The organism is Stenotrophomonas sp. NPDC077421, from assembly GCF_049545505.1.
Lineage (GTDB): Bacteria > Pseudomonadota > Gammaproteobacteria > Xanthomonadales > Xanthomonadaceae > Stenotrophomonas > Stenotrophomonas nematodicola.
Genome location: NZ_JBMWDP010000005.1, coordinates 56,575 through 113,498, shown reverse-complemented (window position 1 = coordinate 113,498; position 56,924 = coordinate 56,575). Strand labels below are relative to the sequence as shown.

Annotated in this window: 50 protein-coding genes and 1 tRNA gene (2 of these 51 only partly in view); 25 read left to right on the top strand and 26 right to left on the bottom strand. The window is 68.9% G+C overall.

Annotated features, from left to right (window positions below):
• On the bottom strand, nt 1–2,476 hold the 5' portion of the coding sequence (mprF, locus tag ACPEH1_RS04495) for a bifunctional lysylphosphatidylglycerol flippase/synthetase MprF (RefSeq protein WP_166473308.1). 83 nt of this gene lie to the left of the window's left edge; 2,476 of the gene's 2,559 nt are visible here — the first part of the coding sequence; the start codon lies at nt 2,474–2,476; its stop codon lies off the left edge, out of view.
• 158 nt (nt 2,477–2,634) lie between these two features.
• Between mprF and ACPEH1_RS04490 the strand changes: the two genes are divergently transcribed.
• Entirely contained in the window at nt 2,635–2,982 is a 348-nt protein-coding gene (locus tag ACPEH1_RS04490) for a RidA family protein (protein ID WP_017357406.1), read from the top strand.
• A gap of 22 nt (nt 2,983–3,004) precedes the next feature.
• On the opposite strand, the gene rnfB is transcribed toward ACPEH1_RS04490, so the two are convergent.
• The 9 genes from rnfB to ACPEH1_RS04445 all read right to left on the bottom strand — a co-directional run bounded on the left by rnfB (nt 3,005) and on the right by ACPEH1_RS04445 (nt 11,907).
• A complete protein-coding gene (gene rnfB / locus ACPEH1_RS04485; protein WP_017357407.1) occupies nt 3,005–3,439 on the bottom strand; it encodes an Rnf electron transport complex subunit RnfB in 435 nt (144 codons plus the stop codon).
• Nucleotides 3,440–3,464: 25 nt separating this feature from the next.
• Nucleotides 3,465–4,055: an HAD family hydrolase gene (locus tag ACPEH1_RS04480; protein ID WP_017357408.1), complete on the bottom strand. Its 591-nt coding sequence runs from the start codon at nt 4,053–4,055 to the stop codon at nt 3,465–3,467.
• 57 nt (nt 4,056–4,112) lie between these two features.
• Nucleotides 4,113–6,182, bottom strand: a complete 2,070-nt coding sequence (gene metG, locus ACPEH1_RS04475) for a methionine--tRNA ligase (protein ID WP_423715334.1) — start codon at nt 6,180–6,182, stop codon at nt 4,113–4,115.
• A gap of 193 nt (nt 6,183–6,375) precedes the next feature.
• Nucleotides 6,376–6,819 (bottom strand): DUF2147 domain-containing protein, encoded by a 444-nt coding sequence (locus tag ACPEH1_RS04470; protein ID WP_017357410.1) that lies wholly within the window; start codon nt 6,817–6,819, stop codon nt 6,376–6,378.
• Nucleotides 6,820–6,918: 99 nt separating this feature from the next.
• Nucleotides 6,919–7,338 carry a VOC family protein gene (locus ACPEH1_RS04465; protein ID WP_017357411.1) on the bottom strand — a complete coding sequence of 140 codons (420 nt, stop codon included), beginning with the start codon at nt 7,336–7,338 and terminating at the stop codon, nt 6,919–6,921.
• Nucleotides 7,335–8,420 (bottom strand): serine hydrolase domain-containing protein, encoded by a 1,086-nt coding sequence (locus ACPEH1_RS04460; protein ID WP_423715333.1) that lies wholly within the window; start codon nt 8,418–8,420, stop codon nt 7,335–7,337. Before ACPEH1_RS04460 ends, ACPEH1_RS04465 begins: the two co-directional genes overlap by 4 nt.
• A 16-nt stretch (nt 8,421–8,436) precedes the next feature.
• Nucleotides 8,437–10,359: a DUF885 domain-containing protein gene (locus tag ACPEH1_RS04455; RefSeq protein ID WP_423715332.1), complete on the bottom strand. Its 1,923-nt coding sequence runs from the start codon at nt 10,357–10,359 to the stop codon at nt 8,437–8,439.
• Nucleotides 10,360–10,454: 95 nt separating this feature from the next.
• Complete coding sequence (locus ACPEH1_RS04450; protein WP_017357414.1) at nt 10,455–11,228, bottom strand: queuosine precursor transporter; 774 nt, start codon at nt 11,226–11,228, stop codon at nt 10,455–10,457.
• Between the two features lies 1 nt (nt 11,229).
• Nucleotides 11,230–11,907, bottom strand: a complete 678-nt coding sequence (locus ACPEH1_RS04445) for a DUF502 domain-containing protein (protein WP_017357415.1) — start codon at nt 11,905–11,907, stop codon at nt 11,230–11,232.
• Nucleotides 11,908–12,027: 120 nt separating this feature from the next.
• Here ACPEH1_RS04445 and ACPEH1_RS04440 point away from each other — a divergent pair, with 120 nt between their 5' ends.
• On the top strand, nt 12,028–13,284 hold the full coding sequence (locus ACPEH1_RS04440) for a hypothetical protein (protein ID WP_287252589.1): 1,257 nt from the start codon (nt 12,028–12,030) through the stop codon (nt 13,282–13,284).
• Nucleotides 13,285–13,304: 20 nt separating this feature from the next.
• Here ACPEH1_RS04440 and ACPEH1_RS04435 read toward each other — a convergent pair whose 3' ends face one another.
• The 4 genes from ACPEH1_RS04435 to trxA all read right to left on the bottom strand — a co-directional run bounded on the left by ACPEH1_RS04435 (nt 13,305) and on the right by trxA (nt 18,145).
• Nucleotides 13,305–13,778 carry a DUF4442 domain-containing protein gene (locus ACPEH1_RS04435; RefSeq protein ID WP_017357014.1) on the bottom strand — a complete coding sequence of 158 codons (474 nt, stop codon included), beginning with the start codon at nt 13,776–13,778 and terminating at the stop codon, nt 13,305–13,307.
• A gap of 70 nt (nt 13,779–13,848) precedes the next feature.
• The gene (locus tag ACPEH1_RS04430; protein ID WP_423715330.1) at nt 13,849–15,480 is read right to left on the bottom strand and encodes a CHASE2 domain-containing protein; all 1,632 of its coding nucleotides are present in this window, start codon (nt 15,478–15,480) and stop codon (nt 13,849–13,851) included.
• Entirely contained in the window at nt 15,477–17,132 is a 1,656-nt protein-coding gene (locus ACPEH1_RS04425; protein ID WP_423715328.1) for a FecR domain-containing protein, read from the bottom strand. The genes ACPEH1_RS04430 and ACPEH1_RS04425 overlap by 4 nt, the downstream gene beginning before the upstream one ends.
• Before the next feature lie 149 nt (nt 17,133–17,281).
• Complete coding sequence (trxA, locus tag ACPEH1_RS04420; RefSeq protein ID WP_423715326.1) at nt 17,282–18,145, bottom strand: thioredoxin; 864 nt, start codon at nt 18,143–18,145, stop codon at nt 17,282–17,284.
• A 143-nt stretch (nt 18,146–18,288) separates the two neighbouring features.
• On the opposite strand from trxA, the gene ACPEH1_RS04415 reads away from it, so the two are divergent.
• From ACPEH1_RS04415 to ACPEH1_RS04380, 8 genes are all read left to right on the top strand, one after another.
• Nucleotides 18,289–18,900: a DUF998 domain-containing protein gene (locus ACPEH1_RS04415; protein WP_136003151.1), complete on the top strand. Its 612-nt coding sequence runs from the start codon at nt 18,289–18,291 to the stop codon at nt 18,898–18,900.
• 156 nt (nt 18,901–19,056) lie between these two features.
• The gene (gene leuS / locus ACPEH1_RS04410) at nt 19,057–21,702 is read left to right on the top strand and encodes a leucine--tRNA ligase (protein WP_017356012.1); all 2,646 of its coding nucleotides are present in this window, start codon (nt 19,057–19,059) and stop codon (nt 21,700–21,702) included.
• A 103-nt stretch (nt 21,703–21,805) separates the two neighbouring features.
• Nucleotides 21,806–22,402, top strand: coding sequence for an LPS assembly lipoprotein LptE (gene lptE / locus ACPEH1_RS04405; RefSeq protein WP_017356013.1), 597 nt, complete (start codon nt 21,806–21,808; stop codon nt 22,400–22,402).
• Nucleotides 22,403–22,429: 27 nt separating this feature from the next.
• Nucleotides 22,430–23,467 carry a DNA polymerase III subunit delta gene (holA, locus tag ACPEH1_RS04400; protein WP_136003152.1) on the top strand — a complete coding sequence of 346 codons (1,038 nt, stop codon included), beginning with the start codon at nt 22,430–22,432 and terminating at the stop codon, nt 23,465–23,467.
• Nucleotides 23,468–23,470: 3 nt separating this feature from the next.
• A complete protein-coding gene (gene nadD / locus ACPEH1_RS04395; protein WP_166473304.1) occupies nt 23,471–24,136 on the top strand; it encodes a nicotinate-nucleotide adenylyltransferase in 666 nt (221 codons plus the stop codon).
• A 58-nt stretch (nt 24,137–24,194) separates the two neighbouring features.
• Nucleotides 24,195–24,629: a ribosome silencing factor gene (rsfS, locus tag ACPEH1_RS04390; RefSeq protein WP_136003154.1), complete on the top strand. Its 435-nt coding sequence runs from the start codon at nt 24,195–24,197 to the stop codon at nt 24,627–24,629.
• An 84-nt stretch (nt 24,630–24,713) separates the two neighbouring features.
• Entirely contained in the window at nt 24,714–25,184 is a 471-nt protein-coding gene (rlmH, locus tag ACPEH1_RS04385; RefSeq protein ID WP_136003155.1) for a 23S rRNA (pseudouridine(1915)-N(3))-methyltransferase RlmH, read from the top strand.
• Nucleotides 25,185–25,253: 69 nt separating this feature from the next.
• Nucleotides 25,254–25,330: transfer RNA gene (locus ACPEH1_RS04380), tRNA-Asn, on the top strand.
• Nucleotides 25,331–25,532: 202 nt separating this feature from the next.
• On the opposite strand, the gene ACPEH1_RS04375 is transcribed toward ACPEH1_RS04380, so the two are convergent.
• The 3 genes from ACPEH1_RS04375 to ACPEH1_RS04365 form a co-directional block, all read right to left on the bottom strand.
• Complete coding sequence (locus ACPEH1_RS04375) at nt 25,533–28,331, bottom strand: TonB-dependent receptor (protein ID WP_136003156.1); 2,799 nt, start codon at nt 28,329–28,331, stop codon at nt 25,533–25,535.
• 174 nt (nt 28,332–28,505) lie between these two features.
• A complete protein-coding gene (locus tag ACPEH1_RS04370; protein WP_136003157.1) occupies nt 28,506–29,174 on the bottom strand; it encodes an energy transducer TonB in 669 nt (222 codons plus the stop codon).
• 211 nt (nt 29,175–29,385) lie between these two features.
• Nucleotides 29,386–30,120, bottom strand: coding sequence for an SIMPL domain-containing protein (locus ACPEH1_RS04365; protein WP_423715322.1), 735 nt, complete (start codon nt 30,118–30,120; stop codon nt 29,386–29,388).
• A 130-nt stretch (nt 30,121–30,250) separates the two neighbouring features.
• On the opposite strand from ACPEH1_RS04365, the gene ACPEH1_RS04360 reads away from it, so the two are divergent.
• From ACPEH1_RS04360 to tldD, 4 genes are read left to right on the top strand one after another with little or no spacing between them, the layout of a single operon-like run.
• A complete protein-coding gene (locus tag ACPEH1_RS04360) occupies nt 30,251–30,859 on the top strand; it encodes a Maf family nucleotide pyrophosphatase (RefSeq protein WP_017356324.1) in 609 nt (202 codons plus the stop codon).
• On the top strand, nt 30,852–32,339 hold the full coding sequence (gene rng, locus ACPEH1_RS04355) for a ribonuclease G (RefSeq protein ID WP_136003158.1): 1,488 nt from the start codon (nt 30,852–30,854) through the stop codon (nt 32,337–32,339). Before ACPEH1_RS04360 ends, rng begins: the two co-directional genes overlap by 8 nt.
• A 45-nt stretch (nt 32,340–32,384) precedes the next feature.
• Nucleotides 32,385–36,251, top strand: coding sequence for a YhdP family protein (locus tag ACPEH1_RS04350; RefSeq protein WP_312710541.1), 3,867 nt, complete (start codon nt 32,385–32,387; stop codon nt 36,249–36,251).
• A 53-nt stretch (nt 36,252–36,304) separates the two neighbouring features.
• Entirely contained in the window at nt 36,305–37,750 is a 1,446-nt protein-coding gene (gene tldD / locus ACPEH1_RS04345) for a metalloprotease TldD (RefSeq protein ID WP_017355120.1), read from the top strand.
• Between the two features lie 80 nt (nt 37,751–37,830).
• Here the strand turns inward: tldD and yjgA are convergent, their stop codons facing one another.
• Nucleotides 37,831–38,442 carry a ribosome biogenesis factor YjgA gene (gene yjgA, locus ACPEH1_RS04340; protein ID WP_136003161.1) on the bottom strand — a complete coding sequence of 204 codons (612 nt, stop codon included), beginning with the start codon at nt 38,440–38,442 and terminating at the stop codon, nt 37,831–37,833.
• Between the two features lie 68 nt (nt 38,443–38,510).
• Here yjgA and pmbA point away from each other — a divergent pair, with 68 nt between their 5' ends.
• Both pmbA and ACPEH1_RS04330 read left to right on the top strand, forming a co-directional pair.
• Complete coding sequence (gene pmbA / locus ACPEH1_RS04335) at nt 38,511–39,878, top strand: metalloprotease PmbA (protein WP_136003162.1); 1,368 nt, start codon at nt 38,511–38,513, stop codon at nt 39,876–39,878.
• 75 nt (nt 39,879–39,953) lie between these two features.
• Nucleotides 39,954–40,337 (top strand): DUF4870 domain-containing protein, encoded by a 384-nt coding sequence (locus ACPEH1_RS04330; protein ID WP_423715321.1) that lies wholly within the window; start codon nt 39,954–39,956, stop codon nt 40,335–40,337.
• A 108-nt stretch (nt 40,338–40,445) separates the two neighbouring features.
• Here ACPEH1_RS04330 and ACPEH1_RS04325 read toward each other — a convergent pair whose 3' ends face one another.
• The 5 genes from ACPEH1_RS04325 to ACPEH1_RS04305 all read right to left on the bottom strand — a co-directional run bounded on the left by ACPEH1_RS04325 (nt 40,446) and on the right by ACPEH1_RS04305 (nt 45,247).
• Nucleotides 40,446–41,324 (bottom strand): polyprenyl synthetase family protein, encoded by an 879-nt coding sequence (locus tag ACPEH1_RS04325; protein WP_017355124.1) that lies wholly within the window; start codon nt 41,322–41,324, stop codon nt 40,446–40,448.
• On the bottom strand, nt 41,314–41,574 hold the full coding sequence (locus ACPEH1_RS04320) for an exodeoxyribonuclease VII small subunit (protein WP_136003164.1): 261 nt from the start codon (nt 41,572–41,574) through the stop codon (nt 41,314–41,316). Before ACPEH1_RS04320 ends, ACPEH1_RS04325 begins: the two co-directional genes overlap by 11 nt.
• A 36-nt stretch (nt 41,575–41,610) precedes the next feature.
• Nucleotides 41,611–42,897, bottom strand: coding sequence for a tRNA lysidine(34) synthetase TilS (gene tilS / locus ACPEH1_RS04315; protein ID WP_243746275.1), 1,287 nt, complete (start codon nt 42,895–42,897; stop codon nt 41,611–41,613).
• Nucleotides 42,898–42,965: 68 nt separating this feature from the next.
• Nucleotides 42,966–43,535, bottom strand: coding sequence for a WG repeat-containing protein (locus ACPEH1_RS04310; RefSeq protein ID WP_229296536.1), 570 nt, complete (start codon nt 43,533–43,535; stop codon nt 42,966–42,968).
• Nucleotides 43,535–45,247, bottom strand: coding sequence for an alkaline phosphatase (locus ACPEH1_RS04305; protein ID WP_017355797.1), 1,713 nt, complete (start codon nt 45,245–45,247; stop codon nt 43,535–43,537). Before ACPEH1_RS04305 ends, ACPEH1_RS04310 begins: the two co-directional genes overlap by 1 nt.
• Before the next feature lie 149 nt (nt 45,248–45,396).
• Here ACPEH1_RS04305 and ACPEH1_RS04300 point away from each other — a divergent pair, with 149 nt between their 5' ends.
• From ACPEH1_RS04300 to ACPEH1_RS04270, 7 genes are all read left to right on the top strand, one after another.
• Nucleotides 45,397–46,725 (top strand): dicarboxylate/amino acid:cation symporter, encoded by a 1,329-nt coding sequence (locus ACPEH1_RS04300; protein ID WP_017355798.1) that lies wholly within the window; start codon nt 45,397–45,399, stop codon nt 46,723–46,725.
• 356 nt (nt 46,726–47,081) lie between these two features.
• On the top strand, nt 47,082–47,612 hold the full coding sequence (locus ACPEH1_RS04295) for a hypothetical protein (RefSeq protein ID WP_136003167.1): 531 nt from the start codon (nt 47,082–47,084) through the stop codon (nt 47,610–47,612).
• Nucleotides 47,609–48,247 carry a hypothetical protein gene (locus ACPEH1_RS04290; RefSeq protein ID WP_423715320.1) on the top strand — a complete coding sequence of 213 codons (639 nt, stop codon included), beginning with the start codon at nt 47,609–47,611 and terminating at the stop codon, nt 48,245–48,247. The genes ACPEH1_RS04295 and ACPEH1_RS04290 overlap by 4 nt, the downstream gene beginning before the upstream one ends.
• A 44-nt stretch (nt 48,248–48,291) precedes the next feature.
• The gene (locus ACPEH1_RS04285) at nt 48,292–49,725 is read left to right on the top strand and encodes an adhesin (protein WP_136003168.1); all 1,434 of its coding nucleotides are present in this window, start codon (nt 48,292–48,294) and stop codon (nt 49,723–49,725) included.
• Between the two features lie 134 nt (nt 49,726–49,859).
• Nucleotides 49,860–50,570, top strand: coding sequence for a C39 family peptidase (locus tag ACPEH1_RS04280; protein ID WP_136003169.1), 711 nt, complete (start codon nt 49,860–49,862; stop codon nt 50,568–50,570).
• A 9-nt stretch (nt 50,571–50,579) separates the two neighbouring features.
• Complete coding sequence (locus ACPEH1_RS04275) at nt 50,580–51,341, top strand: hypothetical protein (protein WP_423715318.1); 762 nt, start codon at nt 50,580–50,582, stop codon at nt 51,339–51,341.
• Between the two features lie 45 nt (nt 51,342–51,386).
• Nucleotides 51,387–52,697: a hypothetical protein gene (locus ACPEH1_RS04270; protein ID WP_423715317.1), complete on the top strand. Its 1,311-nt coding sequence runs from the start codon at nt 51,387–51,389 to the stop codon at nt 52,695–52,697.
• Between the two features lie 19 nt (nt 52,698–52,716).
• Here the strand turns inward: ACPEH1_RS04270 and ACPEH1_RS04265 are convergent, their stop codons facing one another.
• The 3 genes from ACPEH1_RS04265 to ACPEH1_RS04255 form a co-directional block, all read right to left on the bottom strand.
• A complete protein-coding gene (locus ACPEH1_RS04265) occupies nt 52,717–54,054 on the bottom strand; it encodes a sigma-54 interaction domain-containing protein (protein WP_136003171.1) in 1,338 nt (445 codons plus the stop codon).
• A gap of 247 nt (nt 54,055–54,301) precedes the next feature.
• Nucleotides 54,302–55,072: a C40 family peptidase gene (locus ACPEH1_RS04260; protein ID WP_017355805.1), complete on the bottom strand. Its 771-nt coding sequence runs from the start codon at nt 55,070–55,072 to the stop codon at nt 54,302–54,304.
• Between the two features lie 131 nt (nt 55,073–55,203).
• Entirely contained in the window at nt 55,204–55,746 is a 543-nt protein-coding gene (locus tag ACPEH1_RS04255) for a C40 family peptidase (RefSeq protein ID WP_026070738.1), read from the bottom strand.
• 110 nt (nt 55,747–55,856) lie between these two features.
• Between ACPEH1_RS04255 and ACPEH1_RS04250 the strand changes: the two genes are divergently transcribed.
• Nucleotides 55,857–56,336, top strand: a complete 480-nt coding sequence (locus ACPEH1_RS04250; protein ID WP_026070739.1) for an FKBP-type peptidyl-prolyl cis-trans isomerase — start codon at nt 55,857–55,859, stop codon at nt 56,334–56,336.
• Between the two features lie 88 nt (nt 56,337–56,424).
• Nucleotides 56,425–56,924: the beginning of a DUF418 domain-containing protein gene (locus ACPEH1_RS04245; RefSeq protein WP_153165238.1), read on the top strand. It continues 760 nt past the right edge of the window; 500 of the gene's 1,260 nt are visible here — the first part of the coding sequence; the start codon lies at nt 56,425–56,427; its stop codon lies off the right edge, out of view.

The following is a 56,924-nucleotide window of genomic DNA, read 5'->3' as shown; positions in this document are numbered from 1 at the left end:
AGCGCGAACGCCAGACCGGGGCGAACTTGGACTTGAAGCGGCGCAGCCCGCTGAAGCCATAGAAGCGTTCGCCATGCCGGGCCACCACGTTGGCAAACCGGTTCCAGCGTCCGGCCAGGCGGTGCTGGGCCAGGCCGGACAACGGCGCCATGCCCAGCGAAAAACGCTGGAAGTCGTGGTCACGGCCCCACAGGAACAGCTCGATGAACAGAAAATCCATCGTGCCCTTCGGTGCATCGTTGACGTGGCGCATCAGGTCCACCGACAGCTCGTGGCCGGCCGGCGCCTGCCACAGGTTGGCGAAGGCCACGATGCGGCCTTCCGCTTCCACCAACGCCACCGGGAAGCGCGCCAGATAGTCCGGGTCGAAGCTGCCCAGCGAGAAGCCCTTCTCGTCGCCGGCCTTGTCGTCCAGCCATGCCTGGGAAATGGCCGACAGCGCCGGCAACAGGGCCGGAACCTCCTCGGCCGGGGCCACGCGGAAACTCAGCCCGCCGCGCTTGCCGCGGTTCCAGGCCTGACGCAGGTCGGCCCGGTCGCGGCCTTCCAGTGTGAAGCCCTGCAACGGCACCATCGCCTCCTCGCCGAGCTTGACCAGGGTCAGGCCCAGGTCGAGGTAGGTCTGCCAGTGCGCTTCGCCGACCTGGTAGAACACCGGGCGCAGACCGAGCCGGTCGGCTTCCTCGCGGAAGCGCCAGATCAGCTCGCGTGCGGTCTCCGGCGGTCCCACCGGGTCGCCCATCGCGATCAGCGACCCGCCGTAGCGCTGCATCATCACAAAGCCGGTCTGTGCCGGGTCGCGCAGTACCGCCTTGTCGGCAGTGAGCACCAGGCAGGCCTGGGTGTCTTCGGCGCGCTGCAGGATCGGTGCGAGCGCGTCCAGCGTCGAGGCATCTGCCGGCGGCAGCGGGGTACGCGTGCTGTGCAGCAGCCGTGCCAGGCCGAAGATGGTCAGCGCGATGGCCACCACCAGCAGTGCGCGCAGCGCGCGCGGCGCGTTGCCGGACAGCGCGAACTGCCACCACAGCTCGTTCTGGTACTCGACATGGCTGTACACGAAGAACAGCAGCCAGATGACCGCCACCAGCACCAGCCCGAGATTGCGGATCCACGGCCACGACCAGGCTTCGTCCAGCAGCGCGCCCTGGCGGTAGAACTCGCGGCGCGAGGCCCACAATGCCGTGGCCACCAGCAGCGCGGAGAGCGCGATCAGCACCTGGCCGCCGCGCAGCCAGATCGGCAGCGGGGCGATCACGCAGATCGCCAGCGCCAGCATCCAGGCGGCATGGCTGCGCCGCTGCAGCCCCTGGCCGATCAGCAGCAGCGCCACGCCGGCCAGACTGCCGAGCAGGTGCGAGGTCTCCAGGATCGGCAGCGAGGCGGTGAGCAGATGCCGGCGCGGGGTGGGCAGCGTGCCGTCGATGACCAGCGCGGCGCCCACGCTGAAGACCGCCAGCGCGATGATCTGCGGCAGCCACGGACGCAGCGCGGTCCAGCCGGCGCGGGTGGCCCCGGCACTGGCGCGCAGTGGCCGCCGCAGCGCCGGTGCAAGCGCGAGCAGGGTGGCCAGCAGCAGGGGCACCACGTAGTAGGTCACCCGGTAGATCAGCGCGGCCGCGAGCACGGACGCAGGTGCGACCTGCGGCAACAGCTTGAGCAGGCTCCATTCGAACACGCCCAGGCCGGCCGGCACGCTGGAGATCAGCCCGGCCAGCACCGCCACCAGATACAGGCCGACGAAGCCGGGCAGTCCGGTGGGCGACTCCATCGGCAGCAGCACGTAGAACGCCGCCGCCGCCAGGACCAGTTCGACCATGCTCAACGCGGTGACGCCGAGCATGGTGCGGCGGTCGGGCAGCCACAGCGCATGGCCGCGGATGCGGAACGTGCGGCCATCGCGGCCGACCAGCAGCACGGTGACGGCATAGGCCAGCAGCCCGGCCACGCCGAACGCGCGTACGACCTGCGCCGATACCGGCAGGGCCAGCGCCGCCGCGCCGGGCTCGAGCAGGAACGCCATCGACAACAGCACCCAGGCGCCGAACACGAACCCCAACGTGCTCATCAGCACTACCTGGCCGATCTCACCCAGCGACAGGCCCGCTCCGCCATAGCCGCGCAGTCGCACCGCACCGCCGGTGAGAGCGGCGAAGCCGAGGGTCTGCCCGAGGGTGTGCGCGAGGAACGCGGTGATGCCGACGCGGGCCGGATGCAGCCGCTTGCCGCTGCGGCGCAGGCCGATCGCGTCGAAGCCGATCAGGCAGGCATAGCTGGCCAGGCCGAGCAGCACGGTCAGCGCGATCTGCCCGCCGCCCAGATGGCGGAACGCCTCACGGATGGCGCGATAGCCATGTTCGTCGAATTCGTTGGCCAGCCCGTGCAGGGCCAGCGCGAGGATGCCGAGGCTGACGATGACGGTGGCCGCGCGGCGCCAGGCGGCGCGGGAGGGCGTGGGAGCCGGGGAGGGGTCGGTCATCGGTACAGCGTGCTCCGGGGCAGGCGATGGGAGAGTCAAGGCAGCGCATGGCGGCGTGCGGGCGCATCGTGCGCCGGATGCCGGCGCTTGCCAAGGGTGCTGGCTGCGCTCACGTCGCATCGGCGACAATGCGTTCATCACCCACAGGAGTAATCGCCATGTTGGAACGCTTCGACGTCGGCCCGCGCATGTCCGAGATGACGGTGCACAACAAGGTTGCCTATCTGTCCGGGCAGATCCCCGAAGACACCAGCCAGGACATCACCGGGCAGACGCGCCAGGTGCTGGCGGAGATCGACAAGCTGCTGGCGCTGGTGGCCAGCGACAAGCAGCACATCCTGCGTGCCGAGGTGTTCCTGTCCGACATCAACGACTTTGCCGGCATGAATGCCGCGTGGGACGAATGGGTCGTGGCCGGCATGACGCCGGCGCGCGCGACGGTGGAGGCCAAGCTGGCCGATCCGTCGTGGAAGGTGGAAATCGTGGTGACGGCCGCGTTGCCGTAACCCGGCAGGGCAGGGCTCCGCGCTACGGCGTGGAGCCGTTGCCGCGGGGCAGCAGCACGATGCAGTCCACCGGGCACGGTGGCAGGCACAGGCCGCAGCCGGTGCACAGGTCGGCGATGACGGTGTGCATGTACTTGGCGCCGCCGACGATGGCGTCCACCGGGCAGGCCTGGATGCACTTGGTGCAGCCGATGCAGTCGGCCTCCACGATCAGCGCAAGCTGGTCCGGCACATGGTCGCCGCGGCTGCGGTCGAACGGAACGGCCGGCACGCCCAGCACCCGCGCCAGTGCACGCGCACCGGCATCGCCCCCTGGCGGGCAGCGCTCCACGCCCGCCTCGCCGCGTGCCATTGCCGCGGCATAGGGACGGCAGCCGTCGTAGCCGCACTGGCCGCATTGGGTCTGCGGCAACAGGCGGTCGAGGCGTTCGACCAAGGGGATGCGTGCGGTGGTCATGCGTGGCGTCGGCTGCGCGGAAGGGTCATTTCTGTGGTTTGCCGCGATACCAGCGTTCGTGGGCCAGGGCCAGCATCGGCCGGTCTTCGCGGCTGTCGCCGTAGGCATGGATGCGCAGGAAGCGCGACAGGTCGTAGCGGCGGCGGATGTGCTCGACTTTGCGTGGGCCGCAGTCGCCATCGACATAGCGACCGGTCAGGCGCCCATCGCGGATTTCCAGCCGGTTGCAGATCAGATCGATGCCGAGCGCGTCGCACCACGGGCGCAGGTACAGGTCCAGCGAACCGGACACGATCACCACGGTGTGGCGCTGCTGCAGGTGCCAGCGGATCTGTTCCAGCATCTGCGGGCGCACCACCTCGGGCAGGACGTCCCGCGCATAGCCGGCGGCCTGGGTGGCGATGTCGTCGGCATGGCGGTCGCTGAAGGTCAGGCGGGTGACGCGGGCACGGATGCGCGCGGCGGAGATCAGCTTCAGCCGGTAGGCCAGCAGCCACGGGCCGATCTTCCACCACGCCTGCGCCAACTGCTCGGGTGTGGCCACGCGGCGCAGGAAGCGGCCGTACGTGTCGCAGGTGGTGACGGTGTGGTCGAAGTCGAACAGGGCCAGTTCCATCCGATCCTCTCTGGGCTTGCGCAGGCGGGGCGGCCCTGGGGGCCACCCCGGGAGCGATCAGCGGACCGGCATGCCCGGCAGCGCGCCGCTGTCGGCATCCAGCAGCGCCAGCGCGCCACCGTCGAAACCGGCCGACAGGATCATGCCTTCGCTCAGGCCGAAGCGCATCTTGCGCGGCGCCAGGTTGGCGATGAACACCACGCTGCGGCCGACCAGCGCCTCCGGGTCGCCGTAGCTGGCACGGATGCCGGAGAAGATCTGGCGCGTGCCCAGCTCGCCGGCGTCCAGTTCAAAACGCAGCAGCTTGTCCGACCCGTCGACGAACGTGCAGGCCAGCACCTTGCCGATGCGCAGGTCGAGCTTGGCGAAGTCGTCGATGCCGATGTAGCTCGGCGCAGCGTCGCCGTCGGCGGCCGGTGCCGGTGCGGCCGGCTTGGCGGCTTTGGCCGGGGTGGCGGGAGCCGGGGTGGCGGCCTGCAGGGTGTCCTTGGAAGCGTCGGTCATGGCGTCGATCAGTTTCGGGTCGATACGGGTGAACAGGGGGGCGTACACGGCGATGGTGTGGGCGACCAGCGGCGAGGCGACATCGGTCCAGGCCTGCACGGGGGCGGCCAGGAACGTCTCGGCCTGGGCGGCGGTGGCCGGCAGCACCGGCTTGAGCGCGGTGACCAGCACGCGGAACAGGTTCAGGCCCTGGGTGCACACCGACTGCAGCTGCGCGTCGGCACCCTCCTGCTTGGCGATCACCCACGGCTTTTCATCGTCGATGTAGCGGTTGGCTTCGTCGGCCAGCGCCATCGTCTGGCGCAGCGCGGTGGCCGGATCGTTGCGCTCGTACGCCTCGCGGATCGGCGCCAGGGCAGCGACGAAACGGTCGTACTGGGCCGGGTCCGGCAGCGCGTCGGCCAGGCGGCCGTCGAAGCGCTTGCTGATGAAGCCGGCGCAGCGGCTGGCGAGGTTGACGAACTTGCCGACCAGGTCGGCGTTGACGCGGGCGATGAAGTCGCCCAGGTTCAGGTCGAGATCGTCGACGCCGCCGGAGGATTTGGCGGCGAAGTAGTAGCGCAGCGCTTCCGGTTCAAGACCGGCGTCGAGGTAGGTGCGCGCCATCACGAAGGTGCCGCGCGACTTGGACATCTTGGCGCCATCCACGGTGAGGTAGCCGTTGACGTGCAGGCGGGTGGGCGCGCGGTGGCCGGTGCCGTGCAGTACGGCTGGCCAGAACAGGCCGTGGAAGTTGACGATGTCCTTGCCGATGAAGTGGTGCAGTTCGGTGGCGGTGCCGGCGCGCAGGTGCGCGTCGAAGTCTTCGCCGGTCCTGGCGCACAGCGCCTTGAAGCTGGACAGGTAGCCGATCGGCGCATCCAACCAGACGTAGAAGTACTTGCCGGGATGGCCGGGAATCTGGAAACCGAAGTAGGGCGCGTCGCGGGAGATGTCCCAGGCACGCAGGCCGCCCTCGGCATTGAGCCACTCGCCGAGCTTGGCCTTGACGCCGGGCAGGGCGACGTCGCCCGCCAGCCACTCGCGCAGGAAACCTTCGAAGCGGCCCACCTCGAAGAAGAAGTGTTCGGAGTCGCGGATTTCCGGGGTGGCACCGGAGATGACCGACTTCGGTTCCTTCAGGTCGGTGGGGCTGTAGGTGGCGCCGCAGACTTCGCAGTTGTCGCCGTACTGGTCGGCGCTGCCGCAGGTGGGGCAGATGCCCTTGATGTAGCGGTCGGGCAGGAACATGCCCTTGGCCGGATCGTAGAACTGGGCCACGGAACGACGCGCGATGTGACCTTCCGCCTCGAGCTTGAGGTAGAAGGCTTCAGTCAGGGCCTTGTTGGTGGCCGAGTTGGTCGAGTCGTAGTGATCGAAGGCGACGCCGAACGCGGCGAAGTCGCGCTCGTGGCTGGCCTGGATGTTGGCGATGAAGGCTTCCGGGGTCACACCGGCCTTTTCGGCCGCGAGCATGATCGGGGTGCCGTGGGTATCGTCGGCGCACACGAACCAGGTCTTGCCGCCGCTCATTCGCCGCGCGCGCACCCAGATGTCAGCCTGGATGTAGCCGACCAGGTGGCCCAGGTGGAGCGGGCCGTTGGCGTAGGGCAGGGCGGTGGTGACGAGAGCGGTGCGGGTCATGGGAAGCGCTGTTGCCTTGGGGACCGGGGATTATCGCACGGAGGGGCGTATGCGCCCCCAGCCTGTGCCGCGTGGGCCAGCGCGCACGGCCAAACGTCAACGACGCCCGTTCGGGGTGGGGTGCCGGAAATGCAGAAGGCCGACGCGGAAAACCGCGTCGGCCTTCTTCACACGTGCAGCAACGGCGGACGTTTTACTCGCGCACCCAGGTCTGGGCGCGGCAGATGAAGGCCACGCAGCCGGACACGTCGAGCTTGGCGCCGCCGGTCTGCAGCTTCATCTTGGACTTGTACGTCTTGCCGTTGGCCGGGTCCAGGATGGTGCCGCCGGACCAGGCGCTGGCGCCGTCGGCCTTGAGGTTCCACAGGATGGTCATGCCCTTGACCGGCTTGTTCTTGTTGGCGCCTTCGCAGCCGTCACAGACCGGGTTGGGACCCTTGTCCGAATGCAGGATCTCGACCACTTTGCCGGTCAGGGTGCCATTGGTGGCCTGGGTGATCTCGACGATCGATTTCACCTTGCCGGTCTTGTCATCGATGGTCTTCCAGCGGCCGACGGCGCTGTCGGCGGCGTTGGCCGACAGGGCGGCCATGACCAGCGGCAGTGCCAGCAGCAGCGTCTTGAAGGTCTTGCGCATGTTCCCCTCCCAGGGATGTCCGTGAATGCCGGCGCGGGGCCGGTACAGGGCCGACTGTATACCCATTCGCTCCGGTACGGAACGTGTCGGCGGCAGACGTCAGCCGGGGTCGGCCGGGATCTCGTACAGCTCCAGCGGCAGGCCGTCCGGATCGGCGAAGAAGGTGAAACGGCGGCCGGTGTATTCATCGGTGCGGATCGGCTCGCAGGGGACGCCCGCGGCGGCCAGGCGGGCGATCATCGGTTCCAGTGTCGCGACCCGGAACGCGAGGTGGCGCAGGCCCTGCGCTTCGGGGCGGCTGGGCCGTGGCGGCGCGTCGGGGAACGAGAACAGTTCCAGTTGACTGCCGTCGGGCAGGGCGAGGTCGAGTTTCCAGGAGTCGCGCGCGGCCCGATGGTTCTCGGCCAGCACGCGCAGGCCGAGCACCCCGGTGTAGAAGGCGCGGGAGCGGGCGTAGTCCGATCCGATCAGCGCCACGTGGTGGACGCCAAGCAGGCCGGTAGCGTCGGGAGGCGTCATTGCAGGGTGTCCAGCCAGCGCTGCGCGATCTTCAGTGCCAGCGGATAGGGTTCGGGGCCGTCGCGGTTGGCGAGGATGATCACGGTCAGGTGCCGCTCCGGGTAGCGCAGGATGACGTTGCGGAAGCCGATGCTCTCACCGCTGTGCCACTGTGCACCGCCGTTGAGGCGCCAGCCGAAACCGTAGAACGGGACATCCGGCTCGTCGGTGCGGGTGGCGGGGGTGAACGCCTGTTGCCGCCACGGCGCCTGGAGCAGGCGGTCGTCGTACAGCGCCGCATCCCAGCGGGCCAGGTCGTCGAGCGAGGAATAGAGGCCACCGTCGCCAAGCACGGCGCTGGTGGGGCTCTGGTCGGTGCGCTGCCAGTGGCCGTCGACCGGGCTGTAGCGGTAGGCGCGGTCGGTGACGGCGTCCACGCCGTCCTGGTGGGCGACCGTCCCGGCCATGCCCAGTGGCAGGAAGATGCGCTGGCGCAGGAAAGTGGCGAAGTCCTGGCCGGACGCCCTGCCGACCACCAGGGCCAGCAAGGCATAGCCGCTGTTGCTGTAGCGGTAGGTGCTGCCCGGTGCGAACAGGGTGCGGTTCTGGCCTTCGAGCAGACGCAGCACGTCGGCATCGTGGACCTGGGCGGTACTGCCGGACGGCATCAGGTCTTCGTAGTCGAGCAGGCCGCTGGTGTGGCTGAGCAGGTGGCGCAGGGTGACCGCGTCGGCGGCGGCCGGCAGGGACGGCAGCCAGCGCCGCACCGGGTCGTCCAGTGTCAGCGTGCCGTCCTGGGCCAGCAGCAGGATCGCCGCCGCAGTGAACTGCTTGCTGACCGAGGCGAGCCGGAAGTTGCTGCGCGGGGTGACCGGGGTGGCGTCCTCGACCACGGCCAGGCCGTAGCCGCGGCGGAACACCGGCACGCCGTCGTGCAGCACCAGCACGGCCGCGCCGGGGACCTGGCCGTCATAGCGGGCCATCAGTGCATCGATGCCCGGGTCGGGCGGCGTCAGCGCCGGCGCGGCGGCCGTGTGGGCCGCCGCAAGCAGGCCGCCGCACAGCAGATGGAACCAGGCACGCGGGCGGCGGGCAGGGTGCATGGCGGCGTCGCGTCGATCAGGGCGTGGGACTGGCGCTGCCGCCAGCCTGCTCGCTGGCAATCCAGCGGACGATCTTGGCATCGAGGATGTCCAGCGGCATGGAGCCGTCACGCAGGATCTCCTCATGGAAGCGGCGCAGGTCGAAGCGCGGGCCCAGCGCGGCCTTCGCCGTCTCGCGCAGCTCCATCATCTTCAGCTCGCCCAGGCCGTTGGCCAGGGTCTGCCCGGGCAGGGCCATGAACCGTTCGACTTCGGCGGTGGCGTCGTCGACCGGCAGGTCGGCCGTTTTGACCAGGTAGTCCACGGCCTGGCGCTTGCTCCAGCCTTGCGCATGCACGCCGGTGTCGGCGGCCATGCGCGCGGCGCGGGTCAGCGCGCCCTGCAGGTAGGCGATGCGCTCGTACGGGTCCTGGTAGACGCCCAGTTCCTCGCCCAGCGATTCGGCATACAGGCCCCAGCCTTCGACGAAGGCAATGTCGCCACCGAGGCGGCGGAAGCGCGGCAGTTTGTCCAGCTCCTGCTGCAGCCCCAGCTGCACATGATGGCCGGGGATGCCTTCGTGCAGGTACTGCATCGGGGCCGCCCAGCGCCGGCGGCTGGGCAGCTCGCCGGTGTTGACGTAGAGGATGCCCGGACGCATGCCGTCCGGCAGCGGCGGCTGGTAGCTGACCGCGGCGGCGGTGGCGGCGCGCTCGGCTTCCACCGCGCGGATCTCCATCGGCGCCTTGGGCAGCGTGCCGAGCAGGCCCGGCAGACGCGCGTTGACCTGCCCCTGCAACTGCTTGTACCGGGCAAGCAGCGCATCGGCGTTGGCGTACTGGAAATCGCGGTCGGTGCGCATGTTGCGCAGCATCTTCTGCTGCGAGCCGCGGATGCGGTTGTCCTTCATGATCGTGGCGATCTGCGCCTGCAGCGCGCTCACGCGCTGCTCGGCCAGGGCGTGGATCTGCACCGGCGTCAGCGTGGACGCCGTGCTCTGCACGATGTTCTGCGCATACCAGGCCTGGCCGTTGGGCAGCGCCGACAGACCGTCGCTGGCGCGGGTGGCGGGCAGGTATTCGGTGGCGATGAAGCCGCGCAGCGCACGGTAGGCCGGCATGATGCGGTACTCGATCATGCGCTTGTATTCGGCGGCGATGCGCGCCTTGTCGGCAGCGGAGAAGTCGTCCGGGAGGTTGCGTACCGGTGCCCAGAAAATGCTCTCTTCGGCGGTCGGCTTGATCACGGCATCCAGCTGCGGAAGCACCTTCTCCATCAGATCGCGCGGCTGCACCACGCCGGCCGCCATGCCCTGGCGCATGTTGGCGATGGCCTGATCGAACAGCGGCGGAATGCCCAGCGAGCGGCGCGACCACGTGTCGTAGTCCTGCACGGTGTTGAATGGCTGGGCGCCCGAGCCGGAGCCGAGGATGGCCATGATGCTGCCCAGGTTGTAGTACTGGCTCACCGGCAGCATCCAGCCCGGGTACTGCTCGGCGGCCAGCGACATGCGCGCGTCGCGTACGAAGATCTCGTAGCTCAGCAGGTCCTGCCCGGTCAGGCCGTCCGGGCCGATCTTCTCCACTTTGCCCAGCCACTCCACGCTGAAATCATGGGATTGCTGGCGGTAGGCGGCCGACAGGATGTTGGGCAACTGGTCGTTGTGTCGCGCATCGCCCTGGAACGTGGCCTGCAGCGGGTTGAGCCGCATCGCGGCATCCCAGTATTCGTCGTAGATGCGGTTGAGCTGGGCGGCCTTGGTCTGCTGGCGCACCAGCGGCTGGCGGGCAGGGGGCGCCGCAGGCCGGGCACGCGGTTTGGCCTTTGGCTTGGCGGCGGCGCGGGTCTGCGCGGCCGCGGGCCGGCTGGTCTTCTTCTTGGCGGCTTCGGCCGGCGCGGCAGCGCTGAACACCAGCAGGGCGGCAATGGCAAGCGCCAGGGCGCGGGCGGGGTGGGGCATCGGCTACTTCCGTGAACGCACAGACACGGGAGCTTGCCCGATTCGACCGGATACGGCCAGCGCAGGTGCCTGGTCAGGTTCGCGCCGTATGGCGCTCAGTCAGCCGCCGCGTCGGCGCGCAGCTGTGCGGCGCGCCCGGCGCCAAGATAACGGGTGATCGCACGGCGCATCAGGTACAGCACGGGAATCAGTGCGATCGCAAAGGCCATCTTGTACAGGTAATTGACGCTGCTCACCGCCAGGAACAGCGAGGTGGGCCACTGCTGCGGGCCCAGTACAAAGGCGATCCAGATCACTACGAAGCTGTCCACCAGTTGCGACACCGCGGTGGAGCCGGTCGCGCGCAGCCACACATGGCGCTCGCCGGTGGCGCGGCGGATGCGGTGGAACACGGCCACGTCGATCAACTGCCCGAACAGGAACGCCACCAGCGAGCCGGCGATGGTCCACATGCCCTGGCCGAACACCGCCGCAAACGCGGCCTGGTAATCGGGCACGCCGTGCGCGCGCATGGAGGTGACCCACCAGTCGGCAGGAACCAGCGAGATCGCGGCGAATGCGAAGAGAAACCCGTAGGTGATCAGCGCCACCGCCAGCCACGAGATGAACTTCACGCCACGCCGGCCGAAGAACTCGTTGATGGTGTCGGTCATGATGAACACCACCGGCCACAGCAGCGTGCCGGCGGTGAAGCTGAGCGAACCGGTCTGGCCGAACAGGTTCCAGTTGAACGCAGACACACCCAGTGTGTCTTCCAGCGCGAAGATCTTGACGCCGATGAACTCGGCCAGCACCGCGTTGGCGCAGAAGAACGCGGCCAGCGCGATGAACAGCAGGACCGCGCGATCCTGCAGCGGCCGCGCGCTCATGTCAGCGGTCGCCGGCGCGGGTGAATGGCACCGATTCCGGCGCGACCGCGCCGCCGGAGATGATGAAGCTCATCGCCTGGTCCACGGTCCAGTCGGTGGGCGTGAGCAGTTCCACCGGCACGATCTCCAGGTAGCCGGAGGTCGGGTTGGGCGTGGTGGGCACGTAGACGGCCGCCAGCTCGCGGCCGGTGCCCTGCTCGCGGATCACCCGCGTCACCAGCCCCACCGACTTCATGTCGCGGTGGGGGAAATCGATCAGCACCACGCGCTGGGTGCTGCCCGGTTCGGTCTGCAGCATGTCGAGCAGTTTCTTGGCGCTGTCGTAGATGATGCTGGCCAGCGGAATACGGCGGATCACCGCACCAAACCAGCGCAGCAGGCGCTGGCCGATCACGCGGCGGCTGAGCACGCCGACACTGAGGATCACCAGCAGCGTAGCGCCCAGACCGATCAGGTTCTGCATCCACTCGACCTTGATCCAGCCGAGATAGTGCGGGAAGGACGCGGCGATCTGCGCCGACAGCGGCACCACCACCGGGCTGCTGATGCCCGACAGCAGCACGAAGACGAATTTGACCACGACCCATGTCAGCCAGATCGGCAGCAGGGTCAGCAGGCCGGTCAGGAACAACCGCTGCAGGGAGGGGCGCGGAACGAGTTGGGGGGCTTCGGGCGACATCCGCGCATTGTAGCGGCGGCGTGGCTGCGTTTACGCTGGTTGATTCGGGCAATCGTCGCGAACAGGGGAAATGCTGTGACCAAACCGATGCGTGTGGCGGCAACAGGAATCGGGGTGCTGATGCTGCTGGCTGCAGGCACGTGGCTGGCCGCGCGGCTGTGGCCGGTCCCGCAGGCGCACCAGGACGCCCTGCAGCTGCTGCGCGCGGCGCCCCCGGTGGACGGCCGTAGCGGCGCGGCGGCGGTGTGGACGCTGGGGTTTGACGGCATGGACGCGGCGGCCCGTGAGCAGGTCCTGGCCGAGGACCTGACGCGTTGGCAGCAGGGCGCGCCCGGCAGGCGACCACAGGCGTCGGTGGCCGAAGAGCGTTTCCCGCGCCCGGCCATCACCGCCGCGTTCGGTTGCGGCCAGCGTGGCATCGGCTGCCTGGCGGCGGTACGCGCCGATCCGGCCGCGTTCGCCGCCGCCCATGTCGGCCACGAGGCGTTGCACATGCGCGTGGCCGAGCTGTCGCAGTTCGACCACTACGCGCTGCCCTTCCGCGCCTACGACACCGACCTGATGACGCCGCTGCCGTCGATGCAGCCGCTGCTCGACACGCTGTCGGCCAATGCGTTGGCACATGTGCAGGGCGATACCCCGCGCGCGCTGCAGGGAACGTGCGCGGACATCCTGACCGGGCGCCGCCTGGTCGGGCGCGGCGACAACCTGTTGTTCAGCATGATCGGCGCGGCCCTGCTGGAGGGCCAGGCGCATCTGCTCGCCGACCTGCTGGCCGAGCTGCCTGCCGATGCGGCGCTGCCGCCGGTCTGCACGGCGGCCCTGCAGCCCATGACCGTGCCCGAGCAGAGTCTGTGCACGGCCATGCGCGGCGAGTTCGCGATGGGACAGGCAGCGCTGCGCACCTCCGAGCAGGGCAGTGTGCTGCAGCCACTGGTGTTCAATCTGGCACGGACCGAGGCGCGCTTCGCGCCCCACTATGCCTGGGCCTGTGACGCGGCGGCGATGCAGGCGTTGGCCGACGACCGGCCGCTGCGCGAACCGGCCCCGCAGCCAGCGGGATTCGACTGTGTGGCCAACGCCCTGGGCTGCCGTTTGGCGGCGATCGGGGCGATGACGATGCGACCCTATGCGGATCGTGCGCAGGACAGTGCGGCGATGCTGCGCCTGGTCGCCGCCCAGCGCTGGCTCCGCCAGCAAGCCGATCCGCCGGCGCAGGCACTGCCGCGGCTGCCCGCGTCGATGCGCTCCTCCGCCCGCACCCCGGTGCTCAGCCCCGACGGCCGCTGGCTGCAGATTCCGCGCCGTGCCACGGCCCGGCCGGATGAAGGGATCACGGCGATGCTGCAGGTGCCGATGCCGGCCACGGCGCCCTGACGGGGCGCGTCGGCGATCGCTCAGGGAGCCGCCTTGCCTGCCCCGCGCGCGTCGGGTTTGAGGCGCAGGTACACCTGCTTGCGCACGCGCGCCACCACCTCGCCCTGGGCATCGAGGATGTCGTTGCTGAACCAGTGCAGGTATTTCTCGCCGCCCGCCGTGGCGGCGCGCAACTGCGCCAGCAGGGCCTCGTCGAGGCGGAACTCGGCCGTGACCGTGCCGCGCCCGGGCTTGAGGAATTCAATCTCGCCGGCGCGGTCCCACACGTAGTAGTCGCGGCCCAGGTTCTGCATCACCGTGAGCATCCAGAACGGATCGGTCATCGCAAACAGGCTGCCGCCGAAATGGGTGCCGACATAGTTGCGGTTCCACGGGCGCATGCGCAGTTCGACCCGCACGTAGCGGTAATCGGCGGCAACGTCGGTGACGTGGATGCCGGTGAACAGAAAAGGGGGCCACAGGTTGATGCCGTGGCGGAACAGGCGGGCGTCCATCGGGTCCGGTCGCGCAGGGAGGAGGGTCCGGAGTCTAACATTCGTATGCGTATGGTGGCGCCCGTGCGGGTCAGGCCGTGCCGCCGTCGTCCACCGCATACCCATTGCGCCCGGCGGCCTTGGCGCGATACAGGGCGACATCGGCGCCCTCGAAGAAGTGCCGCGGTTCGCTCTGCGCGGCCGGTACCCGGGTGTACACGCCGACGGTGAGGGTGATCCGGGCGATGTCGCCGCGGCCGGTCGGAATCTCCAGCTGCTGCACCCCGGCGATCAGGTCCTGTACCACCTGTACCGCGCCATCCGCGCCGGTGTCGGGCAGGATCAGGGCGAACTCGTCGCCGCCGAACCGTGCCGCCATGTCGCGCGGGCGCCGCGCGTGCGCGCCGATTTCGTGTGCGATGCGGCGTAGCAGGTCGTCGCCGGCCTGGTGCCCGTAGAGGTCGTTGTGGCGCTTGAAATGGTCCACATCGATCAGGATCAGGCTGAGCGGGCGGCAGGTCCGGCGGCCGGCATCGTGCTCCTGCTGCAGAGCCTGCTCGAAGCGCAGCCGGTTGCCGAGCCCGGTCAGCGCATCGCTGTTGGCCTGCCGGCGCCACGCGCTGACCCGCCATACGGCCCACGCCGCGATCACCAGCAGCATGCCGACCAGGCTGGCTGCCGGAGCGAACCACAGGTTGCCGCCACGCAGCAGGGCCAGGCTGAGCAGCAGCGCCACCGGCAACGCCAGCAGTGCGCCCAGCCACGCCCGCGGCAGGGTCAGGGCGAGGCAGCAGAGCGCCACCAGCAGGCCGGTCAGGCCGTTCTGCCACGCGGCGGGCAGCACGCGGATGACCTTGTCATCGAGCATCATCGAGGCGACGTTGGCCTGGTATTCACTGCCGCTCATCCAGCGCTCGCGCGTGGTCGGGGTGAGCAGGGGCGGGGCGATGCCACTGGCGGTCATGCCCACCATCACCAGCCGGCCGCGCAGCAGCGCCGGGTCCACGGTGCCGTTGAGCACGTCCACATAGGACACCTGCGGGAAGCGATCCGGCGGGCCGGCGTAGCGCACCCGCACGTAATGGTCGCGCCGCCACTGGTACGGCGAGGAGACGTCGGTGCCGCCATCGCGCAGCCCGGGCAACGGGCCGCGCACATCGGCCAGCGCCAGTCCCAGCGCGGGCCAGTGTGGTGAGCCGATGCCGGCAGTGAGGTACAGCCCGCGGGCCACGCCGTCGGCGTCCACCTCGATGTCACTGTGGCCGAGGGTGGCGGCGTTGGCGGCGATCAGCGGGATCGGCAGCAGTTCCTCGGCCATGCGTGGCCCGCTGCTCGGCGCGGCGAGAACCGGCAGCACTACCTTGCCGTTGCGGCGGATCGCCGCGGCCAGCTCGGCATCCTGTGCGGCGTCACGGCGGTCTGGCTCGGACAGCATCAGGTCCAGGGCGACACGCCCTGCACCGGCCTGGGTCAGGCGGTCGAGCAGGCGCGCATGGGTGGCTCGCGGCCACGGCCATTGGCCGAGCTGCTGCAGGCTGGCGTCGTCGATGGCCACGATCAGCAGGCGCGGGTCGGGCGGGTAGTCCCATCCGCCGACATAGGTGTCGTACACCGCTTCGTCCTGCGTCCAGAACCAGTGCCAGTGGCTTGCGGCAACCGCGAGCGCTGCCATCGCCAGTGCCAGCACCGACCGGCCCGGCCATGACAGGTGCAGCGGTTTCACAGCAGCAGCCACAGCAGCAGGGCACCGCCGCCGGCGCCATAGCAGGTGCGGCATGGCAGCGCGATCTGCTGCGGTGCCGAGAACGGCCCGGCGTAGCCATCGTCCTCGATGTACTGCACGCGCACGTGCAGGTTGCCGTGCCACGGGCGCTTGAGCGTGACTTCCGGCTGGTCGACCTCGCGGTCCAGCAGCGGCCGGGCGAAGTCGCCCTTGCGATCAAGCTGCACGCGGTAGCGCTGGCCCGGCTCGCCTGCCTGCCAGCGCAGGGTCAGCTGGCCTTTGGCTGCCTCCGGCGGTTGCAGCGCCGGATCGACGGGGGTGTCGGTCAGGGTCAGCGGCAGCGTCTGGCCGAAGCGGCCCTGATGGCCGTTGCGGTCCCGGGAGGCGACGCGCCAGTAGTACGTGCCCGGTGGCAGCGGCTGCGCGGGACGCAGGTGGGTGGACGTGGTGTCCTGCTCCACCAGGGGCGAGACGAACTGCGGGTCGCTGGCGATCTGCAGCACGCTGGCCGCGGCGTCGGGTACCTGTCCCCATTCGAAGCGCGGGCGCGTGCTGTTCACGATCTCGGCGTGGCGCGGGCGCACGGTGATCGGGGCGACCGGCTGGTCGCGGACGATGAAGTCGCGCTCGCTGTCCAGGCCTTCCACGCCGTCGGCGCTGACCGCGCGCAGCAGCACGCGCAGGGTGCCTGCGGGAAGGTCGTCGAAGGTGGCGGTGGTGGCAGGGCTGTCCTGCGCGGCCAGCAGCACGTCGGGCTGGTCGGCGCGCACGATCTCGATGCGGTAGCCGGCGGCGCCGTCGACCGGCGCCCAGGCCAACCGGGCCGGCAATGGCTCCAGCCGGGTGTGCGCGATGTCCAGGTGCGGAGCCGGCAGCAGCGCTTCCAGCGGCGCCGGGCGGGTCAGCGCCGAGGGCGTCCGGGTGGCCTGGCCGTGGGCGACGAGGCGCTGGCCGGCACGATTGCCGACCTGCACACGCCCCTGGACCACTTCGGTGGAGGCGCCCTGGCCGTGCTGGCCCGCGCTCACCCGGAACACCGTGCCGCGCACGCTGCTGGTGGCCGTCGGCGCATCGATGATGTATCGGGAGGCCGGGCCGCGCGCCGGGGTGACCCGGTTGCTGGCGCGACCCTGTTCCAGGCGCAGGCGGGTATCGACCATGCCGGTGCGTCCATAGCGGCTGAGCTGGTCCAGGCGCAGACGCGAGCCCTCGCGCAGCTGCAGCCGGGAGGCATCGGCGAATTCGAGGGTGACGCTGGCGTCGGCGCCGGTTTCGACTTCTTCGCCGATGCCCAGCAGATCGCCTTCCTTCAGCGCGCGCAGCGTGCCACGGCCAGCCGTCGTGCCCGCCTGCACCGGGCCACGTACCGCCACCACCCGGGCCGGAGCGGGCTGCACCCGCAGCCACGCGACCGGGAACCCCAGTTGGGTGCCCGGCGGCAGCCGGTAGGGGTCATCCACGCGGTTGTGCCGCTGCAGTCGTTCCCACTCCACTTCAGGCTTGAGGTACAGGGTGGCCAGGTCCCAGAGGGTGTCGCCGGGACGCACCCGGTAGTGCCAGTCCTGCGCCAGCAGGGGCAGGGGGGACAGCAACAGCAGGGCCAGCAGCAGGCTGCGCACGGTACGGGGGAAGCGGTGCGGCGGAATGGTCAATCTCACGGTCGATGGCGCCCTGCGAAGCGGGGCTCAGCCATGTGGGCCCCAATGGCCCAGACCTCATCCCCCCGAATGGATCGCGGCCTCCACTGGGCCGCAATTCATTATTGCCCGGGACCCGTGCAGGGTTTCTGAACGCAGCCGCCTCAGAACAGCAGCGAGGCCATGCGGCGGCGGTAGCGGCCCACCAGATCGTCGTCCTGGATGACCTTGAAGGCGTCGATCAGCAGTTTGCGCGGGCGGCCATCATCGTAGGTGCGGTCGCGCCGCAGCATCTCCAGGAACTGCGCCAATGCCGCCTCGTCCTCGCCGGCCAGCAGCTGCTGCACACCGCGCAGATGGCGCGCCTGCAGGTCATCGCCATCGGCGGTGATGCGCGCGTCCAGCACATCGGCAGGTGGCGCGTCCTGCAGGGCGCTGGCGAAGTCCAGACGCGCGCGGGCACGCACGGCGCGGTCATCGGTGGACAGGTTGGCCGGCAGTGCATCGATCAGCGCGCTGGCTTCGGCGGTGGCTCCGGTCTGCAGCAGGGCCAGCGCCAGGTCGAGCTTCAGCTCTTCCTTGTCCGGCTCGGCGGCGATCGCCGCGCGCAGCACGTCCACCTGGGCCTGCGGATCCAGCGGTGCCGGCTCGTCTTCGGCGGCGGCCGCGTCGGCAGGGGCTGCCGGCACCACGCCGTGCTGGGCCAGGAACTCGCGCAGCTGGCCTTCCGGCACCGCTCCCGGGAAACCGTCGACGATCTGGCCGCCCTTGACCAGAAAGACGGTGGGCACCGAGCGGATCTGGAAGGCGGCGGCGATCTGCTGCTCCTGATCAACGTCCACCTTGGCCAGTTCGAACGCACCGTTGTACTCGCCCGCCAGCTTTTCCAGCATCGGGCCCAGGGTCTTGCACGGGCCGCACCAGGTGGCCCAGAAGTCCACCAGCACCGGGGTCTGCAGGGACTTCTGCAGGACCTGGACTTCAAAAGACTCGGTGGTGGCGTCAAAGACGTAGGAAAGATCGCTCATGGTCGGATATCAACGGGAAACAGGTAACCGAGTGTATGGTGCCGCCGCCCGCCCGACGCAACCCCACTGCCGCGTCCGCGGCAAACCGGAGACAATGCGTCCGGTAGGCAAGGCCGGGACGTCCGGCGACTTCCGGAGTGACGATGCAGGCTGCAAAACGCTGGGAACAGGGGCTGGGGGCGGCGGCCGCGGCGGTATTCGTGCTGGCGGCGACGGGGTTCGCGCTGGCCCTGCCCGCGTTCGATCCGATGCGCCATCCGTTGGCCCTGCTCGGTGCCTTGGGGGTGCCGCACGGGCGTGCCTTCAGCCTGGTGACCCTGCTGCTGCCGGGCCTGCTGGCAGCCGGGGTGGCGTTCTGCCTGCTGCTGCGCGTGCCGCGCACCGCGCCGTGGCCGCTGCGGGTGGGGGTGCAGATGCTGATGCTGGCCGCGTTGGCCTTCGCCGCGATGGGGCTGCTGCCGCTGGATGCCGACGACATCGACAGCATGGCCAGCCGTTACCACGCCAGCGCGTGGATGGTGTGGGTGCTGGCCTTCGTGCCGGGCGCGCTGATGACCGCCGGGGGCGCCTGGTCGCTTTCCGGCTGGCGCCGTGCGGCCCAGCTGCACCTGGCCGGTGGGACGACGGTGCTGCTGGCCGCGTTCGTGCTGCCCGCGCTGCTGCCGGGCCCGCTGGCCCAGCTGCTGGCGTTCGGCGGCTGGCTGGTCTGGCTGGCGGCCGCACTGCCGCTGGCCCCTGCGGCGCTGCGGCCCTGAGCGCATCCCGCGCTGCGCACGTCGTTGCCGTTTCCGCTCAATCTCCTGACAATTCAACGAGATGACCTTTTCGGCGAGGGCAGATGATCGCGCCGATTGGAGCCCTTTGCCGCACTGCGGTACCCTGTGCCGCTTTGCCGCCGCATCCGTGTTTCCATGACCAGCGTCGAACCCAACGTCTACGACCCGCAGCAGGTTGAATCCGTCGCCCAGAAATTCTGGGACGCCACCCGTGCCTTCGAGGTCAACGAGTCTTCGGACAAGCCGAAGTTCTACTGTCTGTCGATGCTGCCGTACCCGTCCGGTGCGCTGCACATGGGCCATGTGCGCAACTACACGATCGGTGACGTGATCAGCCGCTACAAGCGGATGACCGGCCACAACGTGCTGCAGCCGATGGGCTGGGATGCGTTCGGCCTGCCGGCCGAGAACGCGGCGATCAAGAACAAGACGGCGCCGGCCAAGTGGACCTACGCCAACATCGGCCACATGCGCAGCCAGCTCAAATCGCTGGGCTATGCGATCGACTGGTCGCGCGAATTCGCCACCTGCACGCCCGAGTACTACGTGCACGAACAGCGCATGTTCACCCGTCTGATGCGCAAGGGCCTGGCCTACCGCCGCAACGCGGTGGTGAACTGGGACCCGATCGACCAGACCGTGCTGGCCAACGAACAGGTCATCGACGGGCGTGGCTGGCGCTCCGGTGCCCTGGTGGAGAAACGCGAGATTCCGCAGTGGTTCCTGCGCATCACCGATTACGCCCAGGAACTGCTGGACGGCCTGGATGAGCTGCCGGGCTGGCCGGAGTCGGTCAAGACCATGCAGCGCAACTGGATCGGCCGCTCCGAAGGGCTGGAAATCCAGTTCGACGTGCGCGACGTGGACGGCAGCGCGCTGGACCCGCTGCGGGTGTTCACCACGCGCCCGGACACGGTGATGGGCGTGACCTTTGTGTCGATCGCCGGCGAACATCCGCTGGCCCAGCACGCGGCGAAGTCGAACCCGGCGCTGGCCGCACTGCTGGCCGAAATGAAGCAGGGTGGCGTCTCCGAGGCCGAACTGGAAACCCAGGAGAAGCGCGGCATGGATACCGGCCTGCGCGCCGTGCATCCGGTCACCGGGGCCCAGGTCCCGGTGTGGGTCGCCAATTTCGTGCTGATGGGCTATGGCACCGGCGCGGTGATGGCCGTACCGGGCCATGACCAGCGCGACAATGAATTTGCCAACAAGTACAACCTGCCGATCCGCCAGGTCATCGCGCTGAAGTCGCCGCGCAAGGACGAGGGCGCCTACGACGCGACGCGCTGGCAGGACTGGTACGGGGACAAGACCCGCGAGACCGAACTGATCAACTCCGACGAGTTCGACGGCCTGGATTTCCAGGGCGCCTTCGAGGCGCTGGCCGAACGGTTCGAGCGCAAGGCCCAGGGCCAGCGCCGCGTGAACTACCGCCTGCGCGACTGGGGCGTGAGCCGCCAGCGCTACTGGGGGTGCCCGATTCCGGTGATCTACTGCCCCAAGTGCGGTGCGTTGCCGGTGCCGGAAGAACAGCTGCCGGTGGTGCTGCCTGAAGACGTCAGCTTCGTCGGCACCGGTTCGCCGATCAAGGCCGATCCGGAATGGCGCAAGACCACCTGCCCCGACTGCGGCGGCGCGGCCGAGCGCGAGACCGACACCTTCGACACCTTCATGGAGTCGAGCTGGTACTACGCCCGTTACACCTCGCCGGGCGCCCGTGATGCGGTGGACAAGCGCGGCAACTACTGGCTGCCGGTGGACCAGTACATCGGTGGCATCGAACACGCGATCCTGCACCTGATGTACTTCCGCTTCTTCCACAAGCTGCTGCGTGATGCGCGCATGGTGGACAGCAACGAGCCGGCGCAGAACCTGCTGTGCCAGGGCATGGTGATCGCCGAGTCCTACTACCGCTGGAACGCGGAGAATCCGAAGGACAAGGACTGGATCAATCCGGCCGACGTGAACGTACAGCGCGATGAGCGCGGCCGCATCACCGGCGCCACGCTGATCGCCGACGGCCTGCCGGTGGAGATCGGCGGCACCGAGAAGATGTCCAAGTCCAAGAACAACGGCGTGGACCCGCAGGCGATGGTCAGCAAGTACGGCGCCGACACGGTGCGCCTGTTCTCGATGTTCGCCGCCCCGCCGGAACAGTCGCTGGAATGGAACGAAGCCGGCGTGGATGGCATGGCCCGCTTCCTGCGCCGCCTGTGGGCGCAGGTGCAGAAGCATGCGGCCGACGGCCAGGCACCGGCGCTGGATGCGGCCGCGCTGAACGCCGAGCAGAAGGCGCTGCGTCGCAAGACCCACGAAACCATCGGCAAGGTTGGCGACGACTACGGCCGCCGCCACAGCTTCAACACCGCCATCGCCGCGGTGATGGAACTGATGAACGCGCTGGCCAGGTTCGATGATGTTTCCGCACAGGGCCGTGCGGTCCGCCAGGAAGCACTGCAGGCGGCCGTGCTGCTGCTCAACCCGATCACTCCGCATGCCAGCCATGCGCTGTGGCAGGTGCTGGGCAACGCCGAGACGCTGCTGGAAGACCAGGCGTTCCCGCAGGTCGATGCCGGTGCACTGGTGCGTGATGCGGTGACGTTGGCGGTGCAGGTCAACGGCAAGCTGCGTGGCACCATCGAAGTGGCCGCCGATGCAACGCGTGACCAGATCGAGGCGCTGGGTCTGGCCGAGCCGAATGCGGCCAAGTTCCTCGACGGCCTGACCGTGCGCAAGATCATCATCGTGCCCGGCAAGATCGTGAACATCGTGGCCGCCTGAGGGCGGTCACGAACCCTGCCTCCGGTCTCAACCGACGTTCACGCGGCATCGGGCATCTTCTATGCCTGTTGCCGCGCCCGCCCGGCTCCCCCAGACTGTGCCCATGACCCGATTCCTGCTTGCTCTCGTTCTGACCACCACCCTTGCCGGCTGTGGCTTCCATCTGCGCAACAAGCTGATGCTGCCGGCCGATGCGGCGGCGGTGAAGGTGGTTTCCACTGCCCCGTACAGCGAGCTGGCCAAGCTGCTCCGTCGCGGGCTGCAGTCTTCCGGCGCGGTGGTCGCCGATGCCGACAGTGTCGATGACAGCACCGACGGTGTGCCGGTGGCACAGCTGCAGGTGGTGTCCGAGCGTTGGGGCGACCTGCCGATCGCCATCGACGCGCAGGGCCGCGCCCAGGAATACAGCCTGCGCTACGCGGTGATTTTCGTGTTCCGCCGCGAAGACGGCAGCGTGCTGGTGCCGCAGCAGGTGATCGAACTGTCGCGCGACTACGTGTCGCCGCCCACCGACGCCACCGGTACGACCACCGAGCGCGAGATCCTCGCCGATGAACTGCGCCGGGAGATGTCCGCGTCGATCCTGCGCCGCATCGACAGCGTGGTGCGTGCCGAGATGGAACACGGCCGACTGTCGGCCAAGCCGGGTGAACCGGCGGCGACGCCGGCCCAGCCGGTCGATCCGCCGCAGGGCAACTGACCCGGTCCGCACGGACCGGGCACCGGCATGGAACTGCGCCCCGAACAGCTTGCCAGCCAGCCGGCCAGCCAGGCCCTGCTGCCGGTGTATCTGATTGCCGGGCCGGAAACCCTGCGTGTGCTGGAGGCGGCTGATGCGGTACGCGCCCGTGCGCGGCGGGACGGCATCAGCGAACGTGAGGTGTTTGACGCCGACGGCCGCGATTTCGACTGGAACCAGCTCGATGCGACGTTCAATGCGCCGAGCCTGTTCAGTGCCAGGCGCCTGGTGGAGCTGCGCCTGCCCAGCGGGAAGCCGGGCAAGGACGGCGCGGAAGTGATCAGCCAGTTCTGTGCCAACCCCGCGCCGGACGTGATCCTGCTGATCACCTGCAATGACTGGAGCAAGGCCCACCAGGGCAAGTGGGCCGAGGCGGTGGGCCGCGTCGGCGTGCTGTCCGTGGCCTGGGCGATCAAACCCCACGAGCTGCCCGACTGGATCGAGCGCCGCCTGCGCCAGCACGGCCTGCGCGCCGATCCGCCGGCCGTGCAGCGGCTGGCCGAGCGGGTGGAAGGCAATCTGCTGGCGGCCGCGCAGGAAATCGACAAGCTCGCGCTGCTCGCCAAGGGCCAGACCCTGGACGTGGAGACGATGGAGTCGCTGGTGGCCGATGCCGCCCGCTATGACGTGTTCCGGCTGGTGGAAGCCACCTTCTCCGGGCAGCCAGCGGCGGTCCTGCGCATGCTCGCCGGCCTGCGCGGCGAAGGCGAAGCCGTGGCGGCGCTGACCCCGATCGTGATCCGCGAACTGCTGGCCACGGCCGGGCTGGCGCGGGTGCAGGCGCGGGGTGGCAACCTGGCCGCCGAAATGAAGAGCCGTGGCATCTGGGAGTCGCGCCAGGCGCCCTTCAAGCGCGCCTTGCAGCGCCACCCCGAGCCCAAGCGCTGGGAGCGGTTTGTGGCCGAGGCCGGGTTGGTGGACCGCATCGCCAAGGGACGCGCCGACGGCGACGCCTGGCTGGCGCTGGAGCGGCTGCTGCTGGCCGTGGCCGAGGCCCGCGCCGTGCGCCTGCTGGCGCGCGCCTGACCGATGCCGCTGCGCATCTATTACGGCGGCACGTTCGATCCGGTGCACCTGGGCCACCTGGCCATCGCACGGGCGGCACGCGACCAGCTGCAGGTGGCGGTTCGCCTGCTGCCGGCGGCCGATCCGCCGCACCGGGCCGTACCGGGCGCGTTGGCGGCCGATCGCGCCACGATGTTGGCCCTGGCGATCGACGGCGAGCCGGGACTGCTGCTGGACCGGCAGGAACTGGAGCGCGCCGAGCGCCTGCCTGGCGTGCCGTCCTACACCGTGGACACGTTGCGCGAACTGCGCGAGGTGTTGGGGCCGCAACGGCCGCTGGCATGGCTGGTGGGCGCCGACAGCCTGCTGGGGCTGCCGCAGTGGCACCAGTGGGAGGCCCTGTTCGGGCTGGCCCACTTCATTGTGGCTGATCGCCAGGGCAGCGCCCTGGACCGGGCCCTGCCGCCGGCCCTCGCGCAGGCCTTGCAGGGGCGCTGGACCCGACGCGAGCAGGACCTGCTGGAAACGCCCGGCGGCCGCGTGCTGCGGCTGGAGGCCCCGCTGCGGCCCGAGTCGGCCACCCGCGTGCGCGAGCAGATCCAGGCCGGAGGGCCGTGGCAGGCGCTGGTGCCGCCGGCGGTGGCCGGGTACATCGCCGACCGCGGCCTGTACGGCGCATCCCGGACGTGAATACGCGGGCGCCCATCGCCCCGTATAATCGGCCCCACATTTATCGAGTCTCCCCGCTTTGAGCAACCAACCCCAGCCCCAGACCATCAAGGTCCAACTGCCCAGCCCCGCACCGTCCAACGATCAGTTGCTGGAGTGCGTGCGCAAGGCCACCGAAGAACTGAAGGCCAAGGATCTCGTCGAGATCGACGTGATCGGCAAGTCCAGCGTCGCCGATTACATGGTGATCGCGTCGGGCACGTCCAGCCGCCATGTGAAGTCGATCGCCGATGAGGTGGTGAAGTTCGCCAAGCAGCTGGGCGTGATGCCGCTGGGCGTGGAAGGTGAGCGCGAAGCGGAGTGGGTGCTGGTCGACCTGGGCGACGTGATTGTCCACGTGATGCTGCCGCGCGTGCGCGAGTTCTATGCGCTGGAGCGCCTGTGGACGGTCGGCGACCAGCCGCCGAGCCTGCTCGACGACGCGGACGAAGAAGACGACTACGCCGCGCGCTGATGCCGCAGGTGTGGATCGGGACAACGGCGCCGAGGGCGCCGTTGTCGTTTTTGCGGCAGACCTGCCGCCAGCAGGAGCAGTGAGATGAAAGCCAGGTTGATCGCCACCGGAGAACGCGCGCCCGCCTGGGTCGCGCAGGGCTTTGCCGAGTACCAGAAACGGCTGTCGCACTGGCTGCCGTTCGAGCTGGTGGAGATCGAGCCTGGATTGCGTGGCAAGGGCCGCGACGCGCGCCGTGCAACGGAGGACGAGGGCAAGCGGGTGATCGCGGCCCTGCCGAAGAATGCCTATGTGGTGGCATTGGACGTGCCGGGCCGCCAGCTCAGCTCCGAGCAGCTGGCACAGCGTCTTGAGCACTGGCGCGGACAGGGCAGGGACATGGCGTTCCTGATCGGCGGGCCGGAAGGCCACTCGCCGGAGGTGTCCGCGCTGGCAGATGAAACCTGGTCGATCGGGCCGCTGACGCTGCCGCACATGCTGGTGCGCCTGGTGGTGGCCGAGCAGCTGTACCGCGCCGCGGCGATGCTGGCCAACCACCCGTATCATCGGGCGTGACATCGAGCGCGAGCGAATTGCGGAAAAACGGGTTACATCCTGCGAAAAACTGGTTACAATGCGCACCCCGCCCGAATAGCTCAGCCGGTTAGAGCACTTGACTGTTAATCAGGGGGTCGTTGGTTCGAGTCCAACTTCGGGCGCCAAGTTTTGAAAAGCCTCGCAGCGATGCGAGGTTTTTTTTTGCATCGCTGGTAGCGCCGACCGCGGGTCGGCTGGCTCCGTGCAGCGCGGCACTGATCGTGGTGGGGGATGCGCGCAGAGCAGCCGGGTAGGACCCGGCTCTGCGCGGGCGCCAACAAAAAGCCCGGGCAATGCCCGGGCTTTCTGCTCGCTACGTGCGGTGGATCAGTTGAAGGTGTACTTGGCGCCGACGGTGAAGTAACGGCCAACCGCGCCGCTGAAGTGCAGCGGGTTGTAGTTGACCGCGCCGTAGGTGCTCGGATCCAGCGGAGCGATCCTGTCGAACACGTTCTGCACCGAGGCGTTGAGTTCGAACGCTTCGGTCACGTTCCAGCGACCGGACAGGTCGAAGGTGGTGAACGAGGAGATCTTCTCGACCGGCGTACCGTCTTCGTAGAAGGCCAGGTACGAACCGCCGCGGGCATCCTTGTTGTCCAGGCTGGAGATGTAGTTGGCGACGCCGCTCACGCTCCAGTTGCCCTGCTTCCAGGTGGTGCCGAAGTTGATGCGGTCCTGCGGCGTGCCGATGCAGTTGGTCACATCGCAGTTGCCGTGGGTGCCCACGTAATCGACGGTGCTGCTGCCTTCGGTGCGCTCGAACTTGAGCACGTGGCTCCACTGCATGTCCAGCTCGAGCTGGCCCGGACCGAGGTCGAAGGTCTGGCGGATGTCGGTGTCGATACCACGCACGCGCGACGAGTTGGCGTTCACGTAGGCGGTGTTGACGGCCAGGATCGTACCGGTGTTCGGCACCCCGTTGAGGTTGTTGCTGTCGCGCAGAACATTGCCGGCGGCGATCGCGTCGGCGGTGCTGCCCTGGGCGATTTCGTTGGTGCGCTTGATTTCCCACGCATCGACGGTCAGCGAGGTGGTGGAGGTCGGCTGCAGCACGATGCCCACCGAGTAGCTCTTGGACTCCTCCGGCTTCAGGCCCGGGTTGGGACGGGTGATGATGGCGACCTGACGGGCGCCGCACTCGGCCGGATCGTTGCCGCTGGCGGCGCAGCGGGCCGGATCGCGGGCGTTGGAGAAGGCGGCCAGGCCACCGTCACCGTTTTCAGCCGGGTTGGGGGCACGGAAGCCTTCGGCGTAGCTGGCGCGCAGCGCCACCCAGTCGACCGGGGTCCACTTCACGCCCAGCTTCGGCGTTGCCTTGCCTTCGCCGCTTTCGTACTTGTCGTAGCGGACGGCGGCGGACAGTTCCAGCTGCTCCAGCACCGGTGCGGACAGTTCGACGTAGCCGGCGTACACGTTCTGGGTGCCGTCATAGGCCGAGTAGCCCAGGCCGATGATGTCGCCCACGTCGGTGTAGGTCTGCGGGGTCAGGCTGTTGCTGGTACGACGCCATTCGGTACCCAGGGCCAGGCCGAGCGGGCCGCCCTTGAGGTCCATCAGGCTGCGCGACACGGTGAAATCGAACATGTCCAGGCTGGACTTGGCGCGTGCGCTGATGGTCGGGGAGATGAAGTCATACAGCGCCTGCGTGTTCTGCCCGGCGTTGTCGCCGATGCGCCACACGCCGCCGGCGCAGTTCGGGTCGCCCAGCGCACAGCGGACCGCGCTGTAACGCAGGAAGCCGGTGCGCTTGTTGGTCAGGTCGGTACCCGAATGCAGGTAGGCGGTGTCGTAGCTCCACTCACCCCAGTTGCCCTTGACGCCGACCAGGAAGCGGTTGAACTCGTTGGTGTTGTTGGTGACGCGCGGACCCACGTCCCAGGCCGAGTAGCGCAGGCGCGAGGCCTGGCCGGGAATCGGGTTGTCCGGGTGGGTGGGGCCGAGCACCGTGGCGCCCGGGCCGCTGTTGGCATTGACCGGGCCACCGGGATAGCCCCAGCCGCCGGACACGCCGGACGGCGTATTGGAGAACACGGTCTCCTTCTTGGAGTAGCCGATCTCGGTGTAGACCTCGCCGCCTTCGCCGAAGGCGAAGCTGGCACGGCCGAACACGTTGACGTACTTCTCTTCGGGGGTCAGGTCGCGGAACTGCTGCGCCGGATCCCACAGGCAGCCCTGGGCCTGGGCGGTGGCATCGGTCTGGCCGGGAATGGTGGTCAGGCCGGCGCAGCCGGGCAGGGCGACCAGATGGCCGGTGCTGTCGAACACCGAGCCGTTCGGGCCGGTGCCGCCGGCGGTGCCGCCGCTGAGGTAGGCGCCACCGAGGAACTGCGCATCGCCGGCATCGTAGCCCCAGCGGCGGATGTCGCCGGTGCCGATCCACTTGCGGTTCTTGCGGTCGCTGATCTTGATGGCGTCGGTCTTGCCCACGTCAAGGCTGAAGAACGCGTTCCAGCCATCGGTGGCCAGGTCGCCGGTACCGGCGGTCAGCGTGGCCTTCTTGGCATCGCCGTCGCTGTCGCCGGACAGGCCGTAGGACGCGCGCAGGATGGCGCCGTTGAAGTCGCTGCGCAGGATGATGTTGACCACGCCGGCGATGGCGTCCGACCCGTAGATGGCCGAGGCGCCGTCCTTGAGGACTTCGATGCGCTCCACCGCGTCCAGCGGGATGGTGCTCAGGTCGGTGAAGACCTTCTGGCCGTCATCGGCCAGGCCATAGGTGGCCATGCGGCGGCCATTCAACAGCACCAGCGTGGAGCCGGCGCCCAGGCCGCGCAGCGAGATGCCGGCGCCGCCGCCGGCAAAGCCGTTGCCGAAGGTCTTGGGGATGGAGCCGGCGCCGTCGGCGGTGAGCGTCTGCAGGTACTCGGCCACCGTGGTCTTGCCGGTGCGGTCGATTTCCTGGCGGGTCACCACCTGCACCGGGGAGGGGGTCTCGGTGTTGGTGCGCGGAATGTTGGAACCCGTGACCGTGATCCGGTCCAGGTTGGTGGCCTGCTCCTGGGCGAAGGCAGAAGAGCTGGCCAGTGCGCCCGCCAGCAGCAGCATGCTGCCGGTCAGGGAGGTGGAAATGGAATGGGCCAGAGTATTGCGGCGGCTGCTGTCGAGCCGTTGGACCGGGTGTTTCACAGCTTCTCTCCTGACTGGAAAACCTACGATGGCGAAAGATCGGCACCGGGACGGCGGCCGACGGCGCCAATCTAGGTTTCCAGCAGGTGACGTAAGTGTGAAAAATTGCTTAACCCGCCACGCCGTCCGTCGGGAAATGGGCGGGGCGTCGTCCAGGCGCCCCGCCGTATGGACTCATCGGGGCAGCGAGAAGTCCACCGGCACCAGGCCGTCGGCGACCACTGCCTGGCCGTCACGCATGGCCGGGACGAAGCGCCAGTGGCGCAGTACCTGCAGGCGGGCGGCGCTGTCCAGGGTGCGCGAGCCGCTGCTGCGCTCGATCGTCACCTCGCTGGGGCGGCCGTCGGTACCCACCCGGACCCGCAGCAGCACCGTGCCCTGCTGACCGTCGCGAATGGCCTGGATCGGATAGGCCGGTGGCGGCGCGCTGCGGTACTGCAGCTGCACGCCCAGCGCGGGTGGCCCGCCGCTGACGGCGGTGGACGGCTCCAGCGAGGGCATGGCCGGCTCGCTGGCCGGCAGCGGCGGCACGGCCAGGCGATCGTCGGCGCTGGCGGTCGGCGGGGCCTGCGGCGGCGCGACCCGTGGCGTCGGGACCGCCGGGGCGGGCTTCGGCGGCGTCGGGTCGACGGTCACGATGTCCGGTGGCGGCACCGGCGGGGTGGGCGTGGCGGTCATCCAGCGCACGGACAGGCGGTCGCGCTGGGCAGGCGCGGCCACGTACGCGGCCGGAATCAGCAGCAGCATCAAGGCCAGCACGTGCAGGGCCAGCGCCGTGCTCCAACCGAGCACGCGGGAAACATCGAGTTGCAGGGGCATCACGGGGGGCTGCGTACGGACCATGCTCCACTCTCCTTGCCAGATGTGCGGGAACATCAACGTGCCAGCGCGGCCTGCGGGGTTGAGAGGAGGCCGCGCAATGACAGCAATACCGGAGCAGGGCATGCCCCGGAAGCCATGCGCGGGGGAGCCGTTTCACTGGCGCTCAGGAACCGGCGCGGGACAGCACGACGGCGCCCTGGGGCGCCGTCGTGGGAACCGCGTGGCGGCAGGCTCAGCGACCGAGGTCGAAGACCACGTCCAGGTTGACCGAGACGGTCGATTCGCCCGGCGAGACAGGGGTGGCGACGTCGGCGGCCATCGGCGCAGCGGCGGCACGCATCATCACCGGGCGGAAGTTGCCGCCACCGCTTTCAGAGATGCTGACAATGCGGCGCACGCGCAGGCCGAGCGACTTGGAATAGGTCTCGGCGCGGGCCTGGGCCTTCTTCAGTGCGGCCAGGCGGGCCTCGTCGTACACCGGCTCGGGCTGGTCGATCTCGAACTGCGGGCCGTTGATCTGGTTGGCGCCCTGCGCGGCCAGCGCATCGAGCACCTTGCCGAGCTTGGCGATGTCGCGGACCTTCAGGCTGACCGTGTTGCTGGCCTGGTAGCCGGTGATCTTCGGCGCTTCATTGTCCGCATATCGGTACTGCGGGCTGAGGTTGACGCCGCTGGTCTGCACGTCGCGCTCGGCGATGCCGGCGGCCTTGATCGCCGCCAGCACCTTGACCATCTGTTCGGCGTTCTGTCGCATGGCGGTGTTGCCATCGACGGCCTGGGTGACCACGCCGGCCGAGAGCGTGGCCACGTCGGGCACGCGCCGGGCCTCGGCGTTGGCCGAGATATTGAGCAGGGTGCCGTCGGCTGCGACGGCAACGGCGGGCTGGGACTGGGCGTGTGCGGTCATCGAGGTTCCCAGGGCAAGGGACAGGGCAAGCAGCAGGGGGGACAACGAATGGCGGCGCATGTACATCTCCTTGTGAAGGCGTTGAGGTTGGTGTCGGGGCGATGAACGTGTCGTGAGCTTTGCCGGGGTCGATCACGTTTCGACACGGTTGCTCGCGATTCAGACAGTAGCCACAGGTTATGCTTCCGCGATGTTTTATCTTGCCTCCCGATCTCCCCGACGCAACCAGCTGCTCGCGCGCCTGGACCGGCCCTTCCGCGCGCTGGACCTGGACGTGCCTGAAATCCGCGGCCCCGCCGAATCGGCCACCGACTACGTGCAGCGCGTGGCGGCCGACAAGGCGCGCGCGGGTCTGGCGCTGGTCGCCGACGACGCGCAGGCCGTGGTGCTTGGCTCGGATACCGAGGTGGTGCTCGACGGCCGCGTGTTCGGCAAGCCGGCCGATGCCGCCGATGCCCGCGCGATGCTGCGCGCCCTGTCCGGGCGTACCCATCAGGTGATGACCGCGGTGGCGCTGGCCGCGGCCGGCCGCCACGACAGTGTCCTGGTGGTGTCGGAGGTGAGTTTCATCGACATCGGCGACGACGCGATCGCAGCCTACGTGGCCAGCGGCGAGCCGATGGGCAAGGCCGGCGCCTATGCCATCCAGGGCGGCGCCGAACGATACATCCGCCATCTGGCGGGAAGCTATTCGGGTGTGATGGGATTGCCCCTGCAACAGACCGAGCAGTTGCTGCAGGCGTTTGGCGTTCCGCCCGCTGCTTCCACCACGCCAACGGAGGGTGTCGTCCATGTCTGAAGAAATCCTGGTCAATGTCACCCCGCGCGAAACGCGCGTTGCCGTCATCGAGAACGGCATGCTGCAGGAACTGCACATCGAGCGCGGCTGGCGTCGTGGCGTGGTCGGCAACATCTACAAGGGCAAGGTGCAGCGGGTGATGCCGGGCATGCAGGCGGCGTTCGTCGAGGTCGGGCTGGAGCGCGCCGCGTTCCTGCACGCCAACGATGTGATCCGGCCCGCCCCGGTGGCCAGCGCCGATACCGAAGGCACCACGCTGCCGCCGCCGTCGTCGGTGCCGATCGTGGAACTGCTGCGTGACGGCCAGGACATCGTGGTGCAGGTGGTCAAGGACCCGATCGGCACCAAGGGGGCGCGCCTGACCACCCAGATCAGCATTCCCTCGCGCTACATGGTGCTGCTGCCGCAGTCCAAGGTGGTCGGGGTCTCGGCCCGGATCGAGGACGAGGCCGAACGGGCCCGCCTGAAGAGCCTGGTGACCGAGCTGTCGGCCCAGCACGGCGGCTACGGCTACATCGTGCGCACCAACGCCGAGGGCCAGCCCGCTGAAGCCATCGCCGAGGACGTGGCCTATCTGTCGCGGGTGTGGAACGTGGTCGAGCGGCGCGGCCGCGATGCCGCGCCCTGCAGCGTGATCTACGAAGACCTGAGCCTGCCGCTGCGCTCGGTGCGCGACCTGATCCGCAAGGACGTGGACAAGGTCAAGGTGGACTCCAAGGAGACCTTCGCCCAGCTGCAGGCCTTCGTGGCCAAGTACATGCCGGTGCTGGCCGAGAAGCTGGAGCTGTACAGCGGCGACCGGCCGATCTTCGACATGTTCGGGGTCGAGGACGAGATCGGTCGCGCGCTCGACAAGCAGGTGCCGCTCAAGTCGGGCGGGTACCTGGTGATCGACCAGACCGAGGCGATGACCACCATCGATGTGAACACCGGTTCGTTCCTGGGCCAGCGCAACCTCGAGGAGACGGTGTTCCGCACCAACCTGGAGGCGGCACAGGCCGTGGCGCGCCAGCTGCGGCTGCGCAACCTGGGCGGCATCATCATCATCGACTTCATCGACATGGACGATGCCGAGCACCGCCGCCAGGTGCTCCGCACCCTGGAAAAGGCACTGGCCCGCGACCATGCCAAAACCACCGTGTACGAGTTCTCGCCACTGGGCCTGGTGGAGATGACCCGCAAGCGCACCGTGGAAAGTCTGGAGCGGCAGCTGTCCGAGCCCTGCCCGGAATGCAGCGGCCGCGGCTCGATCAAGACCGCCGAAACGGTCACCTACGAGATCTTCCGCGAGATCACCCGGGCCGTGCGCCAGTTCGATGCCGCGCGGCTGCTGGTGATCGCCTCGACCAAGGTCGTGGCGCGCATCACCGACGAGGAATCCTCGGCGGTGGCAGAGCTGGAGGAATTCCTGGGCAAGTCGATCCGCTTCCAGGCCGACGAGCAGTATCTGCAGGAGCAGTTCGATGTCGTGCTGCTCTGACCGTCATCCGCCTGCGCCGCGCGGCGCGGGCGTCCACGCGTTGCGATGAGTACGCCGCTTCGACTGCGACTGCGAAGGATTCGCCGCCATGCTGTGTACGCCGTGGCGATCGTATTGGTCTGCGTGGCGGTGCTGGTGGGCACCGTCAGTCAGCTGCTGCCCCTGGCCGAGCGGCACCCGGACAAGGTGGCGGCCTGGCTGAGCGCGCGCGCCGGTCAGCCGGTCCGGTTCGATGGGCTGGACACCGCCTGGACCCGGCGCGGCCCGCTGCTGCAGCTCAAGGGCCTGCGCATCGGGGCCGGCGAGGGGCTGCGCATCGGCGAAGCCGAGGTGCTGGTGTCGATGTATGCCGGCCTGCTGCCGGGCCACTCGTTGACCGAGCTGCGCCTGCGCGGCGTGGCGCTGGTGCTGCAGCGTGCCGCCGACGGGCGCTGGTCGGTGCGCGGCCTGCCGCAGGCTGGCGGCGGCGATCCACTGGACACGTTGCGACGCCTCGGCGAACTGCAGGTGATCGGCGGCCGGTTGAGCGTGGATGCGCCGTCGATCGGCCTGCAGGCCGAACTGCCACGCATCGACCTGCGCCTGCGCGTGAACGGCCAGCGGCTGCGGGTGGGCGCCCGCGCCTGGGCCGACCCGGCCGCGCAGCCGCTGACCGCCGTGGTGGATTTCGACCGCCACCACGGCGACGGGCAGGCCTGGCTGGCGGCTGATCCTGCGGATTTCCGCGCCTGGTCCGGCCTGCTCAAGGCGGGTGGCGTGTCGCTGCAGCAGGGCACCGGTGAGTTCAATGCCTGGGTGGACCTGCGCGACAACAAAGTGGTGATGGTGACCTCCGATGCCGACCTGCAGGGCGTGCGCCTGCGCGGCGCACCGCTGGCCGACGGTACCCGCCCGCAGCTGGCCCTGGATACCCTGCAGCTGCGCGCCCGCTGGCGCTGGGTGAAGGGGGGCTGGCGGGCGGATGCGCCGCGGTTGCGGATCGGCATGGAAGGCCGGACCCAGCAGCTGGACGGCCTGCTGATCGCCGGCGGCCAGCAGTTCGCGCTGTCCGGCGACAACCTCGATGCCACCGCACTGCTGCGTGGCCTGGCGCTGAGCGACCGCATCGACCCGGGCCTGCGCGGCTGGCTGCACGCCGCCGCGCCGCAGGTGCGGATGAGCCGTGTACGGGTGGCCGGGGAGCAGGGCGGTCGGCTGTCGATCGAGGGTGAACTGGATGAGATCCGCTTCGCGCCGGCCGGGCATTCCCCGGGCCTGAGCGGCGTGGGTGGCCACGTTACCGGTGACGCCGATGGGTTCGCGCTGGACCTGGTGCCGTCACGGGTGATGCATTTCGACTGGCCGACCGGTTTCGGCCAGCGCCATGACGTGCGTCTGGCCGGACGCATGGTCGCCTGGCGCGACGAGGCCGGCGGCTGGCGGATCGGCACTCCGGCACTGCGCGTGCAGGGCACCGACTATGCCGCCGATGTGCGCGGTGGGGTGTGGTTCCAGGGCGATGGCACGCGCCCGTGGCTGCAGTTGGCGGCGAAGATCGATGACGTGCCGATGACCACCGCCAAGCGCTTCTGGATCCATTCCAGGATGAGCAAGGGCGCCACTGACTGGCTCGACGCCGCGCTGGTGTCCGGGCAGGTGCGCGGCGGCGTGGGGCTGGTCACCGGCGACCTGGAGGACTGGCCGTTCGACCACAACAACGGACGGTTCGAGGCGACCGGCCACATCGACAACGGCAGCATCCGTTTCCAGCACGACTGGCCGACGATGGACAAGGTCAACGCCGGCATCGCCTTCATCGGCCCCGGCTTCGAGCTGCACGGCAGTGGCGACCTGGCCGGGGTGGCGGTGAACCACTTCGATGCCGGCATTGCCGATTTCGGCCAGACCGGCCTGTACGTAAAGGCGACCACCCGCAGTGATGCCGGCGCGCTGCTGGCCATGCTGCGCCGCAGCCCGCTGCAGGCCACTTACGGCGACACCCTGGACAACCTCACCGCCAAGGGACCGGCCGCGGTCACCTTCGACCTGCTGCAGCCGCTGCACCACGGCGACCCCGGCGGGCACCTGCAGGGCACCGTCGAGCTGGACGGTGCCAGTCTGTCGGACAAGCGCTTCGAGCTGGCCTTCGATGCCATGCGCGGGCAGGCGCGCTACGGGCGCGGCGGCTTCGACGCCAACCTGCTGTCGGTGCGCCACCTCGGCCAGGACGGCGTACTCAGCCTGCGCGCCGGCGATTATGTGCAGGACCCCCAGAAAGCCTTCGAATCCGAACTGACCGCCTCGCTCGACGCCGGCGGCCTGCTCGACCGCGCGCCGGAGCTGAACTGGCTCAAGCCCTACATCCACGGAACGTCGCGCTGGACCATCGGCGTGACCCTGCCCAAGGTCGCCGCCGGCAGCAGAACGCCGGCACCGACCGAGCTTCGTCTGCATTCGGACCTGGTCGGCACGCGCCTGGAGCTGCCGGCGCCGCTGGACAAGCCGGCCGACGTGCCGCTGGCCACCTCGGTGGCAGCGCAGTTGCCGATGGGCAGTGGCCGGGTGGATGTGGCGTTCGGCCAGCGCCTGGCCCTGGCCGCGCGCATGCACAACAACCAGACCGGCGTGCAGGTCACCCTCGGCAGTGGCCAGGTCGATCGCGAGCCGCCGGCCAGCGGCCTGGTGGTCAATGGCCGCAGCGGCTCGCTGGATGCGCTGGAGTGGATCGGCCTGGCGCGCTCGCCGGGCGGCGACGACGGCAAGGACCCGATGCCGCTGCGGCATGTGGATGTGCAGGTCGGCCAGCTGCTGCTGGCCGGTGGCGTGTTCCAGCAGACCCGTCTGCAGCTGCGCCCCACCGGCAACAGCGTGGACGTGCGCCTGGACGGGCCCTCGCTGGCCGGCCGCCTGGATGTCCCCAATGCCGATGGCGGCACCATCTCCGGCACGCTCAGCCGCGTGCATTGGCAGTCGCTGCCGACGCCGGTCAAGGCGCCGGGCGATGGCGCGCCGATCGTGCTGCCCAGCGACGCGCTGCTGGCGGCACGGGTGCAGGCCAGCGCCAACGACACCGACCCGGCCAGGATTCCGCCGCTGTCGCTGGACATCGACGACCTGCAGTTCGGCAAGGCCACGCTGGGCAAGGCGGTGCTGCGGACCCGCCCGATGGCCAATGGCCTGAGCGTGGACCAGCTGCAGTTCCGCTCGCCCAAGCAGGCCATCGATGTCCGTGGGCGCTGGATGGGCATGGGCGCGGCCGCCCGTACCCAGCTCACGGTGGACGTGAAGAGCGAGGATCTGGGGGGCTTGATGAAGAACCTGGATTACGGCGGCCAGCTGCGCGGTGGCCAGGGCCAGCTGCAGCTGCAGGCCGGCTGGCCGGGCGGTCCGTCGGACTTCCAGCTGGGCGCGCTGGAAGGGCGCCTGGACGTGCATGCCCGCAATGGCCAGCTGCTGGAGCTGGAGCCCGGCGCCGGACGCGTACTGGGCCTGCTCAGCGTGACACAGCTGCCGCGCCGGTTGATGTTCGATTTCCGCGACTTCTTCTCCAAGGGATTCGCCTTCAACCAGGTCGAAGGCACGCTGGCATTCGCCGGCGGCATGGCCACCACCGACAAGGTGCTGATCGAAGGGCCGGCGGCCAACATCAGCATCCGCGGCCAGACAGACCTGCGCCGCCAGCAGTTCGACCAGACGATCGACGTGAATCCGCGTGCCGGCAACCTGCTGACCGTGGTCGGCGCGGTCGCCGGTGGCCCGGTCGGCGCCGCCGTGGGCGCCGCCGCCAACGCGGTGCTGTCCAAGCCGCTGGGCGAAATCGGCGCCAAAACCTATCGTGTGACCGGCCCCTGGGCCGAACCCAAGGTCGAAGTGATCGACCGCGACGATGCGCCCAAGCCGGCCCCGGCCCCTGCCCGCCCGACCCCGCGCTGACCCTTTTCCCGCGCCCGGGTTGCGATGGCGACCGGCGCCCTCAGATAGATGACATGACCGACAACGCACTCTCGCTGGCCCACGACCGACTGCTCCTGCCCGCCGGGCTGGACGCCAATGGCCTGGAACGCACCTTCGGCACCCTGCTGGGGCCGGGGATCGACTTTGGCGACCTGTATTTCCAGCACGCCCGGCGCGAAAGCTGGAGCGTGGAAGACGGCATCGTCAAGGACGGTGCCCATTCGATCGAGCAGGGCGTGGGCGTACGCGCCATCGCCGGTGAGAAGACCGGCTTTGCCTATTCCGACGACATCCATCGCGATGCGCTGCTCGCTGCGGCACAGTCCGCACGTGCCATTTCCCGAGAGGGCGGGGCGCAGTCGGCGCGATCGCTGGTGCGGGGCACCGGTCGCGCCCTGTACCCGGCGCTGGACCCGATCGACGGCATGGGCAACGAGGCCAAGGTCGAGATGCTCAAGCGCCTGGACCAGTACCTGCGCGCGGCAGACCCCCGCGTGCAGCAGGTGATGGTGAGCCTGTCCGGCGGCGTGGATACCGTGCTGATCGCGCGCAGCGACGGCGTGCTGGCCGCCGATATCCGGCCGCTGGTGCGCCTGAACGTGCAGGTGATCGTGGAACAGCACGGCCGGCGCGAATCCGGCTATGCCGGCGGCGGCGGCCGCTACAGCTATGCCGATCTGTTCGCCGACGGGCGCCCGGAAGCCTTCGCCCGCGAAGCGCTGCGCCAGGCGCTGGTCAACCTGGAGGCGATCCCCGCGCCGGCCGGGGTGATGACCGTGGTGCTCGGCCCGGGCTGGCCCGGGGTGCTGCTGCACGAGGCGGTCGGCCACGGTCTGGAAGGCGATTTCAACCGCAAGGGCACCAGCGTCTACGCCGGGCGTGTCGGCGAGCGCGTCGCCGCGCCGGGCGTGACCATCGTTGACGACGGCACCCTGGACGGGCGCCGCGGCTCGCTGAACATTGACGACGAAGGCCACCCGACCCAGTGCACCACGCTGATCGAGGACGGCATCCTCGTCGGTTACATGCAGGATTCGCTCAATGCCCGCCTGATGGGCGTGGCGCCGACCGGCAACGGCCGCCGCGAATCGTTCGCGCACATGACCATGCCGCGCATGACCAATACCTACATGCGCGCCGGGCAGCACGATCCGGAGGAGATGATCCGGTCCGTCAGGAAGGGGTTGTACGCGGTCAACTTCGGTGGCGGCCAGGTCGACATCACCAGCGGCAAGTACGTGTTCTCGGCCACCGAGGCCTACCTGATCGAAGACGGGCGGATCACCGCGCCGGTGAAGGGCGCGACCCTGATCGGCAATGGCCCGGAGACGATGCAGAAGGTGCGCATGATCGGCAACGATCTGGCCCTGGACGAGGGCGTGGGCATCTGCGGCAAGGATGGTCAGAGCGTGCCGGTGGGTGTAGGCCAGCCGTCGCTGCTGATCGATGGCATCACCGTGGGCGGCACCCAGGCCTGAGCCGCCGGATGCGCCTGTCCCTGTCGCCACACCGCGCGCGGGCCAGCCCATTGCTGGCGCCGCCGCGTGGGCGCGTGGACTCAGTCGTCGGCGCGATCGTCGCCGTCGGTGTCGCCGTCCGCGTCCGCGTCGGCCGCAGCGTCCGCCGCGTTCAGGTCTTCCAGGCCCAGCGCGGCGGGCAGCATCAGCCCGCGCAGCACCTGATAGATCTCGCGGTAGGCCCGCGGCGGCTTGTTCTTGGCCCGGTCGGCCTGGGCGTTGCGCACCAGCGTGCGCAGCTGCTGGCGGTCGGCGTGCGGGTACTCGGCCAGCAGCAGGCCCAGCGCCTTGTCGCCGTCCTTCATCAGGCGCTCGCGCCAGTCCTCCACGCGGTGCATGGTGGCCACTTCACGGCGCGAGGTCTCACTGTTGGCGTCCAGCGCGTCGCGGATCGCATCCAGCACGGCGTCGTCCTCGCGGCGCATGTGCTTGGCCAGAAACGCCAGCTGGCGCTTGTGGGCGATGTGCGCGGTGATGCGCTTGGCCTCGGCGATGTGCGGCAGCAGGTCTTCCGGCACCGGCACGCGGGCCAGCTGGGCCGGGGTCAGCGAGACCAGCTTTTCGCCCAGAGCCAGGACATCCAGCGCGTCGCGCCGGTTCTGGCTGCGGCTGATATCAAGGAATTCACCGGTTTCTTCGTCGCGTCCGCGCATCGTCTTATTTCCACATCCAGAACTGTGCCCGGCGTCGCGCCAGGCACTCACCCGTACAGGATAAAGCATTGAACGTGATCTCCCCTGAAGTCTCCCCGGCCGACGACAGCCTGCAGCGCCTGGAGCAGCTGGCCGACATCTCCCAGCGCCTGCTGGAGCGGGCCAGGGCGCTGGGCGCCAGCCAGGCCGAAGTCAGCTGCAGCGAGGAACGCGGGCTGGATGTGAACGTGCGCCTGGGCGAGGTCGAGACGGTGGAATCCACCCGCGATCGCGGCATCGCGGTGACCGTCTACTTTGGCCAGCGCAAGGGCAGCGCCAGCACCGCCGACCTGCAGGACGCCAGCCTGGAGTCCACCGTGGCCCAGGCCTGCGCGATCGCCCGGCACACCGAGGACGACGCGGCGGCCGGGCTGGCCGACGCGGCCCTGATGGCCCGCACGTTCCCCGACCTGGACGGCTGGCATCCGTGGGCGCTGGGGGCCGACGAGGCGCTGGACCTGGCCCTGGCCTGTGAAGCGGCCGGGCGCGAAGCCGACCCGCGCATCAGCAATTCCGATGGCGCCTCGGCGGCCACGGCGACCAGTCTGTCGGTGTACGCCAACTCGCACGGGTTCATCGGCCGCGAGCGCAGCAGCCACCATTCGATCGGCTGCGCGCTGATCGCCGGCCACGGCGACGGCATGCAGCGCGATGGCTGGTACAGCAGTGCGTTGGCCCGGGAGGACCTCGAATCGGCGGCGGCGATCGGCCGCCAGGCCGCGCAGCGGACCGTGGCCCGGCTGCAGCCACGCTCGATGGCGACCGCGCAGATGCCGGTGCTGTACGCACCGGAGGTGGCACGCTCGCTGATCGGCCACCTGCTGGGTGCGGTCTCCGGCGGTGCGCTCTACCGCCGTGCCAGCTTCCTGCTCGACAGCGCAGGCACCCGCCTGTTCCCGGACTGGTTCGGCATCGAGGAACTGCCGCTGCTGCGCCGTGGCCTGCGTTCGTCGGCGTTCGACGGCGACGGGGTGGCGACCCGCGACTCGGCGCTGGTCAGCGACGGGATCCTGCAGCGCTACGTGCTGGGCAGTTACTCGGCGCGCAAGCTGGGCCTGCCGACCACGGCCAATGCCGGCGGCGTGCACAACCTCAAGGTCACCGCCAATGCGGGCGACCTGACTGCCATCGCGCGGCAGATGGGCGAGGGGCTGCTGGTCACCGAACTGATGGGGCAGGGGGTCAATGGCGTCACCGGCGACTACTCGCGCGGTGCAGGCGGGTTCCGCGTTGAAAACGGCGAGATCACCTATCCGGTGGACGGGATCACCATCGCCGGCAACCTGAAGGACATGTTTGCGAGCATCGAAGCGGTAGGCACCGATATCGACCGCCGCTCCCATGTTCACGTGGGGTCGATTCTGATCGGGCGGATGACCGTTGCCGGTAATGATTGACGTATTCTATTCAAGCTGCCCTGGCAGGCGGGGAGCCTGCCGCGCACTACCCACTTACCGCACAAGGAGCTTTACGTGAGCGAATTCGACAACGTCACCGCCCCGCCGCCGCCGCCGGCCCACACCGATCCGGTGCCGAGCGACCAGCGCACGATGGCGCTGGCCGCGCACCTGCTGGGCATCTTCACCTGGTTCATCGGCCCGCTGATCATCTGGCTGGTCAACAAGGACGGCAGCAGCAAGGCATTCGTCAACGACCAGGCCAAGGAAGCGCTGAATTTCCAGATCACCATCACCATCGCGATGCTGATCTGCTTCGTGCTGATGATCGTGATCATCGGCGGCCTGCTGGCGCCGCTGGTCGGCATCCTGAATCTGGTCTTCTGCATCATCGCAGCCGTGAAGGCGAACAACGGCGAAGCCTACCGCTACCCGTTCGCGCTGCGTCTGGTGAAGTAAGCGGCCCGCTGCACGCGCGGCGGTCCCAAGGAAAACGCCCGGCACTGCCGGGCGTTTTTTTTTGTGTTCTTCCCGGTAACGAAAGGCCAGGCATCGCCGGGCTTCACATCAATGATTGCGCTCGACCGCCAGCCGTCCCAGGGCACGCAATGCATCGGCGCGGTCGTCGTAGCCGGCCAGGCTGTCGTGCATGCGCGCGCTGAGTGCAGCCAGTTCGGCCTTGGCACCCTCCATGCCGAGCAGCGCGGGGAACGTCGATTTTTCCTGTGCCTGGTCCTTGCCGGCGGTCTTGCCGAGCTGCTCGGAGCTGGCTTCGACATCGAGGATATCGTCGCGCACCTGGAACGCCAGGCCGAGCGCGTTGGCGAAATCGTCGAGCTGCAGCAGGTCGGTCTGCGGTGCATCGCCGCACAGCGCGCCCATCCGCACGGCCGCGCGGATCAGCGCGCCGGTCTTCAGTGCATGCATGCGCTGCAGCGCCTCCAGCGGCTGTGCATGGCCGGTGGCGTCGATGTCGAGTGCCTGGCCGCCGCACATGCCTGCGGCGCCGGATGCATGGGTCAGCGCCTGCAGGCAGTGCACGCGCAGCAGCGCCGGCAGTGCGGCATCGGCAAGCAGCCCGAAGGCACGGGTCTGCAGCGCATCGCCGGCCAGGATCGCGGTGGCTTCGTCGAAGGCGATGTGCGTGGTGGGGCGACCGCGGCGCAGCGCGTCGTCATCCATCGCCGGCAGGTCGTCATGGACCAGCGAATAGGCGTGGATCAGCTCGACCGCCGCGGCCGGCGCATCCAGCGCGTGTTCGTCCGCGCCAAAAATCCGCCCACTGGCGTAGACCAGCAGCGGGCGCATCCGCTTGCCACCGCCGAGCACGGCGTAACGCATCGCCTGGTGCAGGCGCTGCGGCGAGGATTCCGGAGAAGGCAGGCTGGCGTCGAGCTGGCTTTCAATGCGGTCGCGCCATCGCGCGAACGTGGACTCAACCGTCATGGCCGGGCGGATCGAAGCTGTCGGCCGCGTCCGGCTGGGCCGGATCGCGGAGCAGGCGCACGCGCAGTTCGGCCTGTTCCAGCGCCTGCTGGCACTGGCGGTACAGGCCCACACCACGTTCGTAGGCGCTGAGCGACTGTTCCAGGCTCATCTCGCCGGTTTCCATCTTCTCCACCAGGTGCTCGAGTTCTTCCAGCGACTGCTCGAAGTGGGCGACCGGGGAGGTTTCGTTGGGGGACTTCTTGGGCATGCCGCAAGTGTGATGCGCGCGCCCGGTGGGGTCAATTCACGCGCTGCCCGGCGTCCACTGCAGGTGGGCGTGGTGTTCATCCAGCCACTGCTGCAGCGTTGCGGCGATCACCCGGTCGCCAGCGGCAACGAGCGTGTCGTCCTGGAACAGCAGCGGCAGCTGGCGGCGCTGCCACGGTGGCAGTCCACGCTGCTGCAGCAGGTCTTTGAGCGCGTGTGAATGGGTGCGGCCGGGCAACTGGATGCGTTCGCCGCCCCGCCGCGCACGGACCTGGACCGGCGTGGGCAGGCGTGTGGCGCCGAGCAGCGCCAATTGGCCACCGTCGGGCAGCGCCAGCACTGCCCGCCCGTCCCAGTGCACGCTCCAGTGCGGGGGCAGGGCCAGGGTAACGGAGAGCAGGTGCAGCTCACCGCGCCAGCGACGGATGCGTGCGCCCTGCCAGGCGAACTGCGCATCGGCGTCCGGTGCGGCAGGCAGCAGGTCCTGCTCGATCGCGTCCACGCCTGCGGCCGGCAGCGGCGGCAACCCGCTGTTGCGCACCCAGCGCCGCAGCAGGCGCGCCCGGCGCTCGGCAGGCAGCCGTTGCAGCGGGGTGATGGACATCACCCCCGGGGCGATCAGGCAACGTCGCAGCGCGTCGCGATCGGTGCTGTCCAGCAACCGCTGCGACTGCGCGCACAGTGCGGCGCTGCGCGCGAACGCGGCATCGGCCTGTGGCCAGCGTTGCTGCAGCAGCGGCATCACGTGCAGGCGCAGGAAATTGCGGTCGGCATCGTCGCGCGCATTGCTGGGGTCGTCGATCCAGTGCAGGCCGTGCGTGCGGGCGTGGTCGAGCAGGGCGCTGCGCGGCACCTGCAGCAGCGGGCGCCAGACCGAACCGGCAGCGAACCCGGCATGGGCCTGGATCGCCGCCAGCCCATCCACGCCCGAGCCGCGCAGCGCACGCAGCAGGAAAGTCTCGGCCTGGTCGTCGCGATGGTGGGCCAGCGCCAGGCGCTCGCCGGGGCGCAGGGCATGGGCGAAGGCGTCGCGGCGTGCGTTGCGGGCGGCCGCTTCCAATCCCTGGCCGCTGTCGCGCGCCACATCGACATGGATCACCTGCAGCGGAATCTCCCAATCGGCGCAGATGGCCCGGCAGTGGTCGACCCAGCCATCGGCGGCGGCCTGCAGGCCGTGGTGGACGTGCAGCGCGCGCAGCCCGGCCGCGCGCTGTGCGGGCATCGCCGCCAGCCAGTGCAGCAGGACGGTCGAATCCAGCCCTCCACTGAAGCCGACCAGCACCGGAGTGGGGGTGTCGGGAGAAACGGGCAGGTCGATCGGCATCGGGTCCGGCATGGCTCAGGCAGGCCGGCAGTATCGGGTCTGGCGGTCATCGCCGCCATGTGCGCCCGTCATGGCGTGGCGGGAGCGGGAACGCGGCGTCCCTGGCGGTCGATGTGGAACCACTCCCCGCCCTCCATCGGGATGTGGCCCTGGGCGTCGGCCGGGCCGCGGCGGCAGCCGTTGCAGACCTGCGCGATGCCGTCGGTGAACGGCCAGCCGAAGTCGAAGGTGGCCGGGAAGGCCTGCCCCAGGCGGGCATCGAAGTAGCCGATGCGTGCGCCGACGCGGCCGCGCATCAGGCCTTCAGCGAGCGGGTCCGGACCGTTGTCCCACGTGATGACCGCCTGGGTGCGGCCCTGCCGGTTGACGTAATGGAAGCTGTCGCCGGCCCACACGACCGCCAGTCCGTCGTCGTCGTAATCGAGCTGGGCCAGCGTCTGTTCCTCGATGCGGGGGCTGCCTGTCTCCAGGGTGCAGCCGGGCAGCATCCACAGCCCGTGTTCCTGGGTGAGTACCTTGCACTCCGGCGCCTGGGCATGCGCTGCAACGCATGCGAGCAGGCTGGCGAGCAGGCTGGCGGGCAGCCGCAGGCGCCGCGCGTGGCGCCTGCGGCGTGCCGGATGCGGGGTGCCCGTCATCAGGGCGCCCCGGCCTTGCGCTCGAAGGCCGCTGGCGTCGGCAGGTTCACCGGTACGCCCTTGGCATCGCAGGTGCCGGCCGCACACAGCCGCTCGCGCAGGCGCGGGGTGGCCTGGACGATCATGTGATAGATGGCGTTCTGCTCCATCGTGCCGCGGATGGCCTTGCTGCCGGGGCCGCGCGCCCAGATGCCGACGTCTTCGCCGCCGTGGGTTTCGCTCTTGGTCGGAACCAGTGCTTCCTGCATGTAGTCGGGGTGTTCGGTATCCACATGGGACAGGTCCGGCCGGCCGCTGGCCGCCTCGAAGCTGCTGGGGTTGTGCGGGTAGGTCTTGGGGCCGGCCGGCTGCTGGTTGGTGGCGCCGGTGTAGCCGGGACCATTGGCATAGCTCAGCGTTGTGTAAGGCAGGCCGAGGCCGTCGCGGGCGACGTCGAGCGCACCGGAACCATCTTCGCCGCCCTTGTCCTTGACCTTGCCGAGGATCGGATTGCCGCGCGCCGGGTAGCCGACGAAGTTCAGCGTGTGCGAGTGGTCGGCGGTGACGATGATCAGGGTGTCCTGGTCGGACGTCGCGTCGACGGCGGCGCGCACGGCATCGGAGAGGGCCACGGTGTCGCTCAGGGCACGGTAGGCGTTGCCGCTGTGGTTGGCGTGGTCGATACGCGCGCCTTCGACCATCAGCACATAGCCTTCCTGGTGGCGGGACAGGTTGGCGATGGCGGCCCGGGTCAGCTCGGCCAGGCTCGGTTCGCCGGCCGGGTCGTCCTTGCGCTCGATCTCATAGCGCATGTGGTCCGGTTCGAACAGGCCAAGGATTGCCGGTGCGTTGGCGGCAGCCTGCAGCTGTTGGGCGTTCCAGACATAGGCGCCCTGCGGATGGGCCTGCTGCCATTCGGTGACCAGGCTGCGGCCGTCCAGCCGCTGGCCGACCTTGTCGTCGTACTCGGGGTCGCGCTCTTCAACGGTGGTGAATTCGCCGCGCCCGCCGCCGAGGGCCACCAGCGGGCCGCGTCCGTACCGCGACGTGGACAGCAGCTGCTGGGCGATGTCCTTGCAGCCGGCTGCCTTGGCGGCCTCGGGCAGGTCGGTATCGTTTTCCCAGTTGCGCTCGGGCGAATGGGCATAGGTCGCCGCCGGGGTGGCGTGGGTCAGGCGGGCGGTGGAGACCACGCCGGTGGCCATGCCGGCACTGTCGGCCAACTGCAGCCAGGTCAGCAGTCCCTTGTCCAGGCTGTCGGCGCAGTCGGTGCGCTGGCCGGCGCTGACGCCGATGGCACCCATGTGGGTCTTCACGCCGGTGGTGATGGCGGTCATGGTGCCGGCCGAGTCGGGGGTCTGCGAGTCGGTGTTGTAGGTTTTGCTGAATGCGGTGGCCGGGAAGCGCTCCCACGACAGCAGGTTTTCTTCGCCCGGGTTGCCGTTGCGCTGGCCTTCGAAGATGCGTGCGGCCGCGACGGTGGTCAGGCTCATGCCATCACCGAGGAAGAGGATCACGTTCCTGGCCCGCCCCTGCATGGCCCCGTTGCCGGCCGCGCGGGCAGCCCCGCTGCGGTACCACCACTGCGGGGTTTCACCGGCAGGATGGGCCACGGGCGGCACATCGACCTGGATGGCGGCCGGGCCGTTGCGGGAGGTGGAGGCGGGGGTGGCACAGGCGCCGAGCAGCAGCGTGGTGGCGATGGCCACCACCAGGGACGTGGAACGGGACATGGACAGGCATATCTCACAGGTGAATCGGGCGTTCATTATGCAGAACGGCGCAAGGCACGCCGATGACACGCTGATTTTCTATCCACACCTCGTTCCGGGCGCCGGCTTGGGCTATCGTGCCCAGCTGTCAAATCCTCTCTGGAATGCTCATGAAGCTGGTCTCTGCGTGGTTGCGGATTCCGTTCTGGCAACGTGTGCTGGGCGGCTTCGTGCTGGGTGCGCTGGCCGGCTGGTTGCTTGGGCCGGCGGCGGAAACCTGGTTCGGTCCGCTTGGTGATCTGTATGTCACGCTGATCAAGATGATTGCGGTGCCGCTGGTGTTCTTCGCGGTGATCAATGCCATTTCATCGCTGCACGGGCAGAAGTCGGTGGCGGCGCTGGGCGGGCGGACGTTCCTGTGGTTCATCATCACGGCGGCGTTGGCGGTGTGCGTCGGCCTGGCGGTAGGCACGCTGATGCAGCCGGGCACCGGCAACCTCAGTCTGAGCATGGACCACGGCTACACGCCACGGGAGGTGCCGAGCATCGTGAAGGTGCTCATGGACGTGGTGCCGTCCAATGTGTTCTATGCGCTGACCGGCATCGGCACCAAGGTGAATGCCGCCGGTGAGACGGTGCTCGCTGCCGGGCGCGGGTCGATCCTGCCGGTGATCTTCTTCGCGGGCCTGCTCGGCTTTGCGATGGTGAAGCTGGGCGACAAGGTGGCCGAGGCGCGCAAGCTGACCGGTCAGCTGAGCGACATCATGATCCAGGTGACGCGCTTCGTGCTGGAGATCACGCCGCTGGGAACGTTCGGCCTGATCGCCGGGCTCGTCGGCAGCTACGGGTTCGAGAAACTGCTGCCGCTGGGCAATTTCGTCCTGGCGCTGTACGTGGCCTGTGCGCTGCACATCGTGGTGGTCTACGGGAGCCTGCTGCTGGCACACGGTCTGAATCCGCTGAAGTTCTTCCGGGGGGCTGCACCGGGCATGCAGGTGGCGTTCGTGAGTTCGTCCAGTTTCGCGGCGATGCCGGCGGCGATGCGCTCGATCACGCACAACCTGGGCGTCAACAAGGACTACGCCTCGTTCGCGGTGCCGCTGGGCGCGAGCATCAAGATGGACGGCTGCGGGGCGATCTATCCGGCGCTGTGCGCGGTGTTCATCGCCCAGTACACGGGCGTGCCGCTGACGCCGGAGCAGTACATCGTGGTGTTGATCGCCTCGGTGCTGGGCAGCTTCGGGACCGCGGGCGTGCCGGGCACGGCGGTCGTGATGGCGACGGTGGTGCTGAGCGCGGCGAACCTGCCGCTGGAGACGATCGGCTACCTGTACGCGATCGATCGCATCCTGGACATGATGCGGACGATGACGAACGTGACCGGGCAGATGCTGGTGCCGGTCCTGGTGGCCAAGGAAACCGGGTTGCTGGATCGTGCGGTCTACGACAACCCGTCGACCAACCTGGGTGTGGACGAGGGCGAAGAACGCCCGTCCTGATCGCACACCGTGCGGATGGGCACGTCGCACAGGGCCGGCATCTGCCGGCCCTGTCTGTGTGGGGCGGACACCGCCTGCCGCCCGAATCTGATGGATGCTCCTTCTCTCCTCGCTGACCACGCACCGTAACGCGGTGTATCAGGGGGGTGTAACAGCGTTGATACAGGCCCGCCACCGTTGACGCTGCGGGGCGCGCCGCCTGTCCCCGCGCACGTTCAGGCAACGATTTTCCCACGCGGATGTAACACCGATGAAGCGGCTGCCGCGTGCGAACGCCGGCAAGGCCTTGTCGTACGGGCCTGCTGGACTTGGCACGATTGCTGCGATGTCCCTGCGCATGTTTTCGGGAGTTCGCCATGGACAGCATCGCCGCACGCAGGACACCGCGCTTCAGCCCCTGGTGGCTGGCCGCAGTGATGGTACTGCCGCTGGCCGCCACGGCCTCCGGCGCACGTCAGGGAGTGAAGGCCCAGCCGGGTGAAATCGTGCTGCTGCGCGATGTGTCCACCCGGCCGGCGTATCGTCCCGCACCGCCCGGGATCGCCCTGATTGCCGAGCCGTCGCCCCGTCGCGAAGTCGGCCAGGCGCTGGGCACCTCGACCGGGATGGATGAACTCAGCGACGACGACTATGCCTCGCTCGGGTCCAATACCGGCGCAGGCGCCGCCCACGGGTCGACCACGATCGAACGCGTGACCGGCCAGACCGTCAACAACACACTGGGCAAGGTCACCGACAACGGCATGCTGTCCGGCGGTCAGTTCAGCAACACCATCGGCGGCTCAATGGGCGCGGTGGGCAATGCCACGCGCGGCATCGGCGACCAGGTGCGGGGCGCGCTGGCGCAGTTCCCGCTCGGCCAGCCTGCAGGCGGACCCGGCAAATGAGCGCCTGGCTGCGGGGCAGTGCGCTGGCGCTCGCGCTGATCGTTCCGGCTGTCGCCGCGGCGCAGTCCGGCGACGATTACGCCGCGATGCTGTCCTACCTCAACCACAGCCGCATGGACGGCCGTGCGCTGGCCGGCGCCAACGGTGCGATGAGCGTGAACATGGTGGCCGGCGATCTCAACCAGCAGGCCAACCTCATCGGCATCGCCAACGGGCAGCGCGCCAGTGTTGCCGTCCAGGCACAGCAGCGCCAGACCGCCGACCGCGTGCTCGCCGACGGCCCGATGGATGCCAGCGCGAGCATCGGCGGACAGGCACTGCGCGGCGCCAGCGGCGTCGCATCGATCAATCAGGCCAGCGGCAACGGCAACGCGACGCTCAACGTCGTGACCGCGACGCTGGCGCAACAGGGCATACGCGAAACCACCGACGAGGCTCTGGCCGCGTCGGGTGCGCTCGCGTCAGCAGGGGGGCAGGCGACCGTCAACGACGGCCGGCCGGCTGGAACCCGCAGGGTGGCGGTGGAAGCGACCGCACTGCAGGGTTTCGACGGCGTCCTGCAACTCAATCAGATCGCGGGATCCGGCAACGCCACCGCAAATCAACTGAGCATCTCGGTGCAGTCCACCCCGTGAGTAGTCACATCCACCCGATTGTCTGTGATGAGAGAGAGGGCACCATGAACACCACCATGAAGCGGACCGTACTCGCAGTCGCCATCGCTGCGGCATCGGCCACGGCCGGCGCCAACGGCTGGGGCAATGACCGTGACAACCAGAACCAGAGCGCGAACATCAATCACCTGCACAATGTGAGCGAGACCCGCACCAACACCAACACCGATACCAACACCGAAACCAACACCAACACCGATTCGCGGACCTGGAACCGGACCTGGAACAACACCCGCAACACCAACACCACCACCAACACCACCGTCAACGAAGACGTCACCCGCAACCGCGATGTAACGGTCAACGAAGACGTCAACAAGACCAGCAACATCCAGGCCGACGAGCGCAAGGAAAAGAACAACCACGGCGTGGACGTGAACCTGGAGAAGGATCTGCGTCTGAGCTCGGACATCAACTTCTCCGGCGATCCGGAGATCACCGGCTCGATCGACCTGGACTCGGCCGCCATCGCCATCATCGACAACCGCCAGTCGGTCACCAACAACATGGCGGGCAACAGCCTGGTGACCAACAGCGCTTCGATCGCCGATGACGTCGGCGCCGATGCGTCCGGCAACCTCGGCTTCAACGTTGCCGCCGGCGACAACAATGCCCAGGACAACGCCGCATCGCTGTCTGCGGCTGATGCGTCCTTCAGCTTCGGCATGGCCGACGCCGAAGTGTTCGTCAACCAGTACGGCGCAGGCAACACCACCCTCAACTCCGGCGTGACCAACGCGGCGGGCCTGGGCGGCAATGCCTTCAGCGGTGCGTCCGGCAACATCGGCGTCAATGCCACCTCCGGCAACAACAACGAGCAGAAGAACGCGCTCGCCGCCTCGGTGGCCACCGCGGCCTATGCCACCTCGAGCATCAGCTCCAACCAGGTCTCCAGCGGCAATACCGTCAGCAATGCCGGCTATCTGCAGCGCATGACCGATACCGTGGACGTGAGCCTGCGCGGCCGTGTCGCCGGCGGGACCCTCGCGGTGGGTGCGGGCCGCTACAGCGGTACCGGCAACGCCTACCAGAAGGACAACTACTACCTGGATACGTGGAATGGCGAGTTGGACCATCCGAGTGGCAATGCAACGGGCCACATCGACATGGATAACGACATCCAGAACGCGACGGCGAATCCGAATCGCCAGGGTGTGGGCGGTATCGCCTTCGATACCGACGAGAGCGGCACCAGCCAGTTCGTCGAACTGGGCGTGGCCGACCTGTACGCGAGCCTGAGCGGCACCGTCTCCACCACCCGCTGGGTGGCGGTGAATGCAACCAACACCGCGGCCCTGTCCGGCAGTGCGTTCTCCAATGCCTCCGGCAACATCGGGGTGAACGTGTCGGCGGGTACCGGCAACCTGCAGGCCAACAGCCTGGCGCTGGCCGTGGCGCAACCCTCCACCGGCGGCGGTGGCGGCGGCACCGGCGAGTAAGTCTGTCCGTTTTCGCAAGCAGTACGCGTTGAGCGCAACAAACCCGGCCATCCGCCAATGGCCGGGCTCCCCGGGAGCCCCTGTCCCTTCTCCCCCTTTCGGGGCAGGGGCTCCTTCCTGAGCCGGAGAAGGCAATGTCCAACCGTTTTCGCATCTGGATGCTGGTGTGGGCGTTGTCGCTGCTGATGCTGCCGATGGGCGCGGTACGCGCCGGCGATGTCGGCTTCAGTGGCGTGCTGCCCAATGGAGCGGTGCTGACCCAGCGTGTGGAAAGCATGCAGGAACGGCGCTTCCGCAACATCGTGCGGCAGCACACCGACTACAGCTGCGGCGCGGCGGCGCTGGCCACGATCCTGCGCTACGCCTACCACCTGGAGGCGGACGAAGGCACGGTGATCGAAGGGATGATGGGGGTATCGGACCCCCAACTGGTGCACCAGCGCGGATTCTCGCTGCTGGACATCAAACGTTATGTGGAATCGATGGGCATGCGCGGGCGCGGCTACCGCGTCAACGAAGAGCGGTTGCGATCGCTGCGCGTGCCTGGACTGGTGCTGATGGACGTACGCGGGTTCCGTCACTTCGTGGTCCTCAAGCAGGTCCGTGGCGATGTGGTGGACGTGGCCGACCCGATCCTGGGCAACCGCAGCCTGCCCGTCAGTGAATTTCTCAAGGCGTGGCCGTCGCGCGCCGTGTTTGTCGTGATCGGCAGTGATTTCGATCGCAACACGGTGCTGCTGCAGCCTGGCGAACGGCCCAGTGCGCGTTCGCTGTATGCCCGGCAGGGCCCGATCACCGACGCGGAACTGGTCGACTTCGGATTCACCCATGCCGACCTGTTTTAAGGAGTCAACATGAACATCGCAACGTGGACGCCCGGCGTGGTGCTGCTGGCCGTGCTCGGCATGGCACCGGCGCATGCCGACGAAAGCCGGCCCGGCAAGGGACTGAGCGAGATCCCCGATCCGGAACTGAACCTCATGCGGGGACGCTACACCGTCGGTGGCAATACAGTGGCCTGGTTCGGCGTCACCATGATCTCGCAGTGGCAGACCGCCGGCGGCCAGTCGGCGCAGAGCGCGCTGAAACTGGGCATGGACTTCACCCAGGGCAGCACCCCGCGTATCACCTTCGCGCCCAGCGTCAGCGTTACCGCCGTCGATGCTCCGCTGCCGGTCACCACCGGTCGCAGCATCGATGCCAGTGGCCTGCAGAACGTGGCCGGACTCAGCCAGACCATCCAGGTCGCCGGCGACGGCAACCAGGCCAGCAATGCCACCCGGCTGACCGTGCGTGACGGCGTTGCGCCGCCCGCCGGTAGCGACAGCGCGCACGTGGCCTCACTGCAGCGCGATGGGGTCAGTGCCATTGCCCAGCTGGACGGCAACAGCGCCAAGGTGCAGTTGCAGATCGAGGGCGCCGGCGCGGTGCAGCAGTGGATCCGCAACGGCAGCGTCGGCCAGAGCATCGCGCTCAGCAGCGACGGCCAGGCGGTGAGCAATCGCCTGCAGATCGATCTGGTCAGGCAGTCCCTGGTCAACAACGTCCCGCTGAGCCAGAACGTGGCCCAGGCGATGACGCTGGTACGGGGTGTAGGCATGGGGCCGGGCCAGTAAGGCAGGACCGGCAAGGGGGCGACAACACAACCGTGGGCCAAGGCAATGCACACTTCGATACGGGCAACACCGCTGGCGCTGGCGGCGCTGGCACTGATGGCAGCGGCGGGCGCGCACGCGCAGCAGCCAGCCGGCAACGACCAGGCCGACGTGAAGGCACTGATGGCGCAGCTGGAAACCCTGAAGGCGAATTACGCCCAGGAAGTGCGGCGGTTGCGCGAGCTGGACATGCAGGTCCAGGCAATGCAGGCACGCCTGACCGGCAAGACCGCACCGGTCGCGGCGGCGGGTGCTGCGGCACCCCCGCCACTGCCTGCCGGCACACCGACGGCACCGGTGGGCGGGGAGGGCTATGCGAGCAGCGCCGAAGAGGCGCGGCAGGCCAAACAGGAATCGCGGCGCAGCGTGGATGACGTCAAGCAGCAGCAGGCCGCGTTGTTCAGCCGTCGCTTTACCCTGGAAAACAGCCTCACCTACGCCCGCTACGATCGCAAGCAGCTCAGCCTCAACGGCTTCCTTGCCCTGGATGCGATCTTCCTCGGCAACATCGCCATCGAGAACGTGGAGTCCGACACGCTGACCTACAACCTGGCCGCGCGCTGGGGTGTCAGCCCGCGCCTGACCTTGAACATGGACGTGCCCTACCTGGCGCGAAAGACGGTCTTCCAGAAGGGCGGTGCCGGTGGCTCGGCCGCGGCGATCGCGCAGGAGGAAACCACCGGCAACGGAATCGGCGATATCGGCGTCAGCGCCAATTACAAGCTGTTTTCCGAACACGGGCGGTGGCCGGAGACGGTGCTGACCGTGGGGGCCACCGCGCCCACCGGGCGTGCGCCGTACGGGTTGGACTGGAAGGTGCTGGAACGCGATGACGACGACTTCATCCGCTTTGCGGTCCCCGAGCAGCAGCCCACCGGCAATGGCGTATGGCAGGCCAACGTCGGCCTGTCGGCGGTGAAGACCGCCGATCCGGCGATCCTGTTCGCCAACATCGGCTACATCCATTCCTTCCCGCGCAGTTTCGACGACATCGATGCCAATCCGGATACGGTCAACCCCGGCGACGTGAAGCTCGGCGGCTCGTACTACTTCGGTGCCGGCGTCGCCTTCGCATTCAATGAGCGCACCAGCCTCAGCATCTCCTTCAGCGACAAACTCAGTGCGCGCGCCTCCACGCGGTATCGCAACGGCCAATGGCTGAAGGTGATCGGCAGCGACGCCAATGCCGGCACGCTCAACCTCGGCATCACCTATGCGCTCAATCAGAACACCACGCTGGTGAGCCTGCTCGGCATCGGCCTGACGCCGGACGCGCCGGACTTCACCCTGGCGTTCAAGGTGCCGTACATGCTGTAAGGCATCTCGACGCCAGGCCCTACCGCAGTTCCGGCAGGGCCAGCTGGTGCTTGCGACACAGGCGGTAGATGGTGACCCGCGAGACCTGCATCGTGCGGGCACAGGCGCTGATGTTGAAGTCGCTCTGGCGCAGCGCATGCAGCAGCGTTTCACGCTCGGCCACCTGGCGGGCGTCGTGCAGGCCGCGGTGCGCGGTCGGCAGCAGCGGCTGCCCCAGTTCCAGGTCGGTGGCGCTGATCAGCTCGGTTTCGGCGACGATCGCCGCGCGCTGCACGCGGTTGAGCAGCTCGCGGACATTGCCCGGCCAGTGGAAGCGCTCAAGCGCACGCAATGCGTCGGCGCTGAAGCCGCGCGCGCGGGTGGCATGGCGGTGGCGGAAGCTGTCCAGGAAGTGACGGGCCAGCAGCACGATGTCGCTGCCGCGCTCGCGCAGGGGGGGCAACGGCAGCCGCAGCACGTTGAGCCGGTAGAACAGATCGCGGCGGAACCGGCCCTGTTCCACCGCCGTTTCCAGATCCACATGGGTGGCGGCAAGCACGCGCACGTCCACGGCCAGCGGGCGGTTGCTGCCCACGCGTTCGACCGTGCCTTCCTGCAGCACACGCAGCAGGCTGGTCTGTGCGTCCAACGGCAGGTCTCCGATCTCATCCAGCAGCACCGTGCCGCCATTGGCGGTTTCGAACAGGCCGAGCCGCCGCGCTGCCGCGCCCGTGAAGGCACCGCGCTCGTGCCCGAACAGTTCCGACTGCACCAGGGCGGCCGGGATGGCCCCGCAGTTGACCGCCATGAACGGGTGCGCGTGGCGGGGCGACAACGCATGCAACGCCTGCGCGGCCAGTTCCTTGCCAGTACCGGTTTCGCCGGTGATCAGCACCGGCAGCTCCACCGGCGCGAACTTGCGCAGCGCCGCGCGGGTGACCTGCAGCACCGCACTGTCGCCGATCAGTGCCTGTGGACCGGGTCCGCTGCGCGCGCCGTCGCCGTCGGCGAGTTCCTGCAGGCGCAGCACCAGGTGCGGCATGTCCACCGGGGCACGATAGGTGGCCACGCAGGCCTCCAGCAGCGCGTCCACGGCCGGCGAGGGGGGCAGCCCGGTGGAGGGAACGATCGCCAGCAGGCTCATGTGGCGATGCTCCACCAGCAACTGCTGCAGAGGGGCCAGTTGGGCCGGCACGCCATCGCGCAGGTCGAGCAGACCGACGATCTGGTCGCTGCCACGCATGCCGATGCTGGCGCACTGCTCGGGCGCCACGCCCCGGACCTGCCAGCCTGCCGCCGCCAGCGCGGCACGTTCGTTGGCCAGGGGGCGCCCAAACCAGATCACACACCGGGCCGGGAATTCAGGGACTGCCGCCATGCGTCACCTTGTCGAGAAGAACAGGGGCGGCATCAGGTCCTGGACGGGTGCTCCGAACGTGCCGCCCCACGCCCGGTCCGCTACTCCCCGGCGTTTGGCACGGGGAGATCGCCAGCGAAGAATGCCTGCACGACAGAAGGAACAACGCCGGTTGGCGGCGGTACCGGCCAGCGGCAAGGGCCGGTTCGGAAACCAAAAAAAAGCCGCTGCAAGGCAGCGGCTTTCCCGGCGGGCGGTGGCGGCAGGCTCAGAGCTCGACGCGACGGGCCTGCATGAACTTGGCGCTCCAGTAACCGGTGACCAGGCTGTCCACACGGACGTCCTTGCCGGTGCTGGGGGCGTGCAGGAAGCGGCCTTCACCGACATAGATGCCGACGTGGTCGACCCGGCCCTTGCGGCCGAAGAACACCAGGTCGCCGGCTGCCAAGGCGTTGCGGTCGTTGATCAGTTCGGCCTCGCCGTCATGGGCCATCTCGCGCGAGACGCGCGGCAGTTCGATGCCCAGGGCGGTACGGAACACGTAACCGACCAGGCCGCTGCAGTCGAAGCCGCTGTCCGGCGAGGTGCCGCCCCAACGGTACGGGGTGCCCAGCAGGGTCATCGCGCGGCGCAGCAGGGACTGCACCTTGCCGTTGTCGGCGGCGCTGCCGACCACGGCGCCGGTGCTGGCGTCGTAGTTGGCGAGCAGGCGGCTCAGATCGCCGGCGACCATCGCCGAGCGGTCCATCAGGGGAATGGTGTCGTTGGCCGCCAGGTGCGGAAGCAGGGCGGCGAGGGTGGCGCTGGCAGCGGCATCGGCCTTGCTGCGGGCCGGCGCTTCAGCCTTGGGACGGGCCGGCGCGGTGGAATCGGGGGTAGCGGTGACGGCGGGTGCAGCAGCCTCGGAGCCGGTCGTCGGAGCGGTCTGGGCCCAGGCCGGAAGGCTGGCCAGGCAGAGCGCGAAAGCGAGGAGGGCGGGTCGGGCGCTTCGCCGGGAAGCGGCGGTCTGGCCTTTGCAAGTCAGGTCGTCTGTCGTCACGCGGCGGTCACTGAATAAAAACGATGGGTGATCATGCCGTGTAAGACCTGTGATTTGGTACAAATTCCGTTAAATTTTCGTTTTACTTGGCGTGATATTCGTCACAAATTTGGACCTTGCCCCTGTTCAGCTTAGTGCAGGACACGTTTCGCCCCTGTGTAATGGTCCTTCCAGTACGCGCCACCGAGCGAATCCAGCCGCACCGTTCCACCGGTGCTGGGGGCGTGGACAAACCGCCCTTCACCCACATAGATGCCGACGTGCGAGACGCTGCCGCGGCTTCCGAAGAAGACCAGATCGCCCGGCGCCAGCCGCTGCGGGTCGATCTTCGGCCCTTGGACCGCAGCCAGGTCGCGCGAGGTGCGCGGCAGGCGCAGGTCCAGCATTTCCCTGTACACGTAGGCGACCAGGCCGCTGCAGTCGAAGCCGGACTCGGGCGTGTTGCCGCCGTAGCGATACGGGGTGCCGACCAGACCGATGGCGCGCATCAGCACGGCGTTGGCCGCCGCCGGGTCGCTCGGTGCCACTGTGGGCCAGACCTGGCTGGCGGCGGGCGGGGACGAGGGACGGACCGCCTTGCCGCCACCGCAACCGGCGAGCAGGGCGACCGCGAGCAGGGCCAGCGCCCGGCGGACGGGCAGGCGGGTTGCGGGCGAAACTGGCGTCAGCTGCATGTTGTCCGGATAATGCGCCACCTTAGATGGCCGTCATCATGGCGGCGTATCCGGCGGGCGACAACCCGCCTCACCCGTCTGCCCGATGGCAGTCCCAGACAGAGTTGCGCATGAAGATCGAAAAAGACCGCGTCGTCCGTTTCCATTACACCGTCTCGGAACTCGGCCAGGAGCCGATCGAGAGCTCCAGGGATCGTGATCCGCTGGCGATCCTGATCGGCCACGGCAACATCATCCCGGGCCTGGAAAACGCCATGATGGACAAGGAAGCCGGCGCGACCTTCGCCGTCGACGTGAAGGCGGCCGATGCCTACGGCGAGCGCCGTGACGGCCTGAGCCAGCGCGTGCCCAAGAAGCACTTCGGTACCACCCGTCTGGTGCCGGGCCAGCAGGTCGTGCTGCAGACCAACTTCGGCCCGCGCGCGGTCACCGTGCAGAAGGTCGGCATGAGCGTGGTCGACGTCGACCTGAACCACCCGATGGCCGGCAAGGATCTGCACTTCGATGTGGAGATCGTTGAAGTGCGCGAAGCCAGCAAGGAAGAAATCGAGCACGGCCACGTGCACGGCGACGGCGGCCACCAGCACTGATTTTCCGCCAACGCGCTGTACCGCAACGGCCCGCTTCGGCGGGCCGTCTGCGTCTGCGGCGCCGCCATGCCGCGTCTGCGGCGCCATACTGTCCGCCCTTGCCCCCGGAACGCCCGTGAACGCAGCCGCTCCTTCCTTGCAGCCGATCGGTGCCGGCGAGCGCATCGCGGTGATCGACATCCTGCGCGGTTTCGCCCTGCTGGGCATTCTGCTGATGAACATCGAAGCGCTCAGCGGTCCGCTGGATCTGTCCTTCACCAGCATCGATCCGCACTGGCAGGGTGCCGACTACTGGACCGACGCGGCCATTTACGTGCTCGTCCAGGGCAAATTCTTCACCCTGTTCTCGCTGCTGTTCGGCGCCGGCTTCTCGGTGATGGCGCAGCGTGCGGCGGCCGCCGGCCGCGAATTCACCCCCTTCTACCTGCGTCGCAGCGCCGCGCTGCTGCTGATCGGCCTGTGCCATGCACTGCTGGTGTGGTCCGGCGACATCCTGGTGATGTACGCGTTGATCTCGCTGCCGCTGCTGGCCTGCCGCGAGGCGCCGCGCAGCTGGCTGCCGGTGATGGGTGTGGGCAGCTACCTGCT

Coding starts and splice junctions, on each gene's coding strand:
- ACPEH1_RS04490 (WP_017357406.1), top strand. CDS start 2,635: ATGTTGGAACGCTTCGACGTCGGCCCGCGCATGTCCGAGATGACGGTG.
- rnfB (WP_017357407.1), bottom strand. CDS start 3,439: ATGACCACCGCACGCATCCCCTTGGTCGAACGCCTCGACCGCCTGTTG.
- ACPEH1_RS04480 (WP_017357408.1), bottom strand. CDS start 4,055: ATGGAACTGGCCCTGTTCGACTTCGACCACACCGTCACCACCTGCGAC.
- metG (WP_423715334.1), bottom strand. CDS start 6,182: ATGACCCGCACCGCTCTCGTCACCACCGCCCTGCCCTACGCCAACGGC.
- ACPEH1_RS04470 (WP_017357410.1), bottom strand. CDS start 6,819: ATGCGCAAGACCTTCAAGACGCTGCTGCTGGCACTGCCGCTGGTCATG.
- ACPEH1_RS04465 (WP_017357411.1), bottom strand. CDS start 7,338: ATGACGCCTCCCGACGCTACCGGCCTGCTTGGCGTCCACCACGTGGCG.
- ACPEH1_RS04460 (WP_423715333.1), bottom strand. CDS start 8,420: ATGCACCCTGCCCGCCGCCCGCGTGCCTGGTTCCATCTGCTGTGCGGC.
- ACPEH1_RS04455 (WP_423715332.1), bottom strand. CDS start 10,359: ATGCCCCACCCCGCCCGCGCCCTGGCGCTTGCCATTGCCGCCCTGCTG.
- ACPEH1_RS04450 (WP_017357414.1), bottom strand. CDS start 11,228: ATGAGCGCGCGGCCGCTGCAGGATCGCGCGGTCCTGCTGTTCATCGCG.
- ACPEH1_RS04445 (WP_017357415.1), bottom strand. CDS start 11,907: ATGTCGCCCGAAGCCCCCCAACTCGTTCCGCGCCCCTCCCTGCAGCGG.
- ACPEH1_RS04440 (WP_287252589.1), top strand. CDS start 12,028: ATGCTGCTGGCTGCAGGCACGTGGCTGGCCGCGCGGCTGTGGCCGGTC.
- ACPEH1_RS04435 (WP_017357014.1), bottom strand. CDS start 13,778: ATGGACGCCCGCCTGTTCCGCCACGGCATCAACCTGTGGCCCCCTTTT.
- trxA (WP_423715326.1), bottom strand. CDS start 18,145: ATGAGCGATCTTTCCTACGTCTTTGACGCCACCACCGAGTCTTTTGAA.
- ACPEH1_RS04415 (WP_136003151.1), top strand. CDS start 18,289: ATGCAGGCTGCAAAACGCTGGGAACAGGGGCTGGGGGCGGCGGCCGCG.
- leuS (WP_017356012.1), top strand. CDS start 19,057: ATGACCAGCGTCGAACCCAACGTCTACGACCCGCAGCAGGTTGAATCC.
- lptE (WP_017356013.1), top strand. CDS start 21,806: ATGACCCGATTCCTGCTTGCTCTCGTTCTGACCACCACCCTTGCCGGC.
- holA (WP_136003152.1), top strand. CDS start 22,430: ATGGAACTGCGCCCCGAACAGCTTGCCAGCCAGCCGGCCAGCCAGGCC.
- nadD (WP_166473304.1), top strand. CDS start 23,471: ATGCCGCTGCGCATCTATTACGGCGGCACGTTCGATCCGGTGCACCTG.
- rlmH (WP_136003155.1), top strand. CDS start 24,714: ATGAAAGCCAGGTTGATCGCCACCGGAGAACGCGCGCCCGCCTGGGTC.
- ACPEH1_RS04370 (WP_136003157.1), bottom strand. CDS start 29,174: ATGGTCCGTACGCAGCCCCCCGTGATGCCCCTGCAACTCGATGTTTCC.
- ACPEH1_RS04365 (WP_423715322.1), bottom strand. CDS start 30,120: ATGCGCCGCCATTCGTTGTCCCCCCTGCTGCTTGCCCTGTCCCTTGCC.
- ACPEH1_RS04360 (WP_017356324.1), top strand. CDS start 30,251: ATGTTTTATCTTGCCTCCCGATCTCCCCGACGCAACCAGCTGCTCGCG.
- rng (WP_136003158.1), top strand. CDS start 30,852: ATGTCTGAAGAAATCCTGGTCAATGTCACCCCGCGCGAAACGCGCGTT.
- ACPEH1_RS04350 (WP_312710541.1), top strand. CDS start 32,385: ATGAGTACGCCGCTTCGACTGCGACTGCGAAGGATTCGCCGCCATGCT.
- tldD (WP_017355120.1), top strand. CDS start 36,305: ATGACCGACAACGCACTCTCGCTGGCCCACGACCGACTGCTCCTGCCC.
- yjgA (WP_136003161.1), bottom strand. CDS start 38,442: ATGCGCGGACGCGACGAAGAAACCGGTGAATTCCTTGATATCAGCCGC.
- ACPEH1_RS04325 (WP_017355124.1), bottom strand. CDS start 41,324: ATGACGGTTGAGTCCACGTTCGCGCGATGGCGCGACCGCATTGAAAGC.
- ACPEH1_RS04320 (WP_136003164.1), bottom strand. CDS start 41,574: ATGCCCAAGAAGTCCCCCAACGAAACCTCCCCGGTCGCCCACTTCGAG.
- tilS (WP_243746275.1), bottom strand. CDS start 42,897: ATGCCGATCGACCTGCCCGTTTCTCCCGACACCCCCACTCCGGTGCTG.
- ACPEH1_RS04310 (WP_229296536.1), bottom strand. CDS start 43,535: ATGACGGGCACCCCGCATCCGGCACGCCGCAGGCGCCACGCGCGGCGC.
- ACPEH1_RS04305 (WP_017355797.1), bottom strand. CDS start 45,247: ATGTCCCGTTCCACGTCCCTGGTGGTGGCCATCGCCACCACGCTGCTG.
- ACPEH1_RS04300 (WP_017355798.1), top strand. CDS start 45,397: ATGAAGCTGGTCTCTGCGTGGTTGCGGATTCCGTTCTGGCAACGTGTG.
- ACPEH1_RS04295 (WP_136003167.1), top strand. CDS start 47,082: ATGGACAGCATCGCCGCACGCAGGACACCGCGCTTCAGCCCCTGGTGG.
- ACPEH1_RS04290 (WP_423715320.1), top strand. CDS start 47,609: ATGAGCGCCTGGCTGCGGGGCAGTGCGCTGGCGCTCGCGCTGATCGTT.
- ACPEH1_RS04285 (WP_136003168.1), top strand. CDS start 48,292: ATGAACACCACCATGAAGCGGACCGTACTCGCAGTCGCCATCGCTGCG.
- ACPEH1_RS04280 (WP_136003169.1), top strand. CDS start 49,860: ATGTCCAACCGTTTTCGCATCTGGATGCTGGTGTGGGCGTTGTCGCTG.
- ACPEH1_RS04275 (WP_423715318.1), top strand. CDS start 50,580: ATGAACATCGCAACGTGGACGCCCGGCGTGGTGCTGCTGGCCGTGCTC.
- ACPEH1_RS04270 (WP_423715317.1), top strand. CDS start 51,387: ATGCACACTTCGATACGGGCAACACCGCTGGCGCTGGCGGCGCTGGCA.
- ACPEH1_RS04265 (WP_136003171.1), bottom strand. CDS start 54,054: ATGGCGGCAGTCCCTGAATTCCCGGCCCGGTGTGTGATCTGGTTTGGG.
- ACPEH1_RS04255 (WP_026070738.1), bottom strand. CDS start 55,746: ATGCAGCTGACGCCAGTTTCGCCCGCAACCCGCCTGCCCGTCCGCCGG.
- ACPEH1_RS04250 (WP_026070739.1), top strand. CDS start 55,857: ATGAAGATCGAAAAAGACCGCGTCGTCCGTTTCCATTACACCGTCTCG.